57 protein-coding genes (2 of these 57 only partly in view) are annotated in these 55676 nt (G+C 69.2%); 27 read left to right on the forward strand and 30 right to left on the reverse strand.

Going from position 1 to position 55676, the window contains the following annotated elements; translation table 11 throughout:
* On the reverse strand, positions 1-141 hold the 5' end (the start) of the coding sequence (locus tag JOD64_RS23030; RefSeq protein WP_204946195.1) for an FAD-dependent oxidoreductase. 984 nt of this gene lie to the left of the window's left edge; only the first 141 of its 1125 coding nucleotides appear in the window; the start codon lies at positions 139-141; its stop codon lies beyond the left edge, outside the window.
* Between the two features lie 28 nt (positions 142-169).
* Here JOD64_RS23030 and JOD64_RS23035 point away from each other — a divergent pair, with 28 nt between their 5' ends.
* On the forward strand, positions 170-895 hold the full coding sequence (locus JOD64_RS23035; RefSeq protein WP_307813572.1) for a TetR/AcrR family transcriptional regulator: 726 nt from the start codon (positions 170-172) through the stop codon (positions 893-895).
* A 224-nt stretch (positions 896-1119) separates the two neighbouring features.
* Here the strand turns inward: JOD64_RS23035 and JOD64_RS23040 are convergent, their stop codons facing one another.
* The 6 genes from JOD64_RS23040 to JOD64_RS23065 form a co-directional block, all read right to left on the reverse strand.
* A complete protein-coding gene (locus tag JOD64_RS23040; protein ID WP_307813573.1) occupies positions 1120-2274 on the reverse strand; it encodes a serine hydrolase domain-containing protein in 1155 nt (384 codons plus the stop codon).
* Between the two features lie 176 nt (positions 2275-2450).
* Positions 2451-3095, reverse strand: a complete 645-nt coding sequence (locus JOD64_RS23045; RefSeq protein ID WP_204946197.1) for a response regulator transcription factor — start codon at positions 3093-3095, stop codon at positions 2451-2453.
* Between the two features lie 2 nt (positions 3096-3097).
* Positions 3098-4525, reverse strand: a complete 1428-nt coding sequence (locus JOD64_RS23050; protein WP_204944107.1) for a sensor histidine kinase — start codon at positions 4523-4525, stop codon at positions 3098-3100.
* Positions 4526-4561: 36 nt separating this feature from the next.
* The gene (locus tag JOD64_RS23055; RefSeq protein ID WP_239559620.1) at positions 4562-5362 is read right to left on the reverse strand and encodes an ABC transporter permease subunit; all 801 of its coding nucleotides are present in this window, start codon (positions 5360-5362) and stop codon (positions 4562-4564) included.
* The gene (locus JOD64_RS23060; protein WP_204944108.1) at positions 5359-6096 is read right to left on the reverse strand and encodes an ABC transporter ATP-binding protein; all 738 of its coding nucleotides are present in this window, start codon (positions 6094-6096) and stop codon (positions 5359-5361) included. The genes JOD64_RS23055 and JOD64_RS23060 overlap by 4 nt, the downstream gene beginning before the upstream one ends.
* A gap of 158 nt (positions 6097-6254) precedes the next feature.
* Entirely contained in the window at positions 6255-6722 is a 468-nt protein-coding gene (locus JOD64_RS23065; RefSeq protein ID WP_204944109.1) for a cupin domain-containing protein, read from the reverse strand.
* Positions 6723-6837: 115 nt separating this feature from the next.
* Here JOD64_RS23065 and JOD64_RS23070 point away from each other — a divergent pair, with 115 nt between their 5' ends.
* Positions 6838-7308, forward strand: a complete 471-nt coding sequence (locus JOD64_RS23070) for an RrF2 family transcriptional regulator (RefSeq protein ID WP_204944110.1) — start codon at positions 6838-6840, stop codon at positions 7306-7308.
* A 14-nt stretch (positions 7309-7322) separates the two neighbouring features.
* Here JOD64_RS23070 and JOD64_RS23075 read toward each other — a convergent pair whose 3' ends face one another.
* Both JOD64_RS23075 and JOD64_RS23080 read right to left on the reverse strand, forming a co-directional pair.
* Complete coding sequence (locus JOD64_RS23075) at positions 7323-7985, reverse strand: response regulator (protein ID WP_204944111.1); 663 nt, start codon at positions 7983-7985, stop codon at positions 7323-7325.
* On the reverse strand, positions 7973-9133 hold the full coding sequence (locus tag JOD64_RS23080) for a sensor histidine kinase (RefSeq protein WP_307813574.1): 1161 nt from the start codon (positions 9131-9133) through the stop codon (positions 7973-7975). Before JOD64_RS23080 ends, JOD64_RS23075 begins: the two co-directional genes overlap by 13 nt.
* A gap of 131 nt (positions 9134-9264) precedes the next feature.
* On the opposite strand from JOD64_RS23080, the gene JOD64_RS23085 reads away from it, so the two are divergent.
* The 3 genes from JOD64_RS23085 (at position 9265) to JOD64_RS23095 (ending at position 10481) form a co-directional block, all read left to right on the forward strand.
* Positions 9265-9666: a DUF6069 family protein gene (locus JOD64_RS23085; RefSeq protein WP_239559621.1), complete on the forward strand. Its 402-nt coding sequence runs from the start codon at positions 9265-9267 to the stop codon at positions 9664-9666.
* Positions 9663-10136, forward strand: coding sequence for a hypothetical protein (locus JOD64_RS23090; protein WP_204944112.1), 474 nt, complete (start codon positions 9663-9665; stop codon positions 10134-10136). Before JOD64_RS23085 ends, JOD64_RS23090 begins: the two co-directional genes overlap by 4 nt.
* Positions 10137-10217: 81 nt before the next feature.
* Positions 10218-10481 (forward strand): hypothetical protein, encoded by a 264-nt coding sequence (locus tag JOD64_RS23095; protein WP_204944113.1) that lies wholly within the window; start codon positions 10218-10220, stop codon positions 10479-10481.
* A gap of 75 nt (positions 10482-10556) precedes the next feature.
* On the opposite strand, the gene JOD64_RS23100 is transcribed toward JOD64_RS23095, so the two are convergent.
* From JOD64_RS23100 to JOD64_RS23115, 4 genes are all read right to left on the reverse strand, one after another.
* Positions 10557-10997 (reverse strand): hypothetical protein, encoded by a 441-nt coding sequence (locus JOD64_RS23100; RefSeq protein WP_204944114.1) that lies wholly within the window; start codon positions 10995-10997, stop codon positions 10557-10559.
* A gap of 49 nt (positions 10998-11046) precedes the next feature.
* Entirely contained in the window at positions 11047-11799 is a 753-nt protein-coding gene (locus JOD64_RS23105; RefSeq protein ID WP_204944115.1) for an MBL fold metallo-hydrolase, read from the reverse strand.
* A gap of 80 nt (positions 11800-11879) precedes the next feature.
* Entirely contained in the window at positions 11880-12329 is a 450-nt protein-coding gene (locus tag JOD64_RS23110; RefSeq protein ID WP_204944116.1) for a nuclear transport factor 2 family protein, read from the reverse strand.
* A 19-nt stretch (positions 12330-12348) separates the two neighbouring features.
* Positions 12349-13026, reverse strand: a complete 678-nt coding sequence (locus tag JOD64_RS23115; RefSeq protein ID WP_204944117.1) for a pyridoxamine 5'-phosphate oxidase family protein — start codon at positions 13024-13026, stop codon at positions 12349-12351.
* Positions 13027-13228: 202 nt separating this feature from the next.
* Here JOD64_RS23115 and JOD64_RS23120 point away from each other — a divergent pair, with 202 nt between their 5' ends.
* The 3 genes from JOD64_RS23120 to JOD64_RS23130 all read left to right on the forward strand — a co-directional run bounded on the left by JOD64_RS23120 (position 13229) and on the right by JOD64_RS23130 (position 15002).
* Positions 13229-13756, forward strand: a complete 528-nt coding sequence (locus tag JOD64_RS23120) for a CGNR zinc finger domain-containing protein (RefSeq protein ID WP_204944118.1) — start codon at positions 13229-13231, stop codon at positions 13754-13756.
* Positions 13757-13863: 107 nt separating this feature from the next.
* Positions 13864-14256: a nuclear transport factor 2 family protein gene (locus tag JOD64_RS23125; RefSeq protein ID WP_204944119.1), complete on the forward strand. Its 393-nt coding sequence runs from the start codon at positions 13864-13866 to the stop codon at positions 14254-14256.
* 140 nt (positions 14257-14396) lie between these two features.
* Positions 14397-15002, forward strand: a complete 606-nt coding sequence (locus JOD64_RS23130) for a YdeI/OmpD-associated family protein (protein ID WP_204944120.1) — start codon at positions 14397-14399, stop codon at positions 15000-15002.
* Positions 15003-15084: 82 nt separating this feature from the next.
* Here the strand turns inward: JOD64_RS23130 and JOD64_RS23135 are convergent, their stop codons facing one another.
* Both JOD64_RS23135 and JOD64_RS23140 read right to left on the reverse strand, forming a co-directional pair.
* A complete protein-coding gene (locus JOD64_RS23135) occupies positions 15085-16311 on the reverse strand; it encodes an RNA polymerase sigma factor (protein ID WP_204944121.1) in 1227 nt (408 codons plus the stop codon).
* A 43-nt stretch (positions 16312-16354) separates the two neighbouring features.
* Positions 16355-16726, reverse strand: coding sequence for a YciI family protein (locus tag JOD64_RS23140; RefSeq protein WP_204944122.1), 372 nt, complete (start codon positions 16724-16726; stop codon positions 16355-16357).
* 292 nt (positions 16727-17018) lie between these two features.
* Here JOD64_RS23140 and JOD64_RS23145 point away from each other — a divergent pair, with 292 nt between their 5' ends.
* Complete coding sequence (locus JOD64_RS23145; protein WP_204944123.1) at positions 17019-17723, forward strand: VanZ family protein; 705 nt, start codon at positions 17019-17021, stop codon at positions 17721-17723.
* Positions 17724-17774: 51 nt separating this feature from the next.
* Here the strand turns inward: JOD64_RS23145 and JOD64_RS23150 are convergent, their stop codons facing one another.
* The 3 genes from JOD64_RS23150 to JOD64_RS23160 are packed head-to-tail and all read right to left on the reverse strand — an operon-like array spanning position 17775 to position 19550.
* A complete protein-coding gene (locus JOD64_RS23150; protein WP_204944124.1) occupies positions 17775-19019 on the reverse strand; it encodes an RNA polymerase sigma factor in 1245 nt (414 codons plus the stop codon).
* On the reverse strand, positions 19016-19192 hold the full coding sequence (locus JOD64_RS23155; RefSeq protein WP_204946377.1) for a YciI family protein: 177 nt from the start codon (positions 19190-19192) through the stop codon (positions 19016-19018). The genes JOD64_RS23150 and JOD64_RS23155 overlap by 4 nt, the downstream gene beginning before the upstream one ends.
* Positions 19170-19550: a YciI family protein gene (locus JOD64_RS23160; RefSeq protein WP_204944125.1), complete on the reverse strand. Its 381-nt coding sequence runs from the start codon at positions 19548-19550 to the stop codon at positions 19170-19172. The genes JOD64_RS23155 and JOD64_RS23160 overlap by 23 nt, the downstream gene beginning before the upstream one ends.
* A gap of 201 nt (positions 19551-19751) precedes the next feature.
* On the opposite strand from JOD64_RS23160, the gene JOD64_RS23165 reads away from it, so the two are divergent.
* Positions 19752-20552, forward strand: a complete 801-nt coding sequence (locus JOD64_RS23165) for a leucine-rich repeat domain-containing protein (RefSeq protein WP_204944126.1) — start codon at positions 19752-19754, stop codon at positions 20550-20552.
* Positions 20553-20629: 77 nt separating this feature from the next.
* Here JOD64_RS23165 and JOD64_RS23170 read toward each other — a convergent pair whose 3' ends face one another.
* Positions 20630-21349: a DinB family protein gene (locus JOD64_RS23170; protein WP_204944127.1), complete on the reverse strand. Its 720-nt coding sequence runs from the start codon at positions 21347-21349 to the stop codon at positions 20630-20632.
* Between the two features lie 75 nt (positions 21350-21424).
* Positions 21425-22534, reverse strand: a complete 1110-nt coding sequence (locus JOD64_RS23175; RefSeq protein ID WP_204944128.1) for a hypothetical protein — start codon at positions 22532-22534, stop codon at positions 21425-21427.
* A 279-nt stretch (positions 22535-22813) separates the two neighbouring features.
* On the opposite strand from JOD64_RS23175, the gene JOD64_RS23180 reads away from it, so the two are divergent.
* Positions 22814-23206 (forward strand): hypothetical protein, encoded by a 393-nt coding sequence (locus JOD64_RS23180; protein WP_204944129.1) that lies wholly within the window; start codon positions 22814-22816, stop codon positions 23204-23206.
* 42 nt (positions 23207-23248) lie between these two features.
* Here JOD64_RS23180 and JOD64_RS23185 read toward each other — a convergent pair whose 3' ends face one another.
* Positions 23249-24583 carry a CE1 family esterase gene (locus tag JOD64_RS23185; RefSeq protein WP_204944130.1) on the reverse strand — a complete coding sequence of 445 codons (1335 nt, stop codon included), beginning with the start codon at positions 24581-24583 and terminating at the stop codon, positions 23249-23251.
* 709 nt (positions 24584-25292) lie between these two features.
* Here JOD64_RS23185 and JOD64_RS23190 point away from each other — a divergent pair.
* Positions 25293-25721, forward strand: a complete 429-nt coding sequence (locus JOD64_RS23190) for a hypothetical protein (protein WP_204944131.1) — start codon at positions 25293-25295, stop codon at positions 25719-25721.
* Positions 25722-25751: 30 nt separating this feature from the next.
* Here the strand turns inward: JOD64_RS23190 and JOD64_RS23195 are convergent, their stop codons facing one another.
* Both JOD64_RS23195 and JOD64_RS23200 read right to left on the reverse strand, forming a co-directional pair.
* Positions 25752-26984, reverse strand: a complete 1233-nt coding sequence (locus JOD64_RS23195; RefSeq protein WP_239559623.1) for an RNA polymerase sigma factor — start codon at positions 26982-26984, stop codon at positions 25752-25754.
* Between the two features lie 15 nt (positions 26985-26999).
* Complete coding sequence (locus tag JOD64_RS23200) at positions 27000-27356, reverse strand: YciI family protein (RefSeq protein WP_204944132.1); 357 nt, start codon at positions 27354-27356, stop codon at positions 27000-27002.
* Positions 27357-27567: 211 nt separating this feature from the next.
* Here JOD64_RS23200 and JOD64_RS23205 point away from each other — a divergent pair, with 211 nt between their 5' ends.
* Together JOD64_RS23205 and JOD64_RS23210 are read left to right on the forward strand one after the other, a co-directional pair.
* The gene (locus JOD64_RS23205) at positions 27568-28164 is read left to right on the forward strand and encodes an alpha/beta fold hydrolase (protein WP_307813576.1); all 597 of its coding nucleotides are present in this window, start codon (positions 27568-27570) and stop codon (positions 28162-28164) included.
* A gap of 100 nt (positions 28165-28264) precedes the next feature.
* Positions 28265-28627 carry a hypothetical protein gene (locus tag JOD64_RS23210; RefSeq protein ID WP_204944133.1) on the forward strand — a complete coding sequence of 121 codons (363 nt, stop codon included), beginning with the start codon at positions 28265-28267 and terminating at the stop codon, positions 28625-28627.
* Positions 28628-28633: 6 nt separating this feature from the next.
* On the opposite strand, the gene JOD64_RS23215 is transcribed toward JOD64_RS23210, so the two are convergent.
* Positions 28634-29038 carry a hypothetical protein gene (locus tag JOD64_RS23215; RefSeq protein WP_204944134.1) on the reverse strand — a complete coding sequence of 135 codons (405 nt, stop codon included), beginning with the start codon at positions 29036-29038 and terminating at the stop codon, positions 28634-28636.
* Positions 29039-29467: 429 nt separating this feature from the next.
* Here JOD64_RS23215 and JOD64_RS23220 point away from each other — a divergent pair, with 429 nt between their 5' ends.
* Positions 29468-30505 carry a LacI family DNA-binding transcriptional regulator gene (locus JOD64_RS23220; RefSeq protein WP_204944135.1) on the forward strand — a complete coding sequence of 346 codons (1038 nt, stop codon included), beginning with the start codon at positions 29468-29470 and terminating at the stop codon, positions 30503-30505.
* Here JOD64_RS23220 and JOD64_RS23225 read toward each other — a convergent pair.
* From JOD64_RS23225 to JOD64_RS23240, 4 genes are all read right to left on the reverse strand, one after another.
* Positions 30492-32204: an amylo-alpha-1,6-glucosidase gene (locus JOD64_RS23225; protein ID WP_204944136.1), complete on the reverse strand. Its 1713-nt coding sequence runs from the start codon at positions 32202-32204 to the stop codon at positions 30492-30494. The genes JOD64_RS23220 and JOD64_RS23225 overlap by 14 nt on opposite strands.
* 32 nt (positions 32205-32236) lie before the next feature.
* Positions 32237-33061, reverse strand: a complete 825-nt coding sequence (locus JOD64_RS23230; protein ID WP_204944137.1) for a carbohydrate ABC transporter permease — start codon at positions 33059-33061, stop codon at positions 32237-32239.
* The gene (locus tag JOD64_RS23235) at positions 33058-33897 is read right to left on the reverse strand and encodes a carbohydrate ABC transporter permease (RefSeq protein WP_307813578.1); all 840 of its coding nucleotides are present in this window, start codon (positions 33895-33897) and stop codon (positions 33058-33060) included. Before JOD64_RS23235 ends, JOD64_RS23230 begins: the two co-directional genes overlap by 4 nt.
* 150 nt (positions 33898-34047) lie before the next feature.
* A complete protein-coding gene (locus JOD64_RS23240; RefSeq protein WP_204944138.1) occupies positions 34048-35286 on the reverse strand; it encodes a sugar ABC transporter substrate-binding protein in 1239 nt (412 codons plus the stop codon).
* A gap of 299 nt (positions 35287-35585) precedes the next feature.
* Between JOD64_RS23240 and JOD64_RS23245 the strand changes: the two genes are divergently transcribed.
* The 4 genes from JOD64_RS23245 (at position 35586) to JOD64_RS23260 (ending at position 42833) form a co-directional block, all read left to right on the forward strand.
* Positions 35586-37421: an RICIN domain-containing protein gene (locus JOD64_RS23245; protein WP_204944139.1), complete on the forward strand. Its 1836-nt coding sequence runs from the start codon at positions 35586-35588 to the stop codon at positions 37419-37421.
* A gap of 183 nt (positions 37422-37604) precedes the next feature.
* Positions 37605-39188: an arabinofuranosidase catalytic domain-containing protein gene (locus tag JOD64_RS23250; RefSeq protein ID WP_204944140.1), complete on the forward strand. Its 1584-nt coding sequence runs from the start codon at positions 37605-37607 to the stop codon at positions 39186-39188.
* Positions 39189-39752: 564 nt separating this feature from the next.
* The gene (locus JOD64_RS23255; RefSeq protein WP_204944141.1) at positions 39753-41219 is read left to right on the forward strand and encodes an endo-1,4-beta-xylanase; all 1467 of its coding nucleotides are present in this window, start codon (positions 39753-39755) and stop codon (positions 41217-41219) included.
* Between the two features lie 228 nt (positions 41220-41447).
* Positions 41448-42833, forward strand: a complete 1386-nt coding sequence (locus JOD64_RS23260) for an RICIN domain-containing protein (protein ID WP_204944142.1) — start codon at positions 41448-41450, stop codon at positions 42831-42833.
* Between the two features lie 71 nt (positions 42834-42904).
* On the opposite strand, the gene JOD64_RS23265 is transcribed toward JOD64_RS23260, so the two are convergent.
* A complete protein-coding gene (locus tag JOD64_RS23265) occupies positions 42905-43675 on the reverse strand; it encodes a FadR/GntR family transcriptional regulator (RefSeq protein WP_204944143.1) in 771 nt (256 codons plus the stop codon).
* 146 nt (positions 43676-43821) lie between these two features.
* On the opposite strand from JOD64_RS23265, the gene JOD64_RS23270 reads away from it, so the two are divergent.
* From JOD64_RS23270 to JOD64_RS23300, 7 genes are all read left to right on the forward strand, one after another.
* On the forward strand, positions 43822-45084 hold the full coding sequence (locus JOD64_RS23270) for an ABC transporter substrate-binding protein (protein ID WP_204944144.1): 1263 nt from the start codon (positions 43822-43824) through the stop codon (positions 45082-45084).
* A 4-nt stretch (positions 45085-45088) separates the two neighbouring features.
* Positions 45089-46069 carry a carbohydrate ABC transporter permease gene (locus JOD64_RS23275; RefSeq protein ID WP_204944145.1) on the forward strand — a complete coding sequence of 327 codons (981 nt, stop codon included), beginning with the start codon at positions 45089-45091 and terminating at the stop codon, positions 46067-46069.
* Positions 46069-46896 carry a carbohydrate ABC transporter permease gene (locus JOD64_RS23280; RefSeq protein ID WP_204944146.1) on the forward strand — a complete coding sequence of 276 codons (828 nt, stop codon included), beginning with the start codon at positions 46069-46071 and terminating at the stop codon, positions 46894-46896. Before JOD64_RS23275 ends, JOD64_RS23280 begins: the two co-directional genes overlap by 1 nt.
* A gap of 1 nt (position 46897) precedes the next feature.
* The gene (locus tag JOD64_RS23285; RefSeq protein ID WP_204944147.1) at positions 46898-48121 is read left to right on the forward strand and encodes a mandelate racemase/muconate lactonizing enzyme family protein; all 1224 of its coding nucleotides are present in this window, start codon (positions 46898-46900) and stop codon (positions 48119-48121) included.
* A gap of 106 nt (positions 48122-48227) precedes the next feature.
* A complete protein-coding gene (locus JOD64_RS23290) occupies positions 48228-49253 on the forward strand; it encodes a zinc-dependent alcohol dehydrogenase (RefSeq protein WP_204944148.1) in 1026 nt (341 codons plus the stop codon).
* Between the two features lie 5 nt (positions 49254-49258).
* The gene (gene kduD, locus JOD64_RS23295) at positions 49259-50011 is read left to right on the forward strand and encodes a 2-dehydro-3-deoxy-D-gluconate 5-dehydrogenase KduD (RefSeq protein WP_204946204.1); all 753 of its coding nucleotides are present in this window, start codon (positions 49259-49261) and stop codon (positions 50009-50011) included.
* Between the two features lie 73 nt (positions 50012-50084).
* The gene (locus tag JOD64_RS23300; protein ID WP_204944149.1) at positions 50085-51092 is read left to right on the forward strand and encodes an aldo/keto reductase; all 1008 of its coding nucleotides are present in this window, start codon (positions 50085-50087) and stop codon (positions 51090-51092) included.
* Between the two features lie 84 nt (positions 51093-51176).
* Here the strand turns inward: JOD64_RS23300 and JOD64_RS23305 are convergent, their stop codons facing one another.
* The gene (locus tag JOD64_RS23305; RefSeq protein ID WP_204944150.1) at positions 51177-54725 is read right to left on the reverse strand and encodes a ThuA domain-containing protein; all 3549 of its coding nucleotides are present in this window, start codon (positions 54723-54725) and stop codon (positions 51177-51179) included.
* 524 nt (positions 54726-55249) lie between these two features.
* Between JOD64_RS23305 and JOD64_RS23310 the strand changes: the two genes are divergently transcribed.
* Positions 55250-55676, forward strand: partial view of a sugar ABC transporter ATP-binding protein gene (locus JOD64_RS23310; RefSeq protein ID WP_204944151.1) — the 5' portion only. Its footprint extends 1085 nt past the window's final position; the window shows 427 of its 1512 coding nt (coding positions 1-427); it begins with the start codon at positions 55250-55252; its stop codon lies beyond the right edge, outside the window.

The raw sequence follows: 55676 nt of genomic DNA on the forward strand, positions 1-55676 counted from the left end.
GTGCAGGTCGAGCGAGCCGCCCTGCTGCCGCGCGGATCGGCTCGCCTCGCGCTCGTAGACCACCGCGTCGATGCCGTGCCGGTGGAGGACCCGTGCCAGCGTCAGGCCGCCAAGGCCGCCACCAGCGATCGCAATTCGCATTCTCACCCGGCTACCGTACACTGTATTGGTGGATACACCGTACGGTAGCGAACCGTTGCCTGTCTGGGAACGCCCCGAACCTCAACCGCGGGCGGCGCCGGTGCCGTTGAGCCGCGAGAAGATCGCCGACACGGCGATCCGGCTTGCCGACGCGCACGGCCTCGACGGTCTGTCACTTCGCAAGATCGCCAAAGACCTCGGTGTCGGTCCGATGCGGCTCTACGACTACGTGACCAACAAATCCGAGCTGCTCGACCTGATGGTCGACGTGGTCTATGCCCGGATCGCCGACGTCGGCCAGCACGACGAATGGCGAGCCACGGTGCTGGCCATCGCCCACGCGACCCGCGATGCCGCCCTTGAGCATGAGTGGTTCTCCGACCTGCTCGGCGGAAGGCCGCACCTGGGACCCCACGCGCTCGCCGTGGGCGAGGCGACCGCGGCCGCCTTGAACCAGGCTCCCGGCGTGCACGGCATCGACGATCTCCAGCGGGCCCTGAGCGCCCTCAACGCCTCCATCATCGGAGCGGTCCGCAGAGAGGTCACCGAGCGGCGCACCGCCCGTTCCACCGGCACCGATGAAGCCGCTTTCCAAGCCAGCCGCGGTCCCTACCTCATGCGCATGTTGAAAACCGGCAGGTACCCCACCATCGCCCGGCTCGTCATCGACGGCGCCCACCTCAAGGCCGAGGAGACCTTCGATTACAACCTGGCCATCGTCCTGGACGGCATCACCAGTCGACCCCGCACGTGACCGCCGGCTCCGCAGTCGGCGTCCTGCCGTACGCCGATGGACGCCCACCACCTGCCCCACGGCGGGACTTCACTGCCGGCTCCTCGACAAACACCACGTTGTCGCCCCGGTCGCGGCGGAACTCGCTCCGCCGGGGGCGGGGCACCCACCCCGGTCGACGACGCCGCGAAGGTCCTCGCCGCCGACCGGTGCAGGTCGAACTCCCGTTTCTTGCCCGCTGACCGTCAGCCGCAGATCAGGTCGTCGAGCAGTGTCATCTGCCGCTCTATGAGCGTCATTGCCCGGTCCGGGTCGGCCAGTTCGGTGGCCAGGTACAGGACCGTCGAGCGGTGCCCGTCCGGGCTGACCGCGGCGAGGGTGCTCATCCCGGGCATGGAGCCGACGTGCGCCCAGGCGCCGCCGCACCGGTTGGGAATCCACATGATGCCCAGCCCGTAGCGGATGCCCGGTCGGATGCCCTGGAACCCGTCGGCCAGCACGGTCTGGTGCAGCTCGGCCAGCTGCTCCGGCCGCAACAGCTGGCCGCCCGCGACCGCCTGCCAGAAGCGGGCCAGGTCGGTGGGGGTGCTGACCAGGCCGCCGGCCGAGGCCGTCACGGTGGGATTGAAGACGGTCGTGTCGACCAGCGGCCCGCCCGGCGCGAACTGCCGGTAACCCTCGCCGTGCGGCTGAGGAAGGGTCGGTCGGTCGCCAGGGTAGAACGTCCGGGTCAGGTGCAGCGGCAGCAGGATCCGGGAACGCACCTCGGCGTGCCAACGGTGTCCGGTGACCCGTTCGATGAGCATCCCGGCCACCAGGTAGTTGGTGTTCGAATAGCTCCACTGTGTACCCGCGGCGAACAGCGGTGAGTGCCGCATCGCGGTCGCCACCAGCTGCGCCTCGGTGTAGTGGTCGAAGCGGTGCGCGAGGAACTCGTCTGCCGACTGCAGCGCGGCGAGGTCACCGGTGGAGTCGTAGAGGCCGCTGGTGTGCTGCAGGACCTGCCGTACGGTGACGTGTCGGCCGTCGTTGCCGTTGCCCTGGACGACACCGGGCAGCCAGCGTTCGATCGGGTCGTCCAGCCTGATCCGGCCCTCGCCGACGAGTTGGAGCAGCACCACCGACACGAACGTCTTCGTGGTGCTGCCGATCCGGAAATACCCGTCGATCGGCATCTGCGCGCCGGTGTCCAGGTCGGCCACGCCGCTGCCGGCCGCGGTCACCCGGCCCCCGTCGCGGACCAGGCCCTGCGTTCCGGACACACCGAGATCGTGCAGATCGTCGAGGCCATGCTGGAGCACCGTTGCCGTGGAGCGGTGATCCAGGACTGCCGGCGCGGCCGAGCTGGCCCCTCCGCCGACCGCTGCGGCCAGCACCGCGCCAGCCGTCGCGGCTGCCACGAACCTTCGCCACCGCACGGTCCTCTGGACTGCCGAACGTGTACTCACACCTGGGCTCCTCTCGGGAAAGTGACTGTGCACAAACCGTACGAAGAGCTTCGATGTACGCACCAACCGGAAAGCCCGAAACCTGACCTGGGGGCTAACCCCCACCCGGGCTCGGTCTCGGTGTGGGATTACGAGCTCAGGTAGCGCAGGACCGCGAGGACACGGCGGTTGTCGGCCTCGCCCGGGGGCAGCCCCAGCTTGTCGAAGATGCTCGCGACGTGCTTCTCCACGGTCCCACCGGTCACCACGAGCGCGCCGGCGATGCCGGCGTTCGAACGGCCTTCCGCCATCAACGCGAGGACGTGGCGTTCGCGCGCGGTGAGCGCCGCCACGCCGTCGGCGCGGCGGCTGACGCGCAACAGTTGACCGACGACCTCGGGGTCGAGCGCCGTGCCGCCCGCGCCGACCCGCGCCAGCGCGTCGACGAATTCCGCGACGTCGGCCACCCGTTCCTTCAGCAGGTACCCAGCGCCCGCCGCATTGCCCTCCAGCAGTCGGGCCGTGTACTTCGTCTCGATGTACTGCGACAGCACCAGTACCCCGGTGCGGGGATGCTGGCTGCGGATCTCGAGCGCGGCGCGCAGCCCTTCGTCGGTGTGCGTCGGTGGCATCCGGATGTCGGCCACCACGACGTCGGGCTGATGCTCGGCCACTGCGGCAAGCAGCGCCTCGCCGTCGCCCACGGCAGCGCACACCTGGTGGCCGTGGTCCTCGATCAGCCGGGCCAGTCCTGCCCGGAACAGGGCCGCGTCCTCGGCGATCACCACCCGCATGCTCATGCGCGCAGCGGGAGTTCGATGGTGATCTTCGTTGGGCCATCGGGCGGGCTCACGATCGTGATCCCGCCGTCCACTACGGCGACCCGCTGCGCCAGCCCGGACAGGCCGGTGCCCCGGGCCGGGTCGGCACCGCCCGTGCCGTCGTCGGTGACACTGATCAGCAGCACGTCCCGCGCTCCGGCCACCCGGATGTTGATCTTGTTGGCGAAGCTGTGCTTGGCCGCGTTGGCCAGCAGCTCGGCGACGCAGAAGTACGCGATGGTTTCGATCGCGGGGGTGGGCCGGACCGGGATCCTGAACTCCAGCTCGACCGGGATGGCACTGTCGGCGGCCAACGAGGCGACGGCGTCCGCCAGTCCGTTGTCGAGCGCCGGCGGGTGGATCCCGCGGGCCAGGCTGCGCAGCTCACCGATCGCGTCCTTGGCGCCCCGGAGCGCGGCGTCGACCAACTCGCGGGCCGCCGCGGCGTCCCGGACCTCGTCGCCCTCGCCGAGCTTCTCCCGGGCCATGCCGAGGTTCATGGCCAGCGTGGCCAGCCGGATCTGCGCACCGTCGTGCAGGTTGCGCTCCAGGCGCCGCAGCAGGGCGGCCGAGTCGTCCACGGCCAGAGCCCGGCTCAGCTCCAGGTCGTGGACCCGCTGCGCCAGCCGCCCAGGGCCGAGCAGGCCTCGGATCAGCCAGGCGTCGGCGGCCGTGACGGCCCTGGTGACCCACGGAGCGGCCAACAACATCGCCGCTCCCGCCGCGGCGGCGGCGAACGTGCCGGTGAGGGTCGCGACGCGGAACGTGCCCTCACCGAACAATCCGAACGGCGTGAACACCGGCACCGGGCTCAGCTGGGCCCCCGGCGGATGGTTGCGGAACGCCCCCCACAGGAGCGGGTAGCTCAGGTTGACCAGCCCGCCGACCCAGAAGAAGACGGCGTACAGCTCGATCAGGCCGACGGGCAGCTTGGCCAACTGGTAGACGACGACCCGCCAGCCGACCCCGTCGCGAGGGCCCGGGCCGAACCAGGCCCGACGACCGGGGCTTCGCCGCACCGGCGTCGGTGCCCCGACTCGCACCCGGAGCAGCCGGCTCGCGAGCATGCGCTGCAGCAAGCCGAGCTTCCGGGCCGCCGTCGTCGACACCAGCAGGACGAGCAGCAGTCCCACGCAGACACCGGCGGCGACCACGTTGGCCGGGGACGGGTTACCCCGCCCGCCAGCGGCCACCAGCCAGATCAGGTCCACCGCGACAACGAAGAGAACCACCGGGTTGACCACGACGAACGGCAGCCCGGCCAGGCAGAACAACAGCTCACGACCCATTCGCCTGGTGAACGGCGCCACGACCCCCGCGCGGGTGACCACCCACGAGCTCCTGCCCCGCGTCTGGCCACCCGGCGGCAGGTCCACGGTCGGCATGATCACCGGAAGGCCCATGCCGTCATTCTCCCCTCTGCCCGCCCTGTCTCCTATTCACGCATCCCGCTGGGCCAGCAACCATCCGCCGACCGTCAGCGCGATCAGGGCGTACAGGGACAGCACACCGAGCCCGGCCCACGCGGACAGGAAGTCCGGGCAGGCCGCGCCGTCCGTGCCGCAGGTAACCGGCTTGGTCGTGCTCAGCGAGTTCTCCACGATCAGGATCGGCATGTACGACGCCACGCCGTGCGCGATGAAGCCGATGAACTGCGCGACCACGTACACGCCGGCCACCAGCACCCCGACCGCCGCGGCGCTGTGCCGGATGATCGCGCCCAGGCCCAGGCCGATCAGCCCGATCAGGCAGAAGCCAGCCCCGGTCACCGCGACCGCCCGCAGCACGCCGGGCTGGCCCAGCGTGGGCGCCGCGACGCCGTCGCGCAGCGTGGCGCCCACGGCGAAGAACGCGATGAACGACGCGACCTCCCCGACGATCAGCGTCACGGCCCCGAACACCGCTGCCTTCGCCGCCAGGACCAGGGGTCGCCGCGGAACGGCGGCCACCGTGGCCCGAATGGTTCCCGAGGTGTATTCGCTGGTCATGGTCAGCACGCCGAGCACACCCGTCAGCAGCAGGCCGGGGACCACGCCGGCAAGCGCGTTGTTGGTCACGTCCCCGGAGTCGCTTCGGGTGTTCAGGCCGACAGCGACCCCGATCCCGACGGTCCCGGCGACCGTGACGACCAGGGTCCACCAGGTCGAGCGCAGGCTGAGGAGCTTGATCCATTCCATCCGGGCAGCAGGCGCCAGCCCGTAACGGCCGCTCGGCACACCGATCTTTGCGGTCGTGGTCATGACGTTGCCTCCTGCGCCTGGCTGCCCTGGTATTCGACCGCTTCACTGGTGAGCCGGAAGAACGCGTCCTCCAGCGACGGCGACCCGGCCGACAACTCGGCGACCGTCGTGTCCGCGAGCAGCCGCCCCCGCCCGATCACCACCAGCCGCTCGGCGGTCAGCGCCATCTCGCTGATCAGGTGGCTGGACACGAACACCGTGCGACCCTGCGCGGCCAGCGACTTCAACAGGTCCCGGATCCAGCGGACCCCCTCGGGATCCAGCCCGTTCACCGGTTCATCCAGCAGCAGCACACCCGGATCGCCCAGCAGTGCCGCCGCGACCCCGAGGCGCTGCCCCATCCCGAGGGAGAACTTCCCGGCCCGTCGCCCGGCCGCACTGGTCAGGCCGACCATGTCGAGCACCTCGTCGACCCTGGCTCGCGGAATCGCGTTGCTGGCCGCCAGCGCGGCCAGGTGACTGCGGGCGCTACGGCCCGGGTGGAACGCCTTCGCCTCGAGCAGCGCGCCGACCTCGCGCAGCGGCCAGCGCAGCTCGCGGTAGCGGCGGCCGCCGATGCGCACCTGGCCGGCGTCGCACCGGTCCAGCCCGAGGATCAGCCGCATCGTGGTGGACTTGCCGGACCCGTTCGGGCCCAGGAAACCGGTGACGCTGCCCGGCCGCACGTCGAAGCTGAGCGCGTCGACTGCGACCGTCGGTCCGTATCGCCTGGTGAGATGTCGGGCCTCGATCACCCGAACTCCTTCCGTCGTGGTGTTACCTACGGAAGATCACGCTAGGCGCGCGGACGCCCGGTCAGGAGCCGGCTGGCGGCCGTCTTCCGCTGGGGGATTTCCCCCAGGCGGTACCCACGAACAGCCGCCGCCGGACCCACTCCGTCAGGGCGAGATCGTCAGCCGCGTCGGCTCGCCCACACCGGGCTGTCCACGTAGTGGTTGTCGTAGCGGTCCTGGGTTTCGCCAACCTCCTGCCAGGTGGCTTCGCCCCGGTGCACCCTGTCGAGCAGTCGGTAGTAGTCGAACCGGGGCTTGCCGGGGGTGATCACGACGAGGAAGTCGGCGTCCTGGCCGTCGGCGGGGGCGAAAGCGTGCGGGGTGTTCGGCGGGACGAAGAGCGTGTCTCCCTTGTGCAGGGTGTGCAGCTCCTCCCCGACGAGCATCTCGAGGGCGCCGTCGAGTACGAAGAACAGCTCGCCGGAGCGGGTGTGCAGGTGTGGCGGCGCGCCATCGGTGCCGTGCTTGAGCAGGGTGCGGTTGCTGGTCAGGGCGCCGCCGGTGTGCTCGGGGTCGAGTAGCAGCGTGATCACGCTGGCCGGGTCGCTGTCGAGAACCTCGGCCTGGGCTGCGCGTACCAGTGTCATTGTCGGCTCCTTCGTCGTTCGGGGATTCCTAGACAATAAGTGTCCAGAATCCGCCGCGCTAGTGATCATGGCAGGTGTCACAAACTCTGGACATGTAAAGTCCAGGATTATGCGGATGAGCCAGGGCGTCGAATGGGCCCTCCACACGTGCCTCAACCTGAGCTGGCTGGACACCCCGGTGCCGACCAGCACTCTCGCGGCGTTCTACGAGCTACCGCCGGCCTATCTGAACAAGCAGCTTCAGGCCCTGGTCCGGGCCGGGATCCTGACGTCGACCTCCGGACCGCGCGGCGGCTTTCGGCTGGCCCGGGCCCCAGGGGCGGTCTCCTTGCTGGACATCGTGACCGCGATCGAGGGCCCGGAGGAACTGTTCCAGTGCGACCAGATCCTCAGCAAGGGGCCGGGGGAGCACATGGGCGTCGACTATCGACAGTCCTGTGCGTTCGCCCAGGCCATGCGAGGGGCCGACCTCGCCTGGCGGCGGGAACTGGCCGGCAAGACCGTCGCCGACGTACGGGCCGACGTCGAGCACCGGCACCCGGAGGCCCCGGCCGACACCCGGGCCAGGATCGTGGAGCTGCGCTGACGTCGGGGAGCCGGTCAGGCTAGCCGGGCGTCGTGCGCGAGCAGGGCGATCTGGGTGCGGTTGTCGAGATCCAGCTTGGTCAGGATGTGCGAGACGTGAGCTTTCACCGTGGTGATGCTCATCAGCAGTTCGGTGGCGATCTCGGCGTTGGCGCGTCCCTGCGCGATGGCCAGCACGACGTCGCGTTCCCGGGGTGTGAGCAGGGCCAGCCGGTTGCGCGCCTGCTCGTAGGACTCGGCCCCGGACGCCACCCGCTGCATGAGGCGGCGCGTCACGCCCGGCGACAGCATCGGTTGGCCGGCCGCGACGGCGCGGACCGCCTGGCTGATCCGCTCCGGCGGGGTGTCCTTGAGCAGGAAGCCGCTGGCGCCGGCCCGCAGGGCCCGCACCACGTGCTCGTCGGTGTCGAACGTGGTGAGCACGATGATCTCGGGTGGGCGGTGGCGGCGGCGTAGACGCTCGGTGGCGGTGATGCCGTTGACGCCCGGCATCCGGATATCCATCAGCACCACGTCGGGCATGTGTCGATCCACCGCGGTGATCGCCGCACCACCGTCGGCGGCCTCGCCCACGACGACGATCCCGTCGGCGCCGTCGAGCATCATCGTCAGCATTCCCCGTACGAGGGGGTCGTCGTCGACGATGACGACCCGGATCGGGCCCGTCACGTCGGCCACGGCAGCCAGGCGGAGAGGTGGAACCGACCCGAGGCGTCGACGTGGTGGGTGACGCGACCGCCGGCGAGCGCGGCCCGTTCGGCGAGACCGATCAGGCCGGCGCCGCCGTCCCCGGTGGCACCGCTGTCGGACGTGGTCGGGTTGCTTACCGCGATGCTCAGGCCGGAGCCGGGCGTGCCGCCGAGAGCGAGCCGGACCGGCTGCCCGGCGGCGTGCTTGCGGGCGTTGGTCAGCGCCTCCTGTGCGATCCGGTAGGCGGTGCGGCCGACCGTCGGGGGAACCTCGACCGGCGGGCCGAGCGGGTCGTCGACCTCGATCTGCTGGCCTGCGGCCCGAGCCTCCTCGATCAGGCGCGGCAGGTCGGCGAGGGTCTGCCCGGGTGGTGCGTCCGCTGACGACTCGGCGTCGTCGCTGCGCAGCAGCGTGATGACCTCGCGCAGTTCGTCGAGGGCGTGGTGTGCGCTGGCCCGGATCACCCCGGCGGCGGCGCTGAGCCGCTCGGGTGGCGCGTCCGGCCGGTACTCCATCGCGCCGGCGGCCGCCGCCAGCAGCGACAGCCGGTGCGCCAGCACGTCGTGCATCTCCCGCGCGATCCGGCCGCGCTCGGCCGCCCGCGCCTCCATGACCCGCCGTTCCTGCTCCTGCTCGGCCCGCCAGGCCCGGTCCCGCAGTGCCGCCAGCAGGGCGTGTCGGGCCTGCGCCCAGGTGCCCCAGCCCAGTAGGGCGGCGTACGCGGCCGTCATCAGCGCCAGCCGCCACCCATACGGCAGGCTGGGCACCGGCCGCCAGAGTGCCTGCACGGCCTCGCCTGCCACGCCGACCGCCGCCAACGTCGCAGCCTGCCGGAATGGCCGGTTGCGGGCGGTGAACAGCACCGCGAAGCTCGCCACCGGGGTGGCCACCGGCGACAGCGCGACCAGCAGACTGGCCAGCACGCCACCGACCTCCGGGCGGCGGGCAACCACCGGGACGAGGGTGAGGGCGGCTACCGCCAGCGCGACGTCGGCGCGGATCAGAACTGTGGAACTGGAGCGGGTGGCAGACCACAGCACGGTCGCGACGAGGACACCGATCGCCGCGGTCGAGACGCCCACCGGGACGGCACGCCACGCCCGCGGCGGGCCCACATCACACGTCGCCGGCTCCACCAGCGCAGGCTACTGCGCTGGTGGCGGGCCGGGCCACCTCCTTTGGTAGTACCCGCTGCTGCCAACGGGTGTACCCGCCGTGGCGTCTGGACCGACGTGCCGGGCCCGGCCCGGCCCGGAGACTTCGGGGCATGACGAACAACCTTTCCCCGCGTCGAGCCGCGGTGGCGGCCGGTGCGATCCTGGTGGCGGCGGCCGAGTTCGCGATCGTGCACTCGGTGGCCGGCGTCGACCTGGCGGCCACCTCCGGAAACTCGACCCGGCAGATCACGGTGGCCGCGGTCGTCGTGGCCGCCGCGGTCGCGGTACTGGCCGGCTGGGCGTTGCTCGCGCTGCTGGAACGTCTGACCAACCGGGCCCGCGTGTGGTGGACCTCGATCGCGGTCGCGGTCCTGCTGCTGTCGCTCCTGGTCGGGCCACCGGGCGGCGTCGGCGGGGGAGCGAAGGCCACTCTCGCGCTGCTACACCTGAGCGTCGGCGCCGTCCTCATCCTCGGCCTGCCCCGGCCGCGCCGGGAAGGGCTGAACCGATGACCGCGCTGACCGTACGCAAGCAGGACGGGGCCTTCGTCCTCGACTCCGGTGCCGGGCGTCGCGCCTCGCTGCGTACCGGCTGGACCTGGCGGTACGGCGAGATCCGCACCGGCGCGGGCCTCTGGACGGTCGCGCCGACCGATCGCCGACGCCTCGGGGCCACCGCCCAGACCGAGCACGGCGTGGCGGTGCGGCTCGACCCGCTCCGGTCGCACGTGCCGGGGCCCGGCGGCGTGGCGCGCTGGGTGCCCGGTCGGTGCGGTGGTGAAGTGGTACGCGACGGGCACCGGATCGAGGTGCGCCTCCCCGGACGGCCCGGCGGGCCGATCCGCGTCGACGTCACCGGCGACTGGGCCGAGGTGGAGTTGGTGACGCTGACGGCCTGCTTCGCACTGATGAGTCGCCGACGACGGCGCACCCTGACCACCATGGCGATCGTCGGCACCGTCTCGCACGGCCCCACAGGTTGACGCGAGCACCAGTTGGCATGGCGCGAACAAGCGCCGTCCGGGATAGCCTTGCCGCATATGGCTACCTTTCGCAGTGCCTCAGTGCTTCTTTCCTCCGACGGCACCAGGACCCCGGGTACGGCCGCGCTCTTCGCCGAGCCAGCCCGCAGGGGTGGGATCCCACCGTGGGCAGGTGACTTCCGACCCGCCAACAGCGCCGGCAACGGCCCCAAGAACGCGGTCGGGAAGACCTTCACTCTGGAGTTGCCCGACGGCAGCACCGGCAGGGTCGTGGTCCAGAGCCTCAAGAGCGGGAAGGGCGGCGTCGTGCTGGCGTTGATGGGCGAGGACGCGCCCCCCTTCTGATCGTCGCCGACGCCATCGGCCGGTACGCGACCCTGCCGATGTCAATGCGCTCGGGCCCGCCGACAGGGCCACCGGTCAGCGACGGCCGGTGGCCAGGGCGACGAGAAACTGGCCGCCGCCTGCGTCGACGCTTGCGGTGACCGGCAGCCCGGGCACCAGCCGGGAGAACCGGTCCACCAACCAGTCCGCGGCCTGCTGGGCGTCCTTCCTGCTCGGGCAGCGGGCCACCAACTCGCGGCCACCCTTGCGTTCGAGTCGCTCGGCGACGGTGATCAGCGGCGCGGGCTCCACCACGTGCAGATGGTCCGGCCAGGCGATGACCACCTTGACCGCGCCTTTGCGGGTGTTACAGGCACGGTGCGCGAGTCGCTCGGTGACCTTGGCCTTCTTGTCGGCGGTGCGGCTGTCGACGCTGGGGCCACGCGGGTCGTTCACCGACATGTCGGCGTCGACCGGCTCGTCGCACACCCAGCATCGCCAACTGTCACGCCTCGCGACGTCATCGAGGAGACTCATCCGAGCAAACTAGCCTGTCGGCCCGTCGTCCGGGTCCGGTGGCTCCTCGTCAAACGGTCGCCGCTTCGCCCGGCCGCAGGTCGACGAGCACGTCCGTCAGGCCCGCCTCCGCGAAGGCGCGGACGACGTCGTCAGCACCTTCGGTGTAGTGCCCCCAACCGTCCTGGTGCACCGGGACCACCGCGCGGACGCCGAGCAGGGCCGCCGCTCGTGCCGCCAGCTCCGCCGTCAGGGTGAGGAAACCGTCGCCGCGAACCGCGATGTAGGCGGCGCCGAGGTTGAGGATCGCGATCTCGATCGCCGGAAACTGTTCCGCGACGACCGCCACGACATCCACCGAGGCGTTGTCACCGCTGACGTACACGGTCGGCCAGCCGCTCGCCTCCAGCACGAATCCGATGACCGGGCCGTTGACCACGCCGATCTCCGGTGTGCCGTGCAGCGCCGGAACCGCCGTGACGCGGATGCCACCGACTTCGGTGTGCTCGAACGGTCGCAGGCCGATGGCGCCGGGACCGAGTTTCGGGGCTCCCGCCGCGGTGGTGAGCACGCGTGGGGCCCGGCGCGCGTACTCGCGCCCGGAGATGTCGAGGTTGTCGATGTGGTGCTCGTGCGACACGAGCACCACATCGACCTGGTCGAGGTCCTCGGGGGTGTGCGGGCCGGTCAGTTTGGTCGCGGTGACCGGACCGCTCTGGTACGTCCGTGGTTCGTCGAAGGTCGGGTCCAGCACGACGCGCGAGCCCGCGTAGTCCAGGGCGGCCGTCGGTCCACCGATGACGCGTACGGTCGGCTTGTTCATGTTTTTCTCCCAGGTTCCTGCGGCGCTCGCAGGTGTCGGCGTGATCGTTCCGCCGCCTTGCCGGTGGTCGTGCGGCTCTGTCACCGCAGCGGTAGGTCGGTCTGGTCCCCCGAGGGCCTCGGGCCGTGGAAGCGACGCTGATCCGCGGTGATGGGGACGTCGTTGATGCTGGCTTCGCGGCGGCTCATGAAGCCGTGATCGTCGAACTCCCACTGTTCGTTGCCGTAGCTTCGCCACCACTGGCCGGTGGCGTCGTGCCACTCGTACTGGAACCGGACGGCGATGCGGTTCTGGTGGAACGCCCACAGCTGTTTACGCAGGACGTAGTCGAGTTCGTGCTCCCACTTGTCGGTCAGGAACGCTTCTATCTCGGCGCGGCCGGTCAGGAAGGTGGATCGATTGCGCCAGATGCTGTCGGGCGTGTAGGCGGCGGCGACGCGCTGGGGATCGCGGCTGTTCCAGGCGTCTTCGGCGGCCTGGACCTTGACCCGAGCGGTTTCGGCGGTGAATGGGGGCACCGGGTGTCGCATCGGTGCGCTGTCGTTGGCGTCAGTGCTCATGGCTGTCCCTGTCTCGGCTCTGGGCGGGGAGGGTTCGACCGTGCAGTTGCGCGCGTAGGGCGCGGTTGTCCGCGCGAAGGCGGGCGAGTTCGTCGCGCATCGGCGCGAGCGCGTCGGACAGTTCCGCTTCGCTGAAGCGTGGCGTGATGTGTTGGGGGCAGTTCCAGTCGTAGCCGTGCACATCTACAGTGATCAACCGCTCGACCTTGCCCCGCTGCCCGGGCACGCCAAGCCCGTCCACCGGGCCGTCGGCTTCGCGTACGTCGGTGACGCGGGCCGTGCCGATGATTTTGAGGCGGCGTTGGTGGGCGTAGTCCATGAGTAGTAGTGATACCTGCGGCGAGGCGCCGAGGTTGCCGACCGACAGATATTGCCGGTTGCCGCGCAGGTCGGTCCAGGCGAGGACGCTGTGCCCGTCGACCGGGTCGAGCAGTTGCAGGAAGCCGGGCGGGCCACCGCGATGCTGCAGGTACGGCCAGCCGTTTTCGCCGACCGTGGCGAGGTAGAAGCTGTCACGTTCGGCGATGAAGGCGGCCTCATCGGTGCCGAGCATCGCGTCGGTGTCCCAGCCGGCGACCATGCGCTGGATGGCGGGCCGGCTGCCGTAGCGCTGTTGAGCGGCGGCCACCGACGGAGTGGTCAGTTCTTGCAGGTAGCGATGTGGCATGACGCACGTCTCCCAGGGTGAGGGTCGGAGCGGGCGGCGACGGCTGCTTGCCCGGGAGTCAGCCGGACGGGTCCGGGCAGGGCTTGGCTGAGGAGATCGCGGTCGTGCCGAGACTCTAACCACCTTGAAGCATTTTGCCGGTGAGAAGACTACGAGGCTTTACCTAACCTGTCAAACAGTTAACGGTGGTAAGGTTGCGCACATGACGCGGCGACCGCTGGTGGGCGAACCTCTCGCACTGGACCTGGTCAACACCCAGTGGGTCGAGCGGGGCCGCATGGTCGACCTGTTCGACGAAGCCGACGGACTCCGGGGTTGGCTTGCCGAGCACGGGCTCGCGGGCGATCCCGCATCGGTGGAGGTTCCGTTGCGCCAAGCGCGGTCGGCGTTGCGAGGTGTCCTCGAACAGCCCGGCGAGGAAGCCGAGCGGGGGATCAACGCGATCCTGGCCCGCGGTGTCTCGCGCTACACGCTTCGCCAGTCGGCGGTGCACGAGCACCATGACGTCGACCCGGACTGGCTCCTCTCCTGGCGGGTGGTCATCAACTACCTGGACCTGCTGCGCCAGCAACCCGCCCGCATCCGACGGTGCGGCAACCCGTCCTGCGTCCTGTACTTCTACGACACGTCGCGCAACGGCACCCGGCGTTGGTGTTCCATGGACGGCTGCGGCGGTCGTGCCAAGGCCGCTCGCCACTACCAGCGCCACCGCCCCACCCCCACCGCGTAGAGCAAGCGTCACAAGCGGTGGACCACTGCCGTCGGGTCGACGAGTCCAATACCCGCGACTTGCCGAATTCCGCCGCCTGCCGCCCGCCGGATGGCAGGGTGACGTCCATGAACAGGGAGCACGTCGCGGGTTGGCTTGCCGCCTACGAGCGCATCTGGCGGACCCCTGGCACGGACGCGCTGGTCACGATCTTCACCGAGGACGCTCGTTACCAGCAGGGGCCGTACTGGACGCCGGTCGTCGGCCTGCCGGCCATCGCCCGGATGTGGGAGAAGCAACGCAAAGGCCCCGACGAGGTGTTCCAGATGACCGGGGAGATCGTCGCAATCGACGGCGACACCGCGGTGTCGCGTCAGGAGGTCCGCTACGGCGACCCGGTCGACCAGGAGTACCGCGACCTGTGGATCATGCGATTCGCCGAGGATGGACGCTGTCGGTCCTTCGAGGAGTGGCCGTTCTGGCCGGGACAGCAGCCGGCCAACCCTCCGGGCGAGTCGTGACCCGAGGACCTCGGCCCTCCGAGGCCGGGATCACCGTCGCTGACGCTCTGGTCGACGCGGCGCCCCGCTCGCACATGTCACACCCACCGGGCTGGTGCGCACGGAACGTCCGCGGCAACGGGACGCGATAGCCTGCCGTCGTGGCGAGTGCGGAACTGGATGAGTTGGTCGTCGCGGATGCCGAGGCGCTGCGCGCGTGGTTGTCGGCCAACCACGCGGCATCGCCCGGTATCTGGCTCGCCCTGACCAAGAAGGGCGGCACAGTCACGACCCTGACCTGGCAGCAGGCGGTCGACGAGGCCCTGTGTTTCGGGTGGATCGACGGGCAGGCCCGTAAGCGGGATCAGGAGAGCTCCTGGATCCGGTTCACCCCTCGCCGACCCCGCAGCTCCTGGTCACAACGCAACGTCGCCCACGTGGCCCGGCTGGAGGCGCAGGGGCTGATGCTTCCGCCGGGGCGCCTCGCGGTAGAAGCCGCGAAGGCGGACGGGCGGTGGGCGGCCGCCTACGCCCCGTCGTCGGAGGCCGAGGTACCGGCCGATCTCCTCGCCGCCATCGCCGCCGATCCCGCCGCCCAGGCCATGTTCGACGTCCTCACCAAGACCAACCAGTTCGCGCTCATCCATCGCCTCAATGCCGTCAAGCGGGCGCAGACCCGCGAGCGGAAGATCGGCGAGTTCGTCGCCATGCTGGCCCGTCACGAGACGCTCTACCCACAGAAGGCCAAGCCTCAGCACTCCCCGTAGGAGTCAGGGATGCCGCCGACGTGGCCGATGCGATCGACGGCATCCGGACCGCGCTCGAATCCGGCGGACCAAGCTGGAGAAGTCAGCTCAGCGTGGCCGCCTTGCGTAACAACACGGAGCGTTCGCGCTGGTTGGCGCAGAGCCGGGCCGCCAGCTCCAGCTCCGCGCGCGCTTCCGGGCGCCGTCCGAGGCGGGTCAGCAGCTCACCGCGTACGGTCGGGACCAGATGCGAACCGGGGAGCCGGTCCGAGGCGATCAGCTCGTCCACGATGGCCAGGGCTTGCGCCGGACCCGAGGCCATGGCGACGGCGACGGCCCGGTTGAGCTCGACCACCGGCGAGGGTGCGACCCGGCCGAGTGCCTCGTAGAGCACCACGATCCGGTCCCAGTCGGTCGCCTCGACCGAGGGTGCCGACGCGTGGGTGGCGGCGATCGCGGCCTGCAGGCCGTAGGGGCCGAGGCCGCAAGCCGATGCCTTGGCCAGCGCGACCAGCCCGCGGTGGATCGCCGAGAAGTCCCACCGCCGCCGGTCCTGGTCCTCGAGCAGGATCGGCGAGCCGTCCGGGCCGGTCCGGGCCGGGAAGCGCGCGGCCGTCAGCTCGCACAACGCGAGCAGACCGTGCACCTCCGGCTCGGTTGGTTGCAGCGCGGCCAGTGTGCGGGCCAGGCGGATCGCCTCGTAGGCGACGTCGGGGCGCAGGAGCCGGTCGCCCGACGTGGCCGTCGACCCCTCGCTAAAGATCACGTAGAGGACGCTGAGCACGCCGCCCAGCCGCTCCCGACGCTCGGCGGCTGGTGGCAGCTCGAACGGCACTCCGGCCGCGGCGATCGTCTTCTTGCCGCGGGTGATGCGGGCCTGCACGGTCGGCACGGGCACCAGGAACGCGCGGGCGATCTCCTCGCTGGACAGGCCGCCGACCACGCGCAGGGTCAGCGCCACCCGGGACTCGGGGGAGAGCACCGGGTGGCAGCTGACGAACATCAGCGCCAACACGTCGTCGTCGATCTTGTCCGGATCGATGTCGTCGTCGACGGCCGACTCGACCGGCAGGTCGGCCGCCAGCAGGGCGTATCTGTCCCGCAGGGCGGCCCGGCGGCGGATCGCGTCGATCGCCCGCCGACGCGCCGTGGCCATCAGCCACCCGGCCGGATTCGCCGGAGGGGCGAGCGGCCACGACACCAGCGCCTCGGCAACCGCCTCCTGGGCCGCGTCCTCGGCCAGCCCGAAATCACCGGTGAAGCGGGTCAGCGCGGCCACGATCCGCGCCGACTCGATCCGCCAGACGGCCTCGACATCGGCCGTACCCATCAGATCTGGCCGTTGCTCTCGCGGCCGGCCCAGGCCGTGGCGGTCACTCGCCGACCTGCGGGACCTCGTCGCTTCCGGGCACCCGCCGGACCTCAATCTTGGACCCGGCGGCCGCCGGGACCCGCTTGGCCCACTCGACCGCCTCCTCTTTCGAGGCGACGTCGAGCAGGAAGAAGCCCCCGAACAGCTCCTTGGTCTCGCCGTAGGGCCCGTCCGTGACCACCGGGGTCTCGCCGCTGAAGTCGACCACGACGCCCTGGCCCGGGTCGTCCAGCCCTTCTGCCGCGAGGAGAACGCCAGCCTTGACCATCTCCTCGATGAACTGGTGGGTCGTGGCCATCATCTCGTCGATGTTGGCCATCATGGTCGCGTTCGACTCGTCGGTGCCACGCATGATCAGCAGGTACTTCGGCATCGCGTTCTCCTCGTTCGGCGGGGCCGCCTCTCGGCTCTCGCACCCTCATGTCGAACGAGTGGCCGGCAGATCGACACGGCTCCGGAGAAATCTCTCGCGGCGACGCAGCCGATCCCTCCGACTCTCGTTCCGCCCCGTCAGGGCGGTCCCGGAGTGATGTCTGACGAGGACGCCCTGCTGACCAGGAAGCCTATCTTCGCGCCACCGGGTCTGAGGAGAGAGCGACGGCAATCTTTGGCGGCGCTCTCGCGTGCTTACGCCACCGCGACAATCCTCCCGGTTGAATGGGGGCATGAACCACCGCACAGCCCTGTCCGCACCGATCCGCCGCACGCGCCGGGTCCTGCTCCTGAGCCTGGCGATCATCGGTGTCGCGAGCGTCCTGTTCGTCGTACGGCGACCGCTTCTGATGTCCGCGCCGACGTGCCTGGCCGGGCGGTGGCACGGCTGCTACGACACGGAGAACGGTGTGCTGCTCATGATGCTTGTGGGCCTGCCGTTGGCCGCACTGGTCGTGTGGGCGCTGGCACGTTTTCGGCGTGTCACCGGTGGTACGACGGCGTGGCGGATGTCGCTGGCCGAGGTGGGCATGGTGTACGGGACGGTACCGCTCGTATGGATCACCCTGATGCCGGGACCGGGGGCCGGCACCGTCCCAGGTCGGGTGAGCCTGATCCCGCTCCGGGACCTGCTCACGATGGGGCCGGTCGGGATCGGCGGCAATCTGCTGATCTTCGCGGCGCTGGGGTTCTTCGCCCCGATGCGGTTCGCGGTGTTGGCTTCCGTGCCGCGGATCCTGGCGCTCGGGGCGGGCTGCTCCGCCCTGGTCGAAATCGCACAGTACGTACTGCGGTTGGACCGGGTGTCCTCCATCGACGACGTGCTGGTCAACGCCACCGGCGCCGTGCTGGCCGGGCTCGCGTCGCGCCGCTGGTGGCGTACCCCGGCGGAGGCACCGTCGGACCGGCCGCGTCCCACACCGGTCTGGGCGGACTGAGCCGCTGGGCACCCTCATCCGCCTCGAACGGGGCTGGCTCGAATCTGTCCGTCAGCCGGCGAGTTGTTCGCGGCGGCGGGTGAGGTAGGCCCGCTCGGCGGGGTTACCGGTAAGACCGATGGCCCGGTCGTACGCCGCCCGCGACTCGCCGCCCCGCCCGAGCCGCCGCAGCAGGTCGGCGCGTGTGGCGTGGAAGGCGTGATAGCCGTCAAGGACCTCGGCGAGCTGGTCGATCTCGGCGAGCCCGGCCCCGGGGCCGTCGACCTCGGCGACCGCGACCGCCCGGTTGAGCCGCACGATCGGCGAGGGGTCGAGCAGCACCAGGCGGCCGTAGAGGGCGACGATCGTGGACCAGTCGGTGGCTCGGACGGATGGGGCTTCCATGTGGACCGCGTTGATCGCGGCCTGCAGCTGGTAGCGCCCGGGTGGGTCACCGCCGGCCGCCACCGCCTCGACCCGCTCGCGAATCAAGGCGTTGCCCTCCGCGATGAGGGCGCGGTCCCACGCGCCGCGGTCCTGCTGGTCGAGGGTCACCAGCTCCCCGGTGCGGGAAACCCGCGCCTCCCGCCGGGCGTCGGTGAGGAGCATCAGGGCAAGCAGGCCGGCCACCTCTCCGTCGTCCGGGAGGAGAGTTCGGAGCAGGCGGCCGAGGCGGATCGCCTCGTCGGTGAGGTCGACGCGTACCGGGTCGTCCCCCTCGCTGGCGAGGTAACCCTCGTTGAAGACGAGGTAGACGACCGCGAGCACGCCGGTGAGGCGCTCGCGGATGTCGGCGGCCCAGGGCACCCGGTAGGGAATGTGTGCCGCCTTGATCTTTGCCTTGGCGCGGGTGATCCGCCGCGCCATCGTGGTCTCCTGCACCAGAAAGGCACGGGCAATCTCGGGGACGGTGAGACCGCCGAGCAGACGCAGGGTGAGCGCCACCCGGGCCTCCAACGCGAGCGCCGGGTGGCAGCAGGTGAAGACCAGTCTGAGCCGGTCGTCCTCGACCGGGCCGGTCGGCTCGGGAGGGGTGTCGTCGTACACGATCCGGGCCGCCTGGTGCTTGGCGTCCTGCTGCGACTCCCGACGGAGCCGATCGATCGCCTTGCGAGTGGCGGTGGTCGCGAGCCAACCGCCGGGATTGGGAGGTACGCCCTCGCGCGGCCACCGCTCTGCGGCCACTAGGAACGCCTCGGCTGTCGCGTCCTCGGCGACGCCGAGGTCGCCGAAACGGCGCGTGAGGCTGGCGACCACCCGCGCCCACTCCTCGTGGTGGACACGGGTGATCGCCTGCTCGACAGTGGGACCGGTCACGGATTCAGCAGCGCTCCGATGGTCTTCCCGGTGCGGAAGGGGGGTACCTCGACCGTGCGGCGGCACGCCTTCGACCCCTCCACGGCGAGCGCCAGGGCCACGTCGAGGTCGGCCGCCTCGATGACCCAGAAGGCCCCCTGGGCACCGTGCTCACTTGTCCCCAGCACCGCCACGCGCGGGCTCCCCGGGGCCGCGGAACCGGTGCACCTCCTGCGGCCAGTCGAGCGCCGTCGCGAGCCTGCCGGCCCAGTATCGCGCCGCCTCGTCGTCGGGGACGTCCACCGCGGCGAAGCCGCCGAGGTGCTCCTTCGTCTCGACGTACGGGCCGTCGGTGAATACGGGCTTGCCGTCGACCGCCTCGACACTGCACACCGCGGTGGACCGGTCGAGCCCACCGTTGCTGAAGATCAGAACACCGGCGGCCCGCATCTCCTCGACCACGGCACGGGCAGCCGTGCCCTTCTCGCGTATCTCCTCCGCCGTGTGGTGAGGCACCCACTCATCGTTGAAGGTGATCAGGTACTCCGTCATGGTCGTCTCCCCTCAGCCCCCGGACGAGGACCGTCTGTTCGTGCGCGGCGGCCCGGCCGACCGCCGCACACCAGTTCCACGAACGGTTGCGCCTCGATACGACACCATCCCGGAAACTTCTTTTCAAGGCAGCCACGAAGCGGGTGGAACAGTGGCGGTCGGCCTCCGCATACCGTTGCCAAGGCTCAGTAGCATCTCGGCGTGGACGCGAATGACACCAGACCGCAGTTGATTGCGAACCGCTTCGCGGATGCGGTCGGACCCAGTGCGGGCGGTCCAGCCCGCGACCATTGCGGCTGCGTCGACTACTCGACGGAGACCCGGCCGAGCAGCGTCGCGTTCCACGCCGACCGCCAGGACACCGAGGCGGCCGGCTGGCGGCATCTGCTGGCGCTGATCGACGAGGCCGCAGCGGACGGGCGGTCGGAGTTCAAGCCGTTCGTCGAACTGAGCGCTCCCGAGCGGCGGCAGATCGTCACGCTGCCGGCGACGATCGCAAAGCTGACCGCTGTCAAACACCTGGTGCTCTACGGCACGAACCTGGTTCGTATCCCGCCCGAGATCGGGGCGATGACCAGTCTGGAGATCTTCGAGCCGTACACCTCCTGCCGGCTGCACTGGTACCCGTACGAGTTGACCAGATGCACGAAGCTCGTCGACAGCACGGTGAGCACCCGCGCCCTCTACGGGAACTTCAAGTTCCGGCCGCCGTTTCCGACGCTGCGGGCGCTGACCCCCTCGACCGAGGCCGACTTCACCGCACTCGACCCGGGCACGTGGGGCTGCGAAACGGCGCGCGCCTGCAGCATCTGTGCTGGCCCACTCGACGGTGAGCTGCGCCAGGTCTGGATCTCTGGCCTGGTCGCCACCGACGTGCTGCCGCTGTTGGTGAACGCATGTTCCGCGGCGTGCGTGGCGGCGCTGCCACAGCCGCATCCCGGTTACCACCCGACGCCGCACACCGGCGGCCCACACATCCTCCAGCCACCCACGAGGCGTTGAGACGCCAACTCCACCCCTGTACTCGCTGTCGTGCCTGGTCGGCCGCCCTGGGCGCGAGGCGCCGAAGGAGTGGACCTTCAGCGCTGCGCGTCGAGGTCACGCAGCGCGAAGCGGAGGTGCTCCCACTCTTCGTCGAAGATCACGTGAAGGCAGCTCAGGACGGATTGTTGGTGTGCGGGTGACCACGCGCTTGGCCGGGATTCGGCGAGCAGGTCCGGCGTGACGGTGGACAGGAAATCCCGCATCATCGCCTGGTGCTCGGCACGCACCTGACGTACCGCCGCGAAAGTTGGCTGCTCGGTGGCCAAGATCGACATGTCGTAACCGTCGGTCTCATACTCGGCGTTTGGTTGGCCGAGCGGGTGGAAAGGCTGTGGCAGGCGCAGGATCGCCTTGCCGAGCCAGGTGTCGGTGGCGAACACAAGGTGGCGCAGCGTCTGCGCGAACGACCACTCACCGTCAATCGAAACGTCGGCGGTGCCCTCGGGCATGGACAGGACCCGGTCGACTGCGGCCGCCCAGGCCCGTTCGAGCGCCGCCCACGCCGTGCGCAACCCCTCCGGGTCCTTGGCCTGCCTCAGTTCGCGTCCGGGGAACCGCCGGTTGAGCTCGGTCTCGACGAGCGGCGCGACGTCGACACCGTTGACCAGGAGAGCACCCTCGGCCAGCCACGGTGCGTCGATGTCCAGCCCGTTCACATCGACGCCACGCATCACCGCGCCGGCCAGCGTCGACCTGTTGAACCGTGCACCCCTCAGGTCCTTGTCGACAAACGTGGCTATCTTGTCCTGGGTCATGGCGTACTCCCATCCCTTCGCCGAATGCGGCGATGCTAGCGCTCACGTCCGACAGCTCCGAGCAGGCGCAGCCGGTCAGGAGAGCGGAGAAATGCTTCGATCTTCGCTGCCAGAACCGCCGAGGGGCGCGGCCGTGGACGAGCCGGATGGCTCACGACGAGATGGTGCGTCTGCCGTCTGCTCCTGACGTGGCCGGGTGGTGAGGGCGTAGCCGGTCGTCGTGACGCCCAGCGACACCCCCCAGCCGAGGAACACCAGCAGCGTGGCGGTTACCGCCCACCCGTCCCCGACGTCCGACCAGCGCAGGTCACCGGCGTGTAGTTGGCCGACGAACACCGCGAAGCTCAGCACGCCGTAGGTGACCAGCGCGAGTGCCACCACCCCGGCCGGAATCACCGCCAGCAGCCGCGGAACCTGTCGACCGCGCAGTCCCGGCACCCAGCGCGGAAACTGCTGCCCCCATCGCTGTACCAGACCGAGAACGAGCAGACCGGCCAGCGGTGGGATGAGCGTGATCGCCACGCCCGTCTGCGTCGAGAGGTCGCGGTGGATGTCGTTCAGTTCCGACTCGGAGATACCGAAGGGCACGCCGAGCACCCAGAGCCCATGCGGTACGGCCCAGCCGACCACCGGCAGCGCGACGGCCACGTACGCCCAGAGGCGCGTCCACCGTGGCACCGGCTGAAAGCCGGGAGTCACCGGTCCGCGCCGGGGACCGGTCGCGTTCGCGAGCCCGGCGAACAGGACACCACCGATCACCAGCGCGAGCCGGGCGCCGAGGTCACGCCAGTCCGAGGGACGCCCCGCCAACGCCGCAGGGATCTCGAAGAGCAGGTGTAGCGGGAACGCGACGAGCAGGAGCAGTGCGGCCGCCATCCAGCTGGCCGTGGCCGCGGAGCGGCCGGAGAACCGGACCGCGCATCCGACGACCACCGTGAGGGCGACGCCGATTCCCACCGCTCCCCACCCCGACGAGAACGGCAGCGCCTCGACGCGGTCGGCGCCGCATCCCCCCGCCGGATCGCCCAGATCAGTGCGGTCGCAGGCGGTGTACCCCCACCGGCCACCGGCGATCCAGAACAGACGCAGCGCCACCTCACCGACGAGGAAGACGACGCACGCCGCAGCCCATGATCTGGCCCGGTCGGCCGACGATCCGTGCCAAGAAGCGGAACGGTCTGACATGTCGCTCCCCCCAGGTGCAGTGCCATGTCGGTGCACCGGACTCCCAGCCGTACCGAGGCAGGCCCTAGGGGCCACACCGACGCTCACGAGCCAATGATCTGCGGCGATGGGCAGCTCAACCTCCCCGGCAGAGGGGACTGTGCTCCCTCTACCGGTGGTCAGTGGTCCGGTACCCCACTTCTCGGACGGCCAGCACGCATGCGGGGATCGGCACGGGGCCTGTGATGTTCACCGATACGGCTCCTGCGCGGACCCCAGCGGATGGCCGAGACTGTAGCGATGTCGCCAGATGTCGAAGGTGCGCCGCGCAGGCAGGTCGCCACCACAGCTCTGCTCATCGTTGCTGGCGTGCTCGTCCTCTTCGTCCCCGCCGGTGGCGAGGGCCGCGTTCTCCTGCCCGTCAGCGAGGGTCACGGACTGTCCGCCGTGGACGCGGTCGGCGCGGCGCTACTGGCGGTGGGCGCGACCTGGCTGGAAGTGCTCGTGGTACGACGACTGCCGCACCTCGCCCTGCCCCCACGGGCGTTGTTCGCACTCGGTCTACTGGCCGGCCTCGGCGTGGGACTCCTGATCGCTTCGGTCTTCTCGGGATTCTTCTGGTGGTGGGCCGTCGGCGCTGCCGCGATCGGCGTTGCCGTCCTCGTCCTCGTGCCTCTCACGGCACGCCGCTGAGGGGCCCGGAGCCAGTGGCTCCGGGCCCCGGTTCTGCCTCGCTCAGGGGCTGGTGCAGGTGATGTTGCCGGGCGGGGTGGCGCCGTTGCCAGTGGCGGTGAACCCGAAGGTGGTGGAGGTGTTCGGGCCCAGCGTGCCGTTGTAGGCGGCGTTGCGGACGGTGACGTCGCCGGTGGTGCCCGTGTTGGTGCCGCTCCAGAGGCTGCTGATGGCCTGGCCACTGGCCATGGTCAGGCGTACGGTCCAGCCGGTGATGGTGGCGGCGGTGTTGTTGGCCACGGTCACCTCGCCCTGGAAGCCGCCGGGCCAACTGTTGATCGCGTTGTAGGTGGCGGTGCAGGTGCCCGGCTCTCCGGTCGGCGGAGGGGTCGTCGGCGGAGGTGTCGTCGGAGGGGGCGTGGTCGGCGGGGGCGTGGTCGGTGGCGCCGTCGTTGGTGGCGGAGTGGTCGGCGGGGCGGTCGTGGGGGGCGTGGTCGACTCGAACTGACTGAAGAATCTCCAGATCTCCGCCGAGGTCCAGGTCCTGGAGTCGTTCGGGCTGGACGATCCGTCGACCGGGCTGGGGGTGTGGTCTCCGTCGAACGCGGCCCATTGCACGGGATAGCCCGCTCGGCAGCCCGCATAGGTGGTGGTGATGTGGGTGAGGCTGCCTCGGCTCGGCTCCCGCGGGCTCTGCGCCGTGCAGCCGTTGTTGCGGACGAACGTGTCGCGCAACGACCGGCCCTGGGAGATGTTCAGCACGCTGTCGTAGATGCCGTGGATGCCGAAGTAGGCGACGGGTTGGGTGCCGCCGTTACAGCCGCTGAGGTTGGCACCGGACAGGACGGTGACCGCACGGATGACGGTTGGTCGGGCACAGGCCACCGCGTAGCTCATCGCCCCGCCGTAGCTCCAGCCCAGGGCGAAGCGTTGGGTCGTGTCGACACAGAGGTCCGTCTCGACCTGCCGGGAGATGTCGTCGAAGAGGGTCAGGTCTCGACCGTTGGTGTTGGCCCAACCGGCGTTGAGGCCTTGGGGCGCGACGAAGATCGTGCTGTTGTTGGACAGCGGCGCGAGCCCGTAGTAGCCGGCTGACGCGACGTTGCTGGCCGAGCCGTTCAGCCAGTGGAAGCCGAAGATCAGCCGGTAGGGGCGGTTTCGGTCGTAGCCGTCCGGGATCCGCAGGATGTAGCTGCGACTCTGTCCGCTGCTCTGAATGGTGCGTGTCCCACTCGTGAGCGTGGGTGCCTTGCCGCAGCCCGCGGTCGCCGCGAGCGTGCCGTTCGTCGCGGCCACCGCGGCCCCGCCGAAGCCGCCGCCGAGCGCGCCCCCAGCGGCCACCGCGACGAGGACCGCCGCGCCCGCGACGAAGGAGAGAACCTGTCTACGTTTCAGCATTGCCTGACTCCTTGCCACTGGTCGTGCGGTAACGGTGGTGGTGTGCGGAGCCGACTCGGCGGCCGTCGGCCGTGCCCGCCGTGCCAGCAGGGGATTTGGATGACGACTCACGCCGCGGGATACGGCTTCCCTTCCGTTGCGGGCCGACGTGCAGACCGGTACGGCGTGCACAGGTGGTGTGCCGGCCGCACCGTCGCTGCTGGGTTGTCCGCGACGGGCATTGGAAGCTGGGGCATGCAGCCGGATCGAGATCGTCCGGCAAACCGTCTGCGGTCGCCTGGCATCGGCGGAACGGCCCGGACTGGTCACCGACTGGCAAGGGCGGCGGGAGGGCGTTGCCCTCGGCGTGCCTTTGTCGATCGACTCAGTGATGGGGAGCGTGCCCTTCGCTCCCGCGCCGAAAGATAGCATGTTATCGATAACACGCTCAACCGATCGGACTGGCGATGGGTGCCCACCGAGGGGGCCTCGTTCGCCGACGGCACCGGCGCAGCCAGGAGTTCTGGCCGATTTACATCGAAGAACCTCGTTAGCTTCGTGCCTGCCTGCGGCGGGACGAGAGCTGCCGGCGATGCGACGGGCGCATCTCGTTCAAGGCAGCGGCTCGGGACGATACGGTGGCCTGCCGTGTCGAATCGGCATCGATGCGCGTACCGTCAGGACGAACACCTGCGCCAGTTCGCCGACGTCTTTTGGACGGAGGAAACGAATGAACGTGGCTACCGTTGCCGGCGGCCTTGTCGCGCTCTTCATTGCTGCCGCCGCGTTCGTGAGCGTACGCAGGCGGGGTGGGGCACCTGGTTCCGTTGGTCTGGTGTTGAGGCTGCTCGCGGTCGCCGCCACGGCCTGGATCGTCGTTGCGCTGATGCCCTTCACGATCGACGACAGTGGCGCTGCCGCCAGCTATCTGCTGGGTGTACCGGTGGTCGTGGCCGTCTGTCCCCTCATCGCAGACCTGACCCACCGCGCTGTCGGCATCACCACAGCGGTCGCGGCGCTGGTCATGCTGCTCTGGGCGCTCATCCTCGGCCTCGGTATCGGCCTCTGGTTCGTCCTCCCGGCCCTGCTGCTGGGACTGGCCGCGATAGCCACCACGGCTTCCCGGCCCGCGACGGCACCAAGGAACCAGGATGCCTGAAGGCCGTCCCCAGCTCTGAGGCGCTGACGATTACAGATACCGCTTGACGTCCGTCAGTCGCTCGGTGAGGAAGGCGCGTTCCACATCGTTGTCGGTAAGGGTCAGGGCCTCTTCGTAGGCCGTGACGGCCTGGGGCCACTGCCGCAACTGGCGCAGGAAGTCGGCGCGGGCGGCGCTGAGATATCCGTAGGTGGCCAGAGCCGGATCGGCGAGCAGCGGCGTCAGCGCGTAAAGTCCGGCTTCGGGGCCGTCGCGTAGCCCGATCGCGACCGCGCGATTGAGATCGACCACGGGTGAGGGCCACAGTCGGAACAGGGCGTCGTACAGCCCGACGACCTGGGCCCAGTCGGTGTCCTGCCACGTCGGCGCCTCGGCATGCACGGCAGCTATCGCCGCCTCCAGGGCGTAACGCGTCGGTGGTCGCCGGCGAAGCGCGTCGGTGACCAACGACTGGCCCTCGGCGATGAGTTGCCTGTCCCAGCGTGCCCGGTCCTGCTCGGACAGGAGCACCAGACGCCCGTCGGCGGACACGCGGGCACCCTGCCGCGCCCTGGTAAGTAGCAGCAGCGCGAGAAGGGCGCTGATCTCGGTATCGGTCGGCATGAGCAGATGCAGCATGCGGGCCAGACTGATCGCGCTGTCGACCAGGTCGTGACGGATCAGTTGAGCGCCGACGGGTGCGGTGTGGCCGGTGGTGAAGATGAGATGGACGACCTCGAGTACCGCACCGAGCCGTTCCTCGAGTTGATCCGGACCAGGTACCCGGTACGGGATGCGTGCCGCCGCGATCTTCTTCTTTGCCCGGGTGATACGGGCGGCCATGGTGGCCGGCTGCACCAGGAACGCGCGGGCCACCTCGGGTGTGGAGAGCCCGCACACCAGCCGCAGGGTCAGGCAGATCTGCGCCTGCCTGGACAACGCCGGGTGTGCGCAGGTGAAGATGAGTCGCAACCGGTCGTCGACCAGCCCGTCCTCGGGCCCCGGCGACGTCTCGTCCGCGACGAGCAGTGGCATCTTGCGGCGGAACACCGACTCACGGCGCAGGGCATCCCGGGCCCGGTTGCGCGCGATGGTGGTGAGCCAGGCCCCCGGCCGGTCCGGGATACCGGTCTCCGTCCAGGTCTCCAGGGCCTGTGCGAACGCGTCCTGGGCGCACTCCTCGGCGAGATCGAGGTCTCGGGTCAGATGGGCGGTCGTGCTGAACACCTGTGCCCAGTCGCGGCGGTGCGCCTGCGCGACCGCCGCGACGACCTCATCGTTCATCCGTGCTCGGCCATTTCATCCGTGGTCGACCACGGGACGGATCTCCACACCGCTGTGCGTCGCATGCACCTCGGGAAGCAGTGTCACCATCGACGTGACCTCGTCCAGGTCGGTCGCCTCGAGCAGGTAGTAGCCGCCGAGCGCCTCCTTGGTTTCCAGGAACGGCCCGTCCGTCGTGTTGAGCTGGCCGAGCGCGTCCGAGCGCAGCGAGGTGGCCGCCGATGCCAGCTCCAGCTGTTGCCCGTCGATGATCTGCGCCCCGGCTCTGGCCACGAACGCTTCGTGGGCGGCGTCGTGTGCCCTCCACTGCTCGTCGGTCATCGCGTCCCACTGCTGGGCGTCGCCGTAGATCAGGACCATGTACTTCGCCATGTCTGATATCCCATCGTGTGTCGGCCCTTCGGTAGTGGCCTCTACATTGACGACGAGCCGGGAGGGCTGCGGATCGACAGCAGCGGACAAAATTCGAGGTCCGGAGATCTGGAAATCATCGCAGGCTTCAGGGGCTGGTCAAGAGCGCTCCGTCCGCCGATGTATCGAGGGCCGACGGCCCTGCTCCTGGCGAAACGGTGGGTGCGCGAGGGTGCGAAGGAGGATCGGCATGACAGGTATCGGGCAGATCTTGTTCATTCAGGGCGGCGGCGCGGGCGCGCACGACGAGTGGGACGACAAGTTGTTCGACAGCTTGCGGCGGGAGCTCGGTGACGGGTACGAGGTCCGCTACCCGCGGATGCCCGACGAGGACGACCCGAGCTACGCCAGGTGGAGCGCGGCCATCCGGCGGGAGATCGCGACCTTGGCTGACGGAGCGGTCGTCGCGGGCCATTCGGTCGGCGCGACGATCCTCATCAATGCGCTCGCTGAGCGGCCGCCGGAGCGGAAGCTCAGGGCAATCGTACTGATCGCCGCCCCGTTCGTCGGTCCGGGCGGCTGGCTCAGTGACGAGTTCGAGCGGCCATACGACCTCGGCGCGCGGCTGCCGCACGGCGTGCCGGTGCACGTGTTCCACGGGCTTCAGGATGAAACGGCTCCGCCGTCGCATGCCGACCTGTACGCCGCCGCCATTCCGCAGGCGCAGGTGCACCTGCTGCCCGGGCGCGATCACCAGCTCAACGATGACCTCAGCGAGCTGGCGAGGGTGATCAAGATCGACACCCGGAGACCCGTCGCCCAGGACTAGCGCAGAGCGCAGGGCGGGGGAAGCAGTAGGAGTTCGTTCGGTGGCGGCAAGCTGCGGGCCGTGGGCTGGGGGAAAAATTTCCGTGGAGGTGGGAGCACACATGACACTGAGACGGGTGCTGGTGATCGGTGTCGATCCGGTCCGAATTCCCGGGTGGGATCCTGCGCCGGTCGTGGCGGCGATAGCACGCGGTCAGGCCCGCTTCGACGAGCACGGCATTGAGGCCGACCTGTGCCTGGTGGCGCCCGACGAGGACGCGGAGGGGGCGATCGTCGAGGCGCTGACCCGGCGGAACTACGCCTGCGTGGTCGTCGGCGGCGGTATCCGCAAGCACGAGCCGTTGCTCGAGCTCTTTGAGAAGGTGGTCAACCTCGTCCGGCAGCATGCTCCCGGCGCGGCCATCGCCTTCAACAGCAGCCCCGAGGACACCGCCGACGCCGCGTTGCGGTGGCTGCGACCCTGACTCGGCCTACGGCGCGCTGTCGAACCACCAGTTGGCGAGGAAGTAGAGCCCCGGCAACCACGCGACCGCCGCGGCCGCGAGCCACGCGACGTGGGCCGGAACCGCTTTCCGCGTGCGGCGTACGAGGAGGGCGTTCACCCCCAGGAAGGCCGCACCGAGGATGACCGAGGCGACGACGACGAGCATTCCTACAAGGGAAGCCTCATCCGTGTCGACCTCGAACGGGGGATAACGGCCGGCGATCTTCGCGTAGGTGTGATTCGTGCCCATCGAGTACGGCCCGTCGAGCCGGTGGGCCAGCAAGGAGACGACCATGCCCAGCGGAACGACGGCCAGGACACCGATCACGAGGTTGCACACCAGCGTCGCGGCGGCGGCGACGGAGACCCGTCGCCGGTCGGAGCCGATCACGGCGTCCGATCGTGGATGGCCTCGTTCATCGTGAACTCCCGTTGTTTCGGCCGACCCGGCAAACGGATGAAAGGTAGCAGCAGCACCGCGCGCCGGTCTTCAGCTACGGGTGGACCGTCTCTTCACATTCATCGGATCCTTTCGGCGGTGTGGCGGCGTGGTGGGTTCCATAGTTACGTCACACGTCATACCTTTCACATTAATGTTCGTCCATGAAATGCGCCACCTCCCTCCGCCACCGGTCCGATTCGCCCGACCATCGGATGTGCGGCGACACCCACCGGCGGACCAAATGCGGAAATGGTCGGACGCCCATCGTGATTGCTCCGGAACTTTTCCGACTCGGGCCCGAGAGTCGGGACGGATATGCTCGTCGGCGAAGCAGTGTGCGTCCCCGTGTCGGGGCAAGAATCGATTCGAGGGCGCGGTATGAACATCGGGGAGATCGCCCGCCGGGCGGGGGTGTCCCGCAGCACCGTGTCCTACGTGCTGAGCGGGAAGCGGACCGTGTCGGAGGCGACCCGGCAGCGGATCCAGGCGGTCATCGACGAGCTCGACTATCGACCGAACGCCAGCGCCCGTGCGCTGAAGGAGGGACGCACCCGCACCCTCGGACTGGTGATCCCTCCGGCGAGCCAGCGGCTGACCGACATGCAGTTGGGCTTCGTCGCCAGCGTCGTCGAGGCGGCCGCCCGGCATGACCTCGATGTGCTGCTGTCTCCGTCCGGCGGTGACCACGACCGGTCGTTCGAGCGGATCGTCACCGGCCGTCGGGTGGACGGTGTGGTCCTGATGGAGATCCGCCTGGACGACGACCGGGTGACTCGGCTGACGAAAGCCGGTCTGCCGTTCGTCACGATCGGGCGGACCGCCGAGCCGCACGGCATGAGCTGGATCGACATCGACTACGCCGGGCTGATCGGCCGCTGCGTACACCACCTGGCCGATCTGGGGCATCGGCACGTGGCGCTGGTCAACCGCTCCGCCGAGTTGGTGGCCGCCGGTTACGGCCCCAGCCATCGAGCGCTGGCTGGTTTCCGGGCGGCGGCGGTGGAGCGGGGCCTGACCGGCGTGGAGGTCTGCTCCGGCGACGACACGGCCTCCGGCGAGGCATGCGTGGAAGAACTGCTCGCGACCCACCCGGACGTTACGGCCGTGGCCACCATCAACGAGGCGGCGCTGCCCGGAATGCAGCGTGCACTGACCAGCGCCGGCCTCTCGGTGCCGGGCGACTTCTCCGTCACCGGGGTCGCCGCCCAGCACTGGGCGGAGGACTTCCGCCCGCCGTTGACCGCTGCGGACGTCCCGATGGTCGAGATGGGCGCCGAGGCGGTGTCGCTGTTGCTGGAGATCATCGCGGCGCCCGGGGCGGTGCCACGACACCGGCTGTACAGCCCGCCCATCTCACTGCGCTCCAGCACCGGTCCGGTCCGGGCCCGCGGGGTCGATGCGGCTACCCAGCGGTGACCCGCCGCTCCTCCTGAGCAGCGGCGAGGATGAGATAGCTGCTGGCAGTCCAGGTGTACGCGCGGTCCCTGAGCCCGGCCCCGGTTTCGGCGTCGAAGTTCTCCGCGAACCCGGACTTCTCACACAGCGCGAGGAATCGTCGACTGATCTCGTCGGCGATCCCGATCTGCCCGGCCCGCCGCAGGCCGTCCTCGACCAGGACGGTGGACGGTGCCCAGATGGGGCCACGCCAGTAGCCATCGGCGAGGTAGTGGGCCGAGTCCGTCGGTTCGGTGGCCAGCCCGTGTGTGGTCAGGTGGGTTTCGGCGCCCCGGGCCAGTGCGGCGGCGACCGGGGCCGGCAGGTCGGCCCCGAGCGCGACGGGCATCAGGTCGAGCAGGCTGCGGCTCGCCCGCTGCTTCCCGGTGTGGGGGTTGCGGGCGGTGAAGCGTTCGCCGTCCCACAGGTCCCGCAGCATGGCCCCGTGGATCCGTTCGGCCTCCCGGGACCACTGGTCGGCGGGCTCGCCCAGCTCGATGGCGAGGTCGGCCAGGCAGCGAAGCTGCGAGACCAGGAACGCGGCGAGGTCGGCCGTCTGGAGGACCCGGCCGTCGTGGAAGGTGGTCGCGTTGTCCCAACCGCTGTCGTTGCCGTGCTGGTAGTGGGGCAGATCGTCGCCGGGTGCCCGGCGCGCGTCGAGCCAGAACCGGGTCCAGCGGGCAAGTCGGTGGTATGTCTCCGCCAGCGCCGCCCGGTCCGGCGGCTGGGGAAGACGCCGACGCAGGTGTCGTAGGGCCCAGCCGTGGATGGGGGGCTTGACGTAGTTGTGCAGGACCTCGGAGTGGGTGATCGAGTCGGGTAGGGCGCCGGCCTCGTCCTGGTGGTCGAACGGCAGGTGGAACTGGTGCCAGGCCAGCTCCGGCTCGCCGCCGGCCAGGGCGATCGCGTTGAAGCAGTGGTCCCAGCTCCACACCTTGTCCATCCAGTGCTTGGACATCAGGACGGCCGGCCGGGTGACGAAGCCCGCCGGGGCGACGGTGGCCGACCAGAGTACGTATGCGGCCAGTTCGGCGGCCGGGGTCTCCGCACTCCGCCACGGTGCGATCGCCTCGACGAACGCGGCGAACTCGGCGAACCGGTCGCGGCACAGCTGGTCGAAGGTGACGGAGGCGGTGTACGGGCGGCGGGCGGTCGCGTACTCCTCGATCGCGATCTCCCACGGTTGGTCGTCGGGAAGGTCCACGGACCGGTCGGCGGTGCCGAGCGCCTCGACGCCGTCGGTCCGCTGGAGAGCACCGGAGAGCACCGTGATCCGGTAGCGGCGACCGGTCTCGTACGAGGTGAACACGTGTGACCCGTCGACCGGATCGAGGTACAGGTAGGTGCCGCTGAACGGGGTGAGGCTGCTCGCCGCCGCGGCTACCCGCAGGCCGAGCCGGCGGCCCCGGATCCGCAGGGTCTCCGGCCCGTCGTAGACGGCCTCGATCCGGTCGGCGCCGCTGCGCCAGGTCAGCAGCGCGGGCGTGGCGACGACCGTGGCGTCGGCGACTGTGGGGGCGAGGCGCAGTACGGGGTGCAGCCCGGTCTGGTGGGAGACCAGGTGCAGATCGTCGGCGTACGTCTTCTCGGCTACCACCGGGGAGATGTTGAACCAGGATCCTCGGTAGCTGAACGGGATGTCCTGGATTCCGAACTCCGGACCGGACGGGGCGGCGGTCATGGGTGGCAGGTGCCTTTCTGTGGTGCGGGTGGTCAGTCCTTGACGGCGCCGGCGGTCACGCCCATCGAGACGTACCGCTGGGCCAGGATCAGGAGCACGGCGGCGGGGATGGAGGCGACGACAGCGGTGGCCATGATGGCGTTCCACTGTTGATTGTTGTTGCCGATGTAGTGGTAGATGCCGAGGGTGATCGGCTGGTGGTCACCGCCGCCGGCGAGGGTCGAGGCGAAGATGAAGTCCGACCAGGACCACAGGAACGCGAACAGCGACACCGTGACGATCGAGTTGCGGCTGACCGGCAGCACGACCGACCAGAAGGTCCGCAGCCGACCCGCGCCGTCGACCACGGCGGCCTGGATCAGCTCGTCGGGGATCCCGGACATGAAGGCTGTGAAGATCAGCACGCCGAACGGCACCGCCAGTGTCGTGTCGGCCAGGATCAGGCCGGGCAGCGTGTTCAGGACGCCGAGATTGAGATAGATGGCGTAGAAGCCCATCGCCATGATGATGCCCGGGATCATCTGCGCGATCAGCAGCACGAAGCTCAGCGCCGGGCCGCCGGGCGGCCGGAGCTTCGCCAGCGCGTATCCGGCGGGGGCGGCCAGCGCCACGGTGAGCACCACCGTGCCGAGGCCGACCAGGAAACTGGTGCCGAGGTACGGCAGTTGCTGGTCGAGCACCGCGCGGTAGCCGTCCAGTGTGCCGTTGGTCGGGAACAGGTGCGGGGGACTGGCCCGCATGTCCTGGTCCCGGGTGAACGACACGTTGATCATCCAGTAGACGGGGAAGAGCATCAGCCCGGTCAGCACCAGGCCGATGCCGGTCTTCCACCAGGACCGAGGCGTTGAGGTGGTCATCGTAGGTGCTGCCTCCGCTCGATCCGGATGTAGACGAGCCCGGCGATCAGGGCCATCACGATGAGCAGGTTTCCGATGGCCGCGCCGGGGCCGAATTCGGGCAGCATGTTGCCGAAGCCGAGCCGGTAGGACCAGGTGGCGAGCGTGGCGGAGGAGCCGGTCGGGCCACCCCTGGTCATGATCCAGACGATGTCGAAGACCTTCAGCGTGTAGATCAGCCCCAGCAGCAGCGTGATCGTGGAGACCGGGCGCAGCAGCGGGAACGTGATCCGCCAGAACCGTTGCCAGCTCGACGCCCCATCGAGCGCGGACGCCTCGTACATCTCGACCGGGATCCCCTGTAGCCCGCTGTAGAGCACCACCAGGTTGAACGGGATGCCGATCCAGATGTTCGCGATGATCACCGAGGTGAGCGACCACCCCGGCGAGGTGAGCCAGTTGACCGGGTCGATGCCGACCACGCCGAGTGCCGCGTTGACCAGACCCGAGTCGCTGTTGAGCAGCCACGACCAGGTCGACGCCGAGACGATCAGTGGCAGCAGCCAGGGCACGAGAATCAACGCCCGCAACGTGCGCGACAGCGGAAAATGCTGGTGGAAGAAGAGCGCCAGGGCCATGCCGATGCTGAACTGGAAGGCGAGCGACGCGCCGGTGAAGATCAGGGTGTGCGCCAGCGTCGGCCCGAAGGCGGGGTCGCTGAGGACCGTTCGGTAGTTGTCGAGACCGGCGAAGGGCGCGCCGCCCTGCACGAACGAGCGGACGGTGTACTCGCGCAGGCTCAACTCGACATTGCGGTAGAGCGGGTAGGCGTAGAAGGCGATCAGGTAGATGGTCACCGGCGCCAGGAAGCCCCATGCCAGCCATCGGTCGGGCCGGCGGACGCGGGACGGGGGAGGCCCGGGTGGGGCGGCCTTCGCCGCTCCACCCTGGTCTCGTGCGGCGTTGGAGGTCTGTGTCGTGAGGGGCATGGTGTCGGTTCGGCGTGGTTACCTGGTCGTGGCCGCGGCCTGCGCGGCGGCCAGGGCCTCGCGCGGCGACTTGCCGCCGCTGAGGGCCGCCTGCACCGCGGTCCACAGGGATTCGGAGATCTTCGGGTACTTCGTGCCGAGGTTGTCACCGGTACGGCCCTTGGCTGCCCGGACCGCCTCCACCCAGACCTTGAGCTTGGGATCGGCGGTGGCCTGCCGATCCTGGACCGCGGTGACGGGTGCGACGTAGGACAGCGTGGTGTCCGTGGTGAGAAGGTTGTCGGCGCTGGTCAGACAGGCGACGAGCTTCTGCGACGTGTCGTACCGGCCGGTGTTCTTCTGCACCGGGATGGAGACGAACTCGCCGCCGGTGGGCGCTGGCGCTGGGCCGCCCGCGCTGGCCGGGATCGCGATCGTGCCGTACGAGAAGCCCAGTTTCTCGGCGTTGGCCAGCTGCCAGGTGCCGTTCTCGGCGAACGCGTAGTCGCCGGTGGCGAACTCCTGCCAGCTCGTGGTCTGGGTGTTGTTGATGACCGAGTTCGGAGCGTGGCCCTGCTTGAGCCAGTCGGTCCAGAGCGTCAGCGCGGACACCGCCTGCGGCGAGTCCAAACTGGTCAGTTGAGCTCCCGATCCCCAGAACCAGGGCAGAAACTGGAAGCTGCCCTCCTCGGTGCCGATGGCCGAGAAGGTGATGCCCTTCTTCCCGGCGGCTTTGACCTTGGTCAGCGCCGCGGTCAGTGAGGTCCAGTCCTTGACCGTGGTCGGATCGACACCGGCGGCGGTCAGCAGGTCCTTGTTGTAGTAGAGAGCGAGGGTGTTCGCTCCGATCGGCACCCCGTACGTCTTGCCCTCGCTCTGGCCGGCGCCGAGCAGGTTCGCCGCCATGGCGGAGACGTCCAGCTTGTTGTCGTCGGTGGTGGTGAGCGCGCCGGCCTCGGCCAGTGTCGAGATGACCGGGTTGTCCACGATCAGCACGTCCGGCGAGTTTGCCTGCTGCGCGGCGAGCAGCGCCTTGTTGGTCAGGTCGGTGGTGTCGTAGCCGGTCCGCTCGACCGTCACCCCCGCGGTGGTGCCGCACTTCTTGAGCAGCGAGACCCACTCGGAGTCGGCGGCGAACTGCGGGTACGGATCCCAGACGAGGTAGGCGCCGCCGTCGGTGGGGCTGTCGCCGGACGACGAGCAGGCACTGCCCGCCGCTGCGGCGAGCGCTATCACGGCGACGGCGGCCAGGCGCCGCCGACGACTGAGTCCTGTCATGTGTTGCCTCACTTCAAGTCGATTGTCAGGTGGGCGGTGCGGGTTGACCGTCGCGGGTCGGACGCGGTCCGACCATGAGGCGAACCGATTCGACGAATCGGTTCGCACGAAGATAGGTCTGTCCCTGCCCACTGGTCAAGGGATGGATGGCCGGGCGGGAAGCCGCGCTGGGAAACACGGGCTTTACCGCAGTGTCACTTCATTGACATGGTTCAGTTTCCGGTCCTACGATCGTGCGAATCGATTCGCAAGTGCAGCCCTCCGGAGAGCGTCCCCCACGCCCCACCAAGGAGCCGCCCGTGAAAACCCCGTCCCGCGGCAGGTCAGGACGAGCCCGCGCGCTCGTCGCCCGACTCGTGGTTGGCCTGCTCGCCGCCGCTGCCGCCGTAACCGTCGTCGCGTCTCCGGCTCAGGCCGCCGACGAGTCGATCAGTGTCAACTTCGCCACGACCAGCGGTGCGCCGACCTACCGCGCGTCCGGCTGGATCTACGGCATGACCGAGAACGCCAGCGGCCCGGCCGACCACTTCTACCGAGACGTCAAGTTCCAGTACATGCGCGCCGGCGGCGCGCAGCTCCCGGGCAGTGGCTGGGTCGGCGGAACCTACGACCGTCGCTGGAACTCCACCCTCGCCCAGGCGCGTCGGACCACCGCCCTCGGCGGAAAGTTCATCATCCTGCCGCACGACCTCTGGGGCGCGGACGGCGCTGGCATCTCCCGCTTCCCGGGCGACAACGGCAACTGGACCGACTACGACAACTTCCTGACCCGACTGATCAACGACGTCCGGGCGTCCGGGCTGTCCGTGCAGTGGGACATCTGGAACGAACCCAACATCACCATCTTCTGGAACCGGCCGATCTCCCAGTACCTCGAACTGTGGCGTCGGACCTACCAGCGCATCCGGGCGGAGTTCCCCAGCCAGCTCATCGTCGGGCCGAGCTGCGCCTGCGTGCCGTCGACCACGCACACCTTCTGGAACCAGTACCTGGACTTCGTCCGCTCGACCAACACGGTGCCGGACATCATCAGCTGGCACTCGCTGCCGGGTGACCCGGTCGCCAACGTCGCCGCCGCCAACGCCACCCTCGACCCGCGCGGTATCGCGCACCCCCGGCCGTACCAGATCAACGAGTACGGCGCGCCCGACGAGCAGAACCCGGCCGACGGCGCCTGGTACATCGCCCGTCTGGAGCGGGTCCGGGCCGACGGCCTACGGGCGAACTGGGCCAGCGGTGGCAGCCTGCACAACGACCTCGGCAACCTGTTGGTCCGCAACTCGGCCGGCCAGCACCAGCCCAAGGGGGAGTGGTGGAACTACCGCTACTACGCCTCCCAGGTCGGGGAGATCGTCGCGGTGACCCCCAGCCAGTCGTACGACGCGTACGCCACGAAGACCGCCGGGGTGGCGAAGGTGCTCATCGGCGGTGGTCGTACCACCGGGAACCTGGCCGTCAACCTGCAACGCCTGGACACCACCAGCGGCATCGTGCAGAACAACCAGGTCCGGGTCCTCACCCAACGCATCCCGCACAATGGTGGCGGTGCCGTGGCGGGGCCGGTCACTGTCTCGAACAGCGTGGTTGGGGTGTCCAACAACAACGCCACGGTGACCCTGCCGTACACCAACCAGACTGACACCTACACCGTCACGCTGCTGCCTCCCTCGGACGGTGGCTTCCAGTCGGTGGCGGTGGCCCAACATTCCCAGCAGTGCCTGAACAACGCCGGTCTGAGCACCGCCGACGGCAACGTCCAGCAGCAGAACTACTGCGACGGCGGTGACCAGCAGCTCTGGAACTTCCGCCCGGTGACTGGCGTGGCCAACACCTACACGGTGGTCAACCAGCAGAGCGGCAAGTGCCTCGACGTCAGCGGCGTCTCCACCGCCGACGGCGCGGCCGTGCACCAGTGGACCTGCCTGAACGGCCTCAACCAGCAGTTCACGCTGCGCAAGGTGACCTACTCGGGCAACGACTCACACGACTACCAGCTCGTCGCTCGGCACAGTGGCAAGTGCGTCGATGTCAACGCGGTCTCCACGGCGGCCGGTGCGCTGGTCCACCAGTGGACCTGCAAGGCGGTCAACCAGGGCAGCCCGCTGAACCAGACCTGGCGGGTCCTGGGGCGGTAGGTGTCCGGGGGAGGTGGTGCGCTGGCCGTCCGCCCAACGGCCAGCGCACCACCCCGGAGCCACATTCATTGACATGAATAGAACAAAGGTCCTACGATTCGCTGCGAATCGATTCGCCATCGCCACCACCCCCGTGGCGCGTCGACAATCCCCCGCGCTTCCACGACTCCGAGGAGCCCCCTCGTGCGAACCCCGTCCCCTGTCGGGCCAGGAAAAGCCCGTGATCTCGTCCCGAGACGTCAGCGCGCCCGGCGTCTGACCGCCCTGGCGGGTGCTCTGGTCGGCGTCCTCGTCGGCATCGGTGCCACCCCCGGTGCCCCGTCGCCAACCGCCGAGGCAGCCGCGATGGCGGCCGCCATCGAACCGGGGCAGAGCACCCCGATCATCGGTACGCCGTCCGGCCGCTGCCTCGAAGTGCCCAACTCCAGCACCACCAACGGCACCCAGACGCAACTCTGGGACTGCAACGGCAGTGCCGGCCAGAGGTGGACGTGGACGTCGAGCAAGCAGATCCAGGCGTACGGCAACAAGTGCCTGGACGCCTCCGGCCGAGGCACGACCAACGGCACCCAGGTGATCATCTGGGACTGCAACGGCCAGAACAACCAGCAGTGGAACGTCAACAGCAACGGCACCATCACCGGCGTGCAGTCCGGGCTCTGCCTCGACGCCAACGGCGCCGCCACCGCGAACGGCACCAAAGTCATCCTCTGGGCCTGCAACGGCGGCGCCAACCAGCAGTGGGCCTCGCCGACCACCACCCCGCCGCCGACCACCCCGCCGCCGACCAACCCGCCGACCGGCGCGCGCCCGTGCGACATCTACGCCTCCGGCGGCACCCCGTGCATTGCGGCGCACAGCACGACGCGGGCGCTCTATGCGGCGTACGCCGGCAACCTCTACCAGGTCCGGCGCTCGTCGGACAACACGACCCGCAACATCGGGCTCACGGGCACGGGCGGCACCGCCAACGCGGCGACGCAGGACTCGTTCTGCACCGGCACGACCTGCGTGATCACGGTCGTCTTCGACCAGTCCGGGCGCGGTAACGACCTCTGGTACCAGGGGTCCAGCGTGGTGCCGGGTTCACCGCAGAGCAAGCCGGCGGTCGCGACCTCGGAGTCGTTGACCGTGGGTGGCGCCAAGGCATACTCGCTCTACATCAACCCCGGCAACAGCTACTGGCGCGACGGGCACCTCACCGGCGTGCCGACCGGCGCGGCACCCGAGGGCATGTACATGGTGACCAGCGGGACCCACGTCAACAGCGGCTGCTGCTTCGACTACGGCAACAGCGAGACGACCCGGAAGGCCGACGCCGCCGGGGCGATGGACGCCATCAACTTCGGCAAGCAGTGCTGGTTCGGTGGCTGCTCCGGCAGCGGACCCTGGGTGCAGGCCGACCTCGAATGGGGTCTCTTCCCGGGCGGCAGCAGCTCCTGGAACCCGAACCAACGCGCGTTCACCAGCAAGTTCGTCACCGCGACGCTCAAGAACAACGGCACGTCCCGCTTCGCCATCAAGGGCAGTGACGCGCAGTCCGGCAGTCTCTACACGCTGTGGGACGGCTCGCTCCCGCCGGGATACAGCCCGATGAAGAAGCAGGGCGCGATCATCCTGGGCAGCGGCGGTGACTGCTGCAAGCCCGACGGCGGCGCCAACCTGAGCGCCGGCACCTTCTACGAGGGGGCGATGGTCGCCGGCTATCCGTCCGACGCGACCGAGAGCGCCGTGCAGGCCAACGTGGTGACCGCCGGTTACCGCTGATCCTGGCGACGCCCGAACGAGGCGTGCGCCGGTCACCACCTCGTGGGTGACCGGCGCACGCTCGCGTGGACGTCGACCCGGTCTCAGGCAACCGTGCAGGACGCGCCGTTGAGGTGAACGAGGACGGTCGTCGGCCGACGACTGTGAGCGATAACAGCGTTGCCGTCCGGTGCGGCCCCGGTGGCAGGGCGGTGCTGCTCGTCGGCTGGTCGTCCGGCGCCTGAGCACGGTCGCTCTGGGCGGTTGGTACCGGGCGAAACGTGGCGTACCGGAAGATCGGCGTGAACGGCCCGTTACGTCTTGACGAACGGCATGTTATCGCTCACTCTCGATATAGAGGACGGTCGCTCCCGCAGCTCACCGGGCGAGCCGCGCGGGGCCGTACCTCCGATCACGACGTCCTCCAGGGCATGCGGACGTCATCTCGGGACCCGGCAGTTGCCGGCGACAGCCCTCTCGGACCGCGTGTGCTGATGCCGGGCGGCCAGGATGACCGTCCCGACCAGTTGTCCCGAGCGAAGTGGCACATCACCACCACCGATGCAACCACTGAAAAGGAACGACATGAAACCCATGAGAACGATGTTGGCTGCGGCGACCATGGTCGCCGCCCTCGCCACTGGTATGACGGTGGCGCTGACTCCCGCAGCCGGTGCTGGCACGACCTTGAAGGCGGCCGCAGCCGAGAAGGGCCGCTATTTCGGGGCAGCCGTCGCGACGGGCAAGTTGTCCACCAGCGCCTACACGACCATTTTGAACCGCGAGTTCAACAGTGTCGTGCCTGAGAACGAGATGAAGTGGGACGCCACCGAGCCGCAGCAGGGTCGGTTCAGCTATACCGGTGGTGATCGTCTGGTCAGTCACGCGCAGGCCAATGGCATGAGTGTGCGCGGTCATGCGTTGTTGTGGCACGCGCAGCAGCCGGGTTGGGCGCAGGGGATGTCGGGTACCGCGTTGCGTAACGCGGCGATCAACCATGTCACGCAGGTGGCCACCCATTTCCGGGGCAAGATCTATGCCTGGGATGTGGTGAACGAGGCGTTCGCTGACGGTGGTAGCGGTGGGCGTCGTGACTCGAACCTGCAGCGCACCGGTAATGACTGGATCGAGGCGGCGTTCCGGGCGGCGCGGGCGGCGGATCCGGGTGCGAAGTTGTGTTACAACGACTACAACACCGACGGGATCAACGCGAAGTCGACGGGCATCTACAACATGGTGCGGGACTTCCGGTCTCGTGGGGTGCCGATCGACTGTGTGGGTTTCCAGTCGCACCTGGGCACGTCGTTGGCCGGTGACTACCAGGCCAATCTGCAGCGTTTCGCCGATCTCGGTGTGGATGTGCAGATCACCGAGCTCGACGTGATGACCGGCGGTAACCAGGCCAACATCTTCGGCTCGGTCACCCGCGCCTGCCTGGCCGTCTCGCGCTGCACCGGCATCACCACGTGGGGTGTACGGGACTGTGACTCCTGGCGCGGGTCCGACAATGCCCTGCTCTTCGACTGCAACGGCAACAAGAAGGCCGCGTACACCGCCGTCCTGGACGCTCTGAACGGCGGCTCGACCCCGCCCACCACGCCCCCGCCGGGCTCCGGGGTGGACACCAGCGCCTGGTACGTGTTGCTGAACCGGAACAGCGGCAAGGCGCTGGACGTGTACGCCTCGGCCACCAACGACGGGGCGCGGATCAGTCAGTGGACGCGCAACAACGGCGTCAACCAGCAGTGGCAGTTCGTCGACTCGGGAAGTGGCTACTACCGGGTGAAGGCCCGCAACTCCAGCAAGGTGCTCGACGTCAGCAACTTCTCCACCGCCGACGGCGGCGCGATCGTGCAGTGGTCCGACCTCAACGGCACGAACCAGCAGTTCCGACTCGCGAATTCGGCTGATGGCTACGTGCGCCTGATCAACCGCAACAGCAACAAGGCCGTGGAGGTGCAGGGCGCGTCCACCGCCGACGGTGGAAACGTCGTGCAGTACGCCGACTGGGGCGGCACCAACCAGCAGTGGCAACTGGTTCGGATCGGCTGACGACCGGACCGTACCCACCATCCTGGACACCGCTCGACGACGTGTCGCCGGAAGGTGGTGGGGATGGCGGCCCGCCCCGATGGGGCGGGCCGCCGCGACTGTCAGGGTGCCCGCACCTCGCCCGCCCCAACAGCCCGATCGTGCCGACACCACCACCGGGACGCCGGCACGCACGCCAGGGCACGCGCGGGCTCTGCTCGTGGGTGACCCCGATCGAAGGAGTGGACCATGAAACCCATCGGTGCGGCTCGTCCCGCCTCCCCAGCAAGACGTCGCTGGCGGTCAGGGTTGGCTGCGGCGGCGGCCGCGGTCCTGGCAGCCGGCATGCTCGTCGCGGTCAACGCGGCGCCGGCGTCGGCAGCGACCGTGGACACCAACGCCTGGTACGCCCTGGTCAACCGGAACAGTGGCAAGGCGTTGGACCTGTACGCCTCGGCCACCAACGACGGCGCACGGATCAGCCAGTGGACGCGCAACAACGGCGCCAACCAGCAGTGGCAGTTCGTGGATTCCGGGGGTGGCTACTACCGGATCAAGTCCCGGCACTCGGGCAAGGTGCTCGACGTCAGCAACTTCTCCACCGCTGACGGCGGCGCGATCGTGCAATGGTCCGACCTCAACGGGACGAACCAGCAGTTCCGGCTGGCCGACTCGGACGGTGGCCACGTCCGGCTGATCAACCGCAACAGCAACAAGGCCGTCGAGGTGCAGGGCGCGTCCACCGCCGACGGTGGAAACGTCGTGCAGTACGCCGACTGGGGCGGCACCAACCAGCAGTGGCAACTCGTTCCCGTCGGCGGCGGCAACCCACCGCCCTCGGGTGGTAGCGGGTGCGGCAAGGCGCCGACGCTGTCCAGCGGCACGCACACGATCCAGAGCAACGGCAAGAGTCGCACGTTCATCCTGCGGGTGCCCGCCAACTACAACAACAGCAACCCCTACCGGCTGATCTTCGCGTTTCACTGGCGTGGTGGCACCATGCAGGAGATCTCCTCCGGCGGCACCAGCGGGACCCCGTGGTCCTACTACGGGCAGCAGGAGCAGTCGAACAACGGCGCGATCCTGGTCGCGCCCCAGGGGTTCGGCAATGGCTGGGGCAACGCCGGCGGTGAGGACATCACCTTCGTCGACGACATGATCAGCCGGATCGAGAGCAGCCTCTGCGTCAACCCGCGACAGCGCTTCGCCCTCGGCTTCAGCTGGGGTGGCGGCATGAGCTACGCCATCGCCTGTGCGCGGGCTACGGTCTTCCGGGCCGTCGCGGTCATCTCCGGTGGGCAGATCAGCGGGTGCAGCGGTGGTACGCAACCCATCGCGTACTTCGGGCTGCACGGCATCTCGGACAACGTCCTGAACATCTCCCAGGGCAGGGCGCTTCGCGACACCTTCGTCCGCAACAACGGTTGCGCCGCCCAGAACCCGCCCGAGCCGGCAGGCGGCAGTCGTGCGCACATCACGACCGCCTACTCCGGTTGCAGGTCCGGGTACCCGGTGCAGTGGGCCGCGTACGACAACGGTCACATGCCCGGCCCGGTGGACGGCACCTATGCCGAGAGCGGCATCACGACCTGGACCAAGGGTGAGATCTGGAGGTTCTTCGCCCAGTTCTCGTAGGGCCGGTCGGCCTCAGGTGGCGGCGCCTGCTCCCGTACCCCGGGGGTGGGCGCCGCTTCGTCGGTCGTCCGTCAGCGCTGCAGACGAACCGGCTTGCCCGAGCCACTGCGACGAACCAGCCAGGCCTCGGTGATGTGGGTGAACATCGCCTCGGCGGCGCCGTTGGAATCGTGGGCGGCGATGCGCTCGTAGATGCGTCGGTGGCCCTGGTTGGACGCCACGCACAACGCGCGTTCGGTCCGGCCCATGTAGCGGGCGGTGTTGATGACCTGGCTCTCCAGTGCGCGAACGACGCCACGAGCGATGCGGTTCCCGGATGCCTGCATGATCGTGTCATGGAAGGCCCGGTCGTGGTCGTGGTAGGTGACGTGGTCGTCGACCAACTCGTCCATCCGGTCCACCATCGCGCGCAGTCGATCGACGGTCTCCGCGTCGGCGAGGCGGGCGGCGACATTCGCCATGTCGGATTCCAGGATGCGCCGGGTGACGACCAGGTCGTCGAGGATGGCGAGGCTGTCGTCCACCGCGATGGTGGCCGCGAGGACGAGCTCGTCGAGCATGTCCCAGTGTGACGGCGGGGTGACCATGGTGCCGGCGCCTTGGCGGACCTGCACCAGCCCCTTCTCCTGAAGGATCTTCACTGCTTCCCGAACGACGGTCCGACTCACGCCGAAGGTCTCGCAGAGGATCGGCTCAGGGGGCAGGGACGTCCCGGACGGGTGTACGCCGCGGACGATGCGCTCCACCAGTTCGGCGGTGACCGCCCTGGCGAGGTTGGTCGGCCGACGCACCCACGCCGGGGTCGCCGGGCTGTTCAGGGCTGTTTCCTGCGGTGGCGTCATGTCCCCCTCCGAATGGCTCGCCGTGGCACGACGTCTGGCTCAGTGTACGGCCGAGTGTTGACGTCACACGTCATACGAGTTACCTTCCGGTCAACATTGGCTCGCGGGACACCCGCCGGCCACCCCCCATATAGAGGTGACAACTGATGAGACAGCGCGCAATGTGGTCGGCCGTCCTCGTTGTGGGCCTGGCCCTGGCCGGTTGTGGAAGTGCTAGCGATTCTGGCAAGTCGACCAGCTCGGACGGCAAGTTGGTCGTGTGGGACTGGAAGTCCGGCGAGCCGTTCGCCAAATCCTATCTGGACAAGGCGAAGGCCGACTTCAAAAAGAAGCACTCCGACGTCGAGGTCGAGTTCGTCGCACAGCCCTTCGACCAGTACTACACGCTGCTCGGTGCGGCGATCCAGTCCGGCAAGGGTCCGGACGTCATGCTGTTCAACGGTGGCGGCCAGATCCGCGACCGGGTGGACGCGCTCGTGCCGCTCAACGACTACGTGACCGAGGACAAGCAGCGGCTGGCCGGTTGGGAAGCGTTCACCAAGGACGCCAAGATCTACGCCAGCCCGGTGACGCTGCAGGGCTACCCCATCTACTACAACAAGGCGATCTACCAGAAGGCGAACCTCGACCCGGCGAGCCCCGCCACCACGTGGGACAAGTTCACCGCCGACTGCACCGCCATCGCCAAGGCCGGCGCCAAGTGCTTCGCGCTGGGCAACAAGGAGGGCGTGGGCATCCAGTTCTGGCTCTCGAGCCTCGGGTCGACCACCCTCACCGCCCAGGAGTACGACGCCTGGATCACCGGCAAGCGCGACTGGCAGTCGCCCAACGTCAAGCGGCTCTTCCAGCTCTGGAAGGAGGCCGGCGACAAGAAGATGAACAGCGACGGGGCCAACTCGACCGCGATGTTCAACGACTCCTTCGCGCTCTTCCAGTCCGGTAAGGCCGCGCACGTCATGGGTCTGATGTCGGACGTGGGGCACTGGCAGGACTTCAACGAGTTCCTGACCCCGGAGAAGCTCGGCGTCATGAAGGCCCCGATCGTCACCGCCGGCACCACCCCGAGCCTGCCGTACGACGGTGGCATCGGCTACGCGGTCGCCAAGTGGACCAAGGACCCGAAGATGGCCGCCGACCTGGTGCGCTCCCTGAGCTCGGCCGACGCGTTGAAGGCCTTCTACGCCGACGCCGGCGCGATCGCCGCCGACACCACCATCGACGTGTCGCAGGCCGGGCCGGCCGTCGCCACGCTCGTCAGCGAGCTGAAGAGCGGCAAGCCCGCTCTGCACGTCGCGCTCTCCTCGAAGACGCTGGACCTGATGGGGCGCCTCTCCCAGCAGCTGCTCAGCGGTTCGATCACCGTCGACGAGGTGGTGAAGCAGTTGGCCGCTTCCGACCAGGCGGGCTGACCTCGTGCCGATCGGAAACACGCAACCGTCGGTCCGTCCGGCTCAGGCCGGACGGGCCGGCGGGGCGGTGGTCACACCCTCCGCACATCGGAAAGGCGCGCGTCCCCGTCGCGCCCGCGGCGGCCTGCGGGCCGAACGCTACGCCCCCTACATTCTGGTCGCACCGGCCGTCCTGATCATCGTGCTGCTGCGCCTCTACCCGCTGCTCCTCGGGGTCAACTTCTCCTTCACCGGTGACGGTGAGCAGAACGGGACGGCGGTCGGATTCGGCAACTACCGTGAGCTGTTCGCGGACCCGCTGTTCCAGACCGCGCTGGGCAACGTCGGGCTGCTGGTGCTGTTGCTTCCGGTGGCGGTGGCGATTCCCGGTCTGCTCGCGACGTTCATCTACCTCCGGGTGCCCGGCCACCGCTTCTATCGCAGCGTCTACTTCTTCCCCGCGGTGCTCTCCCCGGTCATCGTCGGTGCGATCTTCAACATGCTGCTCGCCTTCGACGGCCCCCTCAACGCCGTCCTCTCCTCGGTCGGTGTCGGCCCGGTGGACTGGCTCGGTGACCCGGACCTCGCGATGTTCATGGTGGTCGGCGTGCACATCTGGGCCACCTTCGGGATGGCCCTGGTGGTGTTCCTCGCTGGCTTCGCCACCCTGGACGCCGCGCTGCTGGACGCCGCCCGGGTGGACGGGGCGTCGTTACGCCAGGTCGTCTGGCACGTGATCATCCCGAGCCTCTCGCGCACCATCCAGTTCGTCTTCGTGACCACGATGATCGGGATGCTGACCTCCATGTTCGGCCTCCTCTACGTCATGACCACCGGTGGCCCGGAGGGCTCGACGTACCTGCCGGAGTACTACATCTGGATCAAGCAGGGCCAGATGAACCGGCCGGCCCTCGCGTCGGCGGCATCGACGATCCTGTTCATGATCATGCTCGTGGTGGGGCTGCTCCAGATCAAACTGCTCGAACGAGCCGGGAAGGAGGATTGATGTCTCGCGTCCGTCTGGGTTGGTGGCTGATTGCCATCCCGATGTCACTGCTCGCGCTGGCGACGATCTACCCCCTGCTGTTCACCGCCAACGTCGCGATGAAGACGCGGCGTGACTACATCCTCGACCGGTTCTCGCTGACCGACGCCCTGCGCTGGGAGAACATCAGCACGGCCTGGAACAGCGTCGGCATGGGCCGCTACTTCGTCAACTCGCTGCTCGTGGTGACGGCGTCGGTGCTCCTGCTGCTGCTGCTCGGGTCGATGGCCGGCTTCGCCCTGAGCCAACTGCGGTTCCGCGGTTCGTCGGCGCTGTTCCTGGGCTGCCTCGCGGGGCTCTTCATCCCGTTCCAGGTGGTCATGGTGCCGCTCGCCCGGATCATGGCCGACACCGCGCTCATCGACACGTACCCCGGGCTGGTCCTCGTCTACGTGGCCCAGTTCCTGCCCTTCACCGTCTTTCTCATGACGAGCTACTACAAGGGCATCCCGCCGGAGATCGTCGATGCCGCCCGGATCGACGGCAGCACCGTGTACGGCGTGTATCGGCGGATCATGCTGCCCCTGGGCACCCCGGCGCTGCTGTCGGTGGGCATCCTCAACGCCCTGTTCTGCTGGAACGACGTCCTCATGGCGCTGGTGATGATGCCCTCGGCCGAGCACCGGACGCTCATGGTCGGTGTGACCTCGTTGCGCGGGCAGTACTCCGACAACATCCCCACCTTCGCCTCCGGGGTGCTGATCGCCGCGATACCCGTCTTGTTGGTTTACCTGTTCCTCCAGCGCCAAATTGCCGACGGCGTCGCCGCCGGTTCCACGAAGGGTTGACATGCGGATCACGGGATATCGGACGCTCACCACGGTCCAGGAATGGGGGCGGCCCGTCGGCGATGCCAACGGGGTGTTCGCCGACGGGGTGGTCCCGGTCTCGATCGTCATCGTCGACACCGACGAGGGCATCTCGGGGGTCGGCCTCGGGCCGCACGTCGAGATCGAGCGGATCTTCGCAGCCATCGAGGGCGAAGACCCCCGTGCCGTGACGTCCCTGTACGACCGCATGCTGCGGCACACCTTCAAGGCGGGCCACGCGGGGCCGGTGTTCGGCACCATCGGCGCTCTGGACACCGCACTCTGGGACATCAAGGCGCAGGCGGCCGGCGAGCCGCTGTGGCGGCTGCTGGGCGGACGTGACCGGCGGGTCAACGCCTACGCGTCCGGTCTGGACATCGGGCTCACCGACGATGAACTCGTCGCGGAGTACGAGGTCTACGCGAGCCACGGCCTACGAGCGGCCAAGCTCAAGGGCGGCCTCGACATCGAGAGCGACCGGCATCGCCTCGGCCTGGTCAAGGAGGTCCTGACCGACGCCGGGCACGGTCGGCGGCCGGGTCTGATGCTCGACGTCAACGAGGTGTGGACCCGCAAGCAGGCCGTCCGGCACGTCTGCGAACTGGAACGCACCCTGGACCTCATCTGGATCGAGGAGCCGGTCCGGCGCTGGGACGCCGAGGGTCTCGCCGCGGTCAGCCGAGGAGTGTGCGCGTCGGTCGCCACTGGCGAGAACCTCACCGGGCTCGAACAGTACCGTCCGCTGATCGCCGCCGGCGCGGTCGACGTCGTCCAGATGGCCGCCGTCTGGGGGGTCACCCACTTCCTGCGGGCGTCCGCTCTGGCCCACGCTCACGACCTGCCGGTCAGCCCGATCGGCAACAGCCCGTTCGGGCTGCTGCACGCCGCGACCTCGGTGCCGAACCACCTGACCAGCGAGTTGCAGGACCTGCATCCGCCAGTCGGTGTCTCCATCGACCTGCACGTCGAGGATGGTGCCTTCATCCTCGGCGACTCACCCGGGCTGGGGGTCCGGGTGGACGAGGAGCGGATCCGGGTGGCCAACCGCCGCCCGCAGGCGCAGACGGCCGATAGTCCCAACGTCCGGCCGGAGCGGGCCGGACGGCGGCTGCTGGGCGGGGTGGACGGGGTTATTCCCGCCCGCCAGGTGCCCGTCGTGCCGCTGAACTCCCGCAACGAGGTGTCGCCGACCGCACGGCACTGAGCTGACCAACAGAACAGGGAGAGCGTGGGTGCATCGCGACGGCGGTGCACCCACGACCATGCCCGGTCGGCACGATCGACGTACCGACCGTCGAGACGGAGGAACGATGAAGGCAGTCGTCTACCGGGGGGCGCGACACCTCGGGATCGAGGACCGTGACCCGGAGCCACCGGGCCGCGGCCAGGTGCGGATCGAGGTGGCGTACACCGGCATCTGCGGCACGGATCTGCACATCTACCACGGGGACATGGATGCCCGGGTTGGTGACTCCGCGATCATCGGGCACGAGATGTCCGGGCGCATCGCGGCCGTCGGCGAGGACGTGACCGGCTGGAACGTCGGTCAGGCCGTCACCGTGATGCCGACTCGGCCCTGCGGACGGTGCGCGGCCTGCCAGCGTGGGAACTCCCATGTCTGCCACGCGATGAACTTTCTGGGGATCGACTCACCGGGTGCCATGCAGTCCTACTGGAACGTGCCGGCGGAGCTGGTCCTGCCACTTCCGGAGGAGTTGCCACTCGACCACGCGGCGCTCGTCGAGCCGGTCGCGGTCGCCGTGCACGACGTACGCCGGGGGAACGTGACCGCCGACGACCAGGTGGTCGTGGTCGGCGGTGGCCCGGTCGGGGTCCTCATCGCCACCGTCGCGCGGGGCCGCGGCGCGCGGGTGCTCCTCGTCGAGCCGGACCCGTTCCGACGTGAGGTGGCGGAGGGGATCGGTATCGACACCGTCGACCCGCGATCGACCGATGTCGTCGCACTGGTCAACGACCGGACCGATGGCGCGGGCGCCGACATCGCCTTCGAGGTGTCCGGCTCCGCCGCCGGCGTCACCACGGCGGTCGACGTCCTCACTACCCGCGGCCGGCTCGTCATGGTGGCGATCCATCCCCAGCCGCGGGAGGTCAACCTGCACCGGTTCTTCTGGCGCGAGCTGGAGCTCCTCGGCGCCCGGCTCTATCAGCGCGACGACATGGTGGAGGCGATCCGGCTGGTCGCCTCGGGTGCGATCCCGGCACGGCAGCTCATCTCCCGGGTCGAGCCGGTCGAGTCGGCCAGCGCCGCCTTCGCCGCCTTGGAGGGTGGCGGCGTGATGAAGGTGCTGCTCGATGTGCGGGAGGGCAACAAGTGACGGCCATGTTCGACCTGTCCGGACGGACCGCCGTCGTGACCGGGGCGCGGCGCGGTATCGGCCTCGCCATGGCCGAGGCCCTGGCCCTGGCCGGTGCCGACATCGTGGGTGTCTCCGCCCAGCTGGAGGCGGAGGGCAGCGAGGTCGAACGCCGGGTGCGGGCCGCTGGTCGGCGGTTCACCGCGCTGCGGGCGGATCTCGGCGACCGGGCCGCCGTGCACCGCTTGGCCCGCGACGTCACCGCCCTCGGGCCGGTCGACATCCTGGTGAACAACGGCGGCACGATCGCCCGGACCCCGGCCGCGGAGCACCCGGACGAGATGTGGGACCACGTGATCGAGGTGAACCTCAGCAGCCAGTTCGTCCTGAGCCGGGAGATCGGCCGAACGATGGTCGAGCGTGGCCGAGGGAAGATCATTTTCACCGCGTCGCTGTTGAGTTTCCAGGGCGGCATCACCGTCCCCGGTTACGCCGCGTCGAAGTCGGGCGTGGCTGGCCTCACCAAGGCGCTGGCGAACGAGTGGGCGGCCCACGGGGTGAACGTCAACGCCATCGCCCCCGGCTACATCGCCACCGACAACACCCAGGCGCTGCGCGACGACCCTGACCGCAACCAGGCGATCCTCGCCCGGATCCCGGCCAGCCGGTGGGGCCGCGCCGACGATCTCGGCGGTGCCACGGTGTTCCTGGCGTCGACCGCGTCGGACTACGTCAACGGCATCGTACTGCCCGTCGACGGCGGGTGGCTGGGCCGATGACGGGCCAGCAGATGCGCCTCGTGCTCGACCACCAGGGCGAGCCCGTGTGCCGCCTCCACGGGCTGGAGGCGTCATGAGGGCGCGTGCACTGCCGCGTCGCCCGGAGGTACGTCTCACCGAGCTGGGCTTCGGCGCGGCCCAGGGTGGCAACCTCTACCGGGCGACGACGGACGAGGAGTTCGCCTCGGGGGTGGACGCGGCGTGGGAGGCGGGCGTCCGATACTTCGACACCGCGCCGCACTACGGTCTCGGGCTGTCCGAGCGCCGACTCGGCGCCGCGTTGCGGCACCGGCCGCGCGACGAGTACGTGGTGTCGACGAAGGTCGGGCGACTCCTGGTGCCGTCGCCCCAGGACGCGCACCTGCGGGACTCCGGCGGATTCGATGTCCCCGCGAGCCACCGGCGGGTGTGGGACTTCAGCCGCGACGGCGTCCTCCGCTCCATCGAGGCCAGCCTGGGCCGGACCGGGCTGGACCGGATGGATGTCGTCTACCTGCACGACCCGGACGACCACTGGGAGCAGGCCGCACACGAGGCCGTGCCCGCCCTCATCGACCTGCGGGACCAGGGCGTCGTGGGTGCCATCGGCGCTGGCATGAACCAGTCGGCGATGCTGACGCGGTTCGTGCGGGAGACCGACGTCGACGTCATGATGTGCGCCGGGCGGTACACCCTGCTTGAGCAGGGTGCGGCCGATGACCTGCTGCCGGCCGCCGAGAACCGGGGGGTGGGCGTGGTCATCGCGGGCGTCTACAACTCGGGGCTGTTGGCGCAGGATCGGCCGCCGGCCGATGCCGTCTACAACTACCAGCAGGCCCCGGCCGAGCTGATCGAGCGGGCGCGGCGGATCGCAGGGGTCTGCGAGACGTACGGGGTGACTCTGCCGCAGGCGGCACTCGCCTTCGTCCGCCGGCATCCGGCCGTGGTGTCGACGGTGGTCGGCGTCCGCAACGAGGCCCAGGTGGCCGAGACGGTGCGACGGTCCGAGATCGCCGTACCCGAGGATCTGTGGGACGCCCTGGCCACGGCCGGGCTGCTCGCCGCACCGCCCGGTCCGGGCTTCCCCGTCCAACCGAGCTGACGACGACGTCCCGGCCGGGACCGGCTCCGACTCTCGGACACCGGTCCCGACCGGGACGTCATCTGTTACCGCGACAGCCGCAGGTCACACCGCGGTGAACCGCCACTGCTGGTTGGCGGCACTGTGGCAGGTCCACTGCAACAGTCGGGCGCCGTCGGTGGTGGCGGCGCCGTTGACGTCCACGCAGAGCCCGCTCAGCACATTGCGCACCGTGTAAACACCGGAGGTACCCGTCGCGGTGGCGGTGAACTTCTGCTGGTTGCCGTTGTTGCAGGTGGCCTGCTGGAGGAAGGCACCCGCCGCGGTGGAACTGCCGACCACCTCGACGCACTTGCCGCTGTGCACCGCCTTCAGGTAGACCGCACCGCTGCCGGCGTCGACCGCCTGCCACTTCTGGTTGTTGCCGCCGGTGGACGCCCACTGGGTGATCTGGGCACCGTCGGCGGTGGAGACACCGCTGACGTCCATCAGCTTGTTGCTGTGCTGCGCCGTGACCGTCCAGGTCTTCCCCGCCAGGCCACCGCCGGTGCCGGTGCCGGGTGTCCCGACGCCGTTTCCACCGAAGGTGTGCGAGTCCAGATCGAACGAGTTGCTGCTGTTCTTGAACACCATGTAGAGCGTCTGTGTCCCGCTGGACGCGGCGACGCTCACCGGTGCCGTGGACTGGTAGTTGTCCCAACCGCCGGTGCTGGGCACCGTGGTGGTGGCCAGCAGCGTGCCGGTCGGCGAGCCGGCGCGCAGCTCGATCGAGCCGCCACCGGACGGCGACGACAGCCGGTAGCTGACGGTCGAGATGCCCGCCAGGCTCATCGGGCTGAACGCGATCCAGTCGTTGGTGGAGATGTCACCGACGCGCTTGGTGCTCTCCGCCGCCGCCTGGTCGACGACCCGGATGCCGGACTGGCTGCTGAAGTACTCGGACTGCTTGTGCTTCGGCTGGAGGATCGCCTGCGCGGTGCCGGTGAGCGGAGCCGCACCCCCCGCACCGCCGCTGTCGGTGTACCGCGCGTTCAGCACGTAGAACAGGTTGGCGCCATCGGGGTGCCCGCCGAGCAGGTCGGTCGAGATGGTGCCCGAGCAGCCCGGGTACTCGGTGGTCTCGTGCGCGTGGTCGTCGTGACCCAGCGCCGGGTTGAGGACCACCTTCGAGCAGTCGACAGTGCCGCCGTCCGGATCGGTGACGTTGATCTGGTACGACACCTTGTCACCGAACGTGAGCATGCCGCCGTTGGACGGTGTGGTGATGGTGACCACCGGCGCGCTGTTGCCGACGGTGATCTGGACGTTGGCGAAGCCCGTCTTACCGGTGCTGTCGGTGACCTTCAACTGGGCCGTGTAGTTGCCGTTGGCGGTGTACACCTTCGACGGGTTGGCCGCCGTGGAGGTGGTGCCGTCGCCGAACGTCCACTGGTAGCTCAGCGTGTTGCCGTCCGGGTCGGACGTGCCGGCACTGCTGAACTGGACGGTCAGCGGTGCGGTGCCACTGGTGGGCGTGCCGGTGGCCTTGACGATCGGGGACCGGCCGCCCTGGATGTAGTCGATCCGGTAGAGCCCGGAGTCGCTGTTGCCGCCACCGAAGTTGGTGCCCCACTCCAGCAGGTAGAGCGAGCCGTCCTTGCCGAACTCCATGTCCATCGGCTTGTTGAACCCACCACCGGGCAGGAACGGGTTGGTGCGGGTCACCGCCGAGGAGGAGTCGAAGTGCACCTCCTTGACGTAGCTGCGCGACCACTCGTAGAAGAAGTGCACGCCGTCGTAGTAGGGCGGGAACTTCGTCGCGGACGGGTTGGCCGCGTCGTACCGGTAGACCGGCCCGCCCATCGGCGCGGAGCCGCCGGAGCCCAGCTCCGGGAAGGTCGTCGAGGCGGGGTAGCCATACCACATGTTGGGCATGACGACCGGCTTCAGGCTGGTCAGCCCGGTGTTGTTGGGCGAGTTGTTGACCGGTGCCGAGCAGTTGAACTTCGCGCCGACGACGCCGGTGTCCGGGTTGAACGGCGCGTAGGGCTGGTTGTTACCGTGACAGAACGGCCAGCCGTAGTTGCCGGGCGTCTTGATCACGTTCAACTCGACGAGGCCCTCCGGGCCACGGTTGGTGGTGGGCGGGTTGCGGTCGGGTCCGTAGTCCGCCAGGTAGACCCAGCCGTTGGCGGGGTCGATCGAGAAGCGGAACGGGTTGCGGAAGCCCATCGCGTAGATTTCCGGCTTGGTCTGTGCGGTGCCCTGGGGGTAAAGGTTGCCCGTCGGGATGGTGTAGCCGCCGCTGGCCGAGGGCCGGATGCGCAGCAGCTTGCCGCGCAGGTCGTTGGTGTTGCCCGCGGACCGGGCGGCGTCCAGGTTGGACTTGCCCGAGCGCCAGTCCAGCGGGGCGTAACCCTGCCAGTTGGGGTCGAGGTTCGGCGGCGTGTCGTCACCGGTGCCGATGAAGAGGTTGCCGTCCGGGCCGAACTCGATGTAACCGCCGGTGTGGCCGGGCTCGGGGAACGTCCGGTCACGGTAGGCCGGAATGTCGATGATCGTCACACCGCTGGACATGTTCAGCGTGTCACCGCTGAGCGTGTAGCGGGAGACGCGGTTGACGTCGGTCGAGCTGCTCGCCGGCGAGTGGTACAGGTACACGTACCCGTTGGTGGCGAAGTTGGGGTCGAGCGCCATACCGGTGAGACCGTCCTCGCCGCCGGTGTAGACGCTCAGCGTCCCGGCGGTCACGGTGCTGTTGGTGGAGGGCTTGAAGATCTTCAACTGCCCGCCGCGCTGGGCGTAGAACACCCGTCCGTCCGGGGCCACCGCCATCGCCATCGGGTCGACGGTGTTGTCGTCGAGGGTGCGCTTCTCGAAGTTGCCCCAGACGGTGCCGCCGCAGTCGCCGGCGACGTTACCGGCGGCCCACTTCACGCCACCGAGCACGTGGTTGCGGAAGTTCGTCTCGCTGTAGGAGTCGATCGCGTGGCCCATCGCGGTGGCCCACACCCGCCCGCCAGCGGTGTTGCGACACCAGGAGATCGGGTGGTCCGGGCCCATCGCCCGAGATCCGGGGTTGTACGTGCGCTCGTCGGCGGTCACCAGAACGTGCACCTTGCCGCGCGGGTTGGAGTCGAAGTTGTACCACTCCTCGCTGCGGTTCCAGCGATCCGGCAGCCCGGCCGTCGACGGGTGCTGCTTGTCGGCGACGATGGCGGTGCCGGGGAGCACGCCGGGGGAGTGCTCGGGCATGTGGGCGCCGCCGTTGATGGTCTGGTCCCACCACGGGTACTCGGTGTCGATGCCCATGTCGGTGGCGTTGTGGATGCCGACGATGCCCTTGCCGCTGGCGAGGTAACCCTCCACCGCCTGGCGCTGGGCCGCCGAGGTCCAGACCATGCCGGAGGTCTGGAACATGATGATGACGTCGAAGGTCGCCAGGTTGCTGGCGGTGAAGACACTCGAGTCCTCGGTCGCCACCAGCTCGAAGTTGTTCGCCGCGGCCTGCTGCTGGAACATCGCGATCCCGGCGGGGATCGAGTCGTGCCGGTAGCCGGCGGTCTTGGTGAACAGCAGGGCGCGGAAGGCCGGGGCCGCCGACGCGGGTGGGGCGAGCCCGAGCGCCAGCAACAGGCCGGCGATCACTGAGATGAGCAATGTGTTGCGACGCATGCCGTCTCCTAGGTTGGGCGGTCGTGGGGGTTGCGATCACGGGCCCTACGGTGCGTCAGGTTGTGCCTGGACGCCTGGGCGGGCACGAGCGCGCGCTGGGCTGTCCTCGTGCCGTTCGCCGAAACGGCAGTCAGACCGGCAGGACGTCACACAGCGTGATGCTGACCGTGGTTCTCGTCCCGTGGCCCACGAGGTCAGGATGAGCTAGAGATCGATAGCTGTCAATTAACGAAGGCAGCGTCCGTCGTCCTGCCCGGTGGACGACGGCCGCGAGTGGCTCCCTCGCTGCGGTGCTGCTGTCGATCAGGGGCCGGCCTGGCAGCCGGCCTAGATCGAGGATTGCGGACCCGCATCCAAACATCTATCTTCATACGTGTGATGTTTCGTTGATGTCAAGAGAATGTTTTCGATGTACGAACGTAAGCCGCAGCCGTTCCTACGAAAGTTTGATGTCCAGCACTTCGAAGTCGCCGTAGTGTGGCATTGAATTCTGTCGATAATTACTGTCTGTGAGGGCACTCGGGATGTCAGACTCGCGGCCGGTGCCGCTGCTCACCCTTCGGGGGATTGGCAAGTCCTTCCTCGGAGTACGCGTTCTCGGCGATGTCGACCTCGACGTCGCGCCAGGTGAGGTCCACGCGGTCGTCGGTGAGAACGGCGCCGGGAAGTCGACTCTCATGAAGATCGTCTCGGGTGGGTACGCCCCGGACGAGGGCACCGTCGAGTTCGCCGGTGAACCGCGCGCGTTCCGAGGCCCACGCGACGCCCAGCGGGCTGGCGTCGGCATCATCCACCAGGAGTTCAACCTGCTCCCGGATCGCACCGTCGCGGAGAACGTCTACCTGGGGCACGAGCCGGTCCGTCGTGGTCTGGTCGACCGTCGGGCAATGATCGAACGCACCAGGCGACTGCTCGACTCGATCGGGGAGACCACGTTGCCGGCCGACGCCC

Source organism: Micromonospora luteifusca (assembly GCF_016907275.1).
GTDB classification, from domain to species: domain Bacteria; phylum Actinomycetota; class Actinomycetes; order Mycobacteriales; family Micromonosporaceae; genus Micromonospora; species Micromonospora luteifusca.

What these genes read in the sequence shown, in the direction of transcription:
- JOD64_RS23045 (WP_204946197.1), bottom strand. Translation starts at nt 3,095, where the DNA reads ATGCGGGTGGTGATCGCCGAGGACGCGGCCCTGTTCCGGGCAGGACTG.
- JOD64_RS23050 (WP_204944107.1), bottom strand. Translation starts at nt 4,525, where the DNA reads ATGGGCCTTCCGGTGATCATGCCGACCGTGGACCTGCCGCCGGGTGGC.
- JOD64_RS23055 (WP_239559620.1), bottom strand. Translation starts at nt 5,362, where the DNA reads ATGACCACGACCGCAAAGATCGGTGTGCCGAGCGGCCGTTACGGGCTG.
- JOD64_RS23065 (WP_204944109.1), bottom strand. Translation starts at nt 6,722, where the DNA reads ATGACACTGGTACGCGCAGCCCAGGCCGAGGTTCTCGACAGCGACCCG.
- JOD64_RS23070 (WP_204944110.1), top strand. Translation starts at nt 6,838, where the DNA reads ATGAGCCAGGGCGTCGAATGGGCCCTCCACACGTGCCTCAACCTGAGC.
- JOD64_RS23085 (WP_239559621.1), top strand. Translation starts at nt 9,265, where the DNA reads ATGACGAACAACCTTTCCCCGCGTCGAGCCGCGGTGGCGGCCGGTGCG.
- JOD64_RS23090 (WP_204944112.1), top strand. Translation starts at nt 9,663, where the DNA reads ATGACCGCGCTGACCGTACGCAAGCAGGACGGGGCCTTCGTCCTCGAC.
- JOD64_RS23100 (WP_204944114.1), bottom strand. Translation starts at nt 10,997, where the DNA reads ATGAGTCTCCTCGATGACGTCGCGAGGCGTGACAGTTGGCGATGCTGG.
- JOD64_RS23105 (WP_204944115.1), bottom strand. Translation starts at nt 11,799, where the DNA reads ATGAACAAGCCGACCGTACGCGTCATCGGTGGACCGACGGCCGCCCTG.
- JOD64_RS23110 (WP_204944116.1), bottom strand. Translation starts at nt 12,329, where the DNA reads ATGCGACACCCGGTGCCCCCATTCACCGCCGAAACCGCTCGGGTCAAG.
- JOD64_RS23115 (WP_204944117.1), bottom strand. Translation starts at nt 13,026, where the DNA reads ATGCCACATCGCTACCTGCAAGAACTGACCACTCCGTCGGTGGCCGCC.
- JOD64_RS23120 (WP_204944118.1), top strand. Translation starts at nt 13,229, where the DNA reads ATGACGCGGCGACCGCTGGTGGGCGAACCTCTCGCACTGGACCTGGTC.
- JOD64_RS23125 (WP_204944119.1), top strand. Translation starts at nt 13,864, where the DNA reads ATGAACAGGGAGCACGTCGCGGGTTGGCTTGCCGCCTACGAGCGCATC.
- JOD64_RS23135 (WP_204944121.1), bottom strand. Translation starts at nt 16,311, where the DNA reads ATGGGTACGGCCGATGTCGAGGCCGTCTGGCGGATCGAGTCGGCGCGG.
- JOD64_RS23140 (WP_204944122.1), bottom strand. Translation starts at nt 16,726, where the DNA reads ATGCCGAAGTACCTGCTGATCATGCGTGGCACCGACGAGTCGAACGCG.
- JOD64_RS23145 (WP_204944123.1), top strand. Translation starts at nt 17,019, where the DNA reads ATGAACCACCGCACAGCCCTGTCCGCACCGATCCGCCGCACGCGCCGG.
- JOD64_RS23160 (WP_204944125.1), bottom strand. Translation starts at nt 19,550, where the DNA reads ATGACGGAGTACCTGATCACCTTCAACGATGAGTGGGTGCCTCACCAC.
- JOD64_RS23170 (WP_204944127.1), bottom strand. Translation starts at nt 21,349, where the DNA reads ATGACCCAGGACAAGATAGCCACGTTTGTCGACAAGGACCTGAGGGGT.
- JOD64_RS23175 (WP_204944128.1), bottom strand. Translation starts at nt 22,534, where the DNA reads ATGTCAGACCGTTCCGCTTCTTGGCACGGATCGTCGGCCGACCGGGCC.
- JOD64_RS23180 (WP_204944129.1), top strand. Translation starts at nt 22,814, where the DNA reads ATGTCGCCAGATGTCGAAGGTGCGCCGCGCAGGCAGGTCGCCACCACA.
- JOD64_RS23185 (WP_204944130.1), bottom strand. Translation starts at nt 24,583, where the DNA reads ATGCTGAAACGTAGACAGGTTCTCTCCTTCGTCGCGGGCGCGGCGGTC.
- JOD64_RS23190 (WP_204944131.1), top strand. Translation starts at nt 25,293, where the DNA reads ATGAACGTGGCTACCGTTGCCGGCGGCCTTGTCGCGCTCTTCATTGCT.
- JOD64_RS23195 (WP_239559623.1), bottom strand. Translation starts at nt 26,984, where the DNA reads ATGAACGATGAGGTCGTCGCGGCGGTCGCGCAGGCGCACCGCCGCGAC.
- JOD64_RS23200 (WP_204944132.1), bottom strand. Translation starts at nt 27,356, where the DNA reads ATGGCGAAGTACATGGTCCTGATCTACGGCGACGCCCAGCAGTGGGAC.
- JOD64_RS23210 (WP_204944133.1), top strand. Translation starts at nt 28,265, where the DNA reads ATGACACTGAGACGGGTGCTGGTGATCGGTGTCGATCCGGTCCGAATT.
- JOD64_RS23220 (WP_204944135.1), top strand. Translation starts at nt 29,468, where the DNA reads ATGAACATCGGGGAGATCGCCCGCCGGGCGGGGGTGTCCCGCAGCACC.
- JOD64_RS23225 (WP_204944136.1), bottom strand. Translation starts at nt 32,204, where the DNA reads ATGACCGCCGCCCCGTCCGGTCCGGAGTTCGGAATCCAGGACATCCCG.
- JOD64_RS23230 (WP_204944137.1), bottom strand. Translation starts at nt 33,061, where the DNA reads ATGACCACCTCAACGCCTCGGTCCTGGTGGAAGACCGGCATCGGCCTG.
- JOD64_RS23240 (WP_204944138.1), bottom strand. Translation starts at nt 35,286, where the DNA reads ATGACAGGACTCAGTCGTCGGCGGCGCCTGGCCGCCGTCGCCGTGATA.
- JOD64_RS23255 (WP_204944141.1), top strand. Translation starts at nt 39,753, where the DNA reads ATGAAACCCATGAGAACGATGTTGGCTGCGGCGACCATGGTCGCCGCC.
- JOD64_RS23260 (WP_204944142.1), top strand. Translation starts at nt 41,448, where the DNA reads ATGAAACCCATCGGTGCGGCTCGTCCCGCCTCCCCAGCAAGACGTCGC.
- JOD64_RS23265 (WP_204944143.1), bottom strand. Translation starts at nt 43,675, where the DNA reads ATGACGCCACCGCAGGAAACAGCCCTGAACAGCCCGGCGACCCCGGCG.
- JOD64_RS23270 (WP_204944144.1), top strand. Translation starts at nt 43,822, where the DNA reads ATGAGACAGCGCGCAATGTGGTCGGCCGTCCTCGTTGTGGGCCTGGCC.
- JOD64_RS23280 (WP_204944146.1), top strand. Translation starts at nt 46,069, where the DNA reads ATGTCTCGCGTCCGTCTGGGTTGGTGGCTGATTGCCATCCCGATGTCA.
- JOD64_RS23285 (WP_204944147.1), top strand. Translation starts at nt 46,898, where the DNA reads ATGCGGATCACGGGATATCGGACGCTCACCACGGTCCAGGAATGGGGG.
- JOD64_RS23290 (WP_204944148.1), top strand. Translation starts at nt 48,228, where the DNA reads ATGAAGGCAGTCGTCTACCGGGGGGCGCGACACCTCGGGATCGAGGAC.
- kduD (WP_204946204.1), top strand. Translation starts at nt 49,259, where the DNA reads ATGTTCGACCTGTCCGGACGGACCGCCGTCGTGACCGGGGCGCGGCGC.
- JOD64_RS23300 (WP_204944149.1), top strand. Translation starts at nt 50,085, where the DNA reads ATGAGGGCGCGTGCACTGCCGCGTCGCCCGGAGGTACGTCTCACCGAG.
- JOD64_RS23305 (WP_204944150.1), bottom strand. Translation starts at nt 54,725, where the DNA reads ATGCGTCGCAACACATTGCTCATCTCAGTGATCGCCGGCCTGTTGCTG.